At 39.1% G+C, this 57,671-nt stretch carries 53 protein-coding genes and 1 pseudogene (2 of these 54 running past the window's edge); 49 read left to right on the top strand and 5 right to left on the bottom strand.

Annotation, left to right across the window (positions count from 1 at the left end):
- Positions 1-231: the end of a hypothetical protein gene (locus tag C9991_RS11220; RefSeq protein ID WP_106812591.1), read on the top strand. It extends 870 nt beyond the left edge of the window; 231 of the gene's 1,101 nt are visible here — the last part of the coding sequence; its start codon lies off the left edge, out of view; it ends in the stop codon at positions 229-231.
- Positions 232-455: 224 nt separating this feature from the next.
- Here the strand turns inward: C9991_RS11220 and C9991_RS11215 are convergent, their stop codons facing one another.
- Positions 456-860, bottom strand: coding sequence for an N-acetylmuramoyl-L-alanine amidase (locus C9991_RS11215; RefSeq protein WP_106812590.1), 405 nt, complete (start codon positions 858-860; stop codon positions 456-458).
- Positions 861-1,090: 230 nt separating this feature from the next.
- Entirely contained in the window at positions 1,091-1,555 is a 465-nt protein-coding gene (locus C9991_RS11210; protein WP_106812589.1) for an HU family DNA-binding protein, read from the bottom strand.
- Between the two features lie 186 nt (positions 1,556-1,741).
- Here C9991_RS11210 and C9991_RS11205 point away from each other — a divergent pair, with 186 nt between their 5' ends.
- The 47 genes and pseudogenes from C9991_RS11205 (at position 1,742) to C9991_RS10975 (ending at position 53,918) form a co-directional block, all read left to right on the top strand.
- Positions 1,742-2,161, top strand: a complete 420-nt coding sequence (locus tag C9991_RS11205; RefSeq protein ID WP_106812588.1) for a hypothetical protein — start codon at positions 1,742-1,744, stop codon at positions 2,159-2,161.
- 269 nt (positions 2,162-2,430) lie between these two features.
- Entirely contained in the window at positions 2,431-2,655 is a 225-nt protein-coding gene (locus tag C9991_RS11200; protein WP_106812587.1) for a hypothetical protein, read from the top strand.
- Between the two features lie 209 nt (positions 2,656-2,864).
- Positions 2,865-4,184 (top strand): nucleotide sugar dehydrogenase, encoded by a 1,320-nt coding sequence (locus C9991_RS11195; protein ID WP_106812586.1) that lies wholly within the window; start codon positions 2,865-2,867, stop codon positions 4,182-4,184.
- 188 nt (positions 4,185-4,372) lie between these two features.
- The gene (locus tag C9991_RS11190; RefSeq protein WP_106812585.1) at positions 4,373-5,437 is read left to right on the top strand and encodes an NAD-dependent epimerase/dehydratase family protein; all 1,065 of its coding nucleotides are present in this window, start codon (positions 4,373-4,375) and stop codon (positions 5,435-5,437) included.
- A gap of 374 nt (positions 5,438-5,811) precedes the next feature.
- Positions 5,812-6,087 carry a hypothetical protein gene (locus tag C9991_RS11185; RefSeq protein WP_157949457.1) on the top strand — a complete coding sequence of 92 codons (276 nt, stop codon included), beginning with the start codon at positions 5,812-5,814 and terminating at the stop codon, positions 6,085-6,087.
- Positions 6,084-6,302: a transposase gene (locus C9991_RS11180; protein WP_106812583.1), complete on the top strand. Its 219-nt coding sequence runs from the start codon at positions 6,084-6,086 to the stop codon at positions 6,300-6,302. Before C9991_RS11185 ends, C9991_RS11180 begins: the two co-directional genes overlap by 4 nt.
- A 250-nt stretch (positions 6,303-6,552) precedes the next feature.
- Positions 6,553-7,236: a hypothetical protein gene (locus C9991_RS11175; RefSeq protein ID WP_106812582.1), complete on the top strand. Its 684-nt coding sequence runs from the start codon at positions 6,553-6,555 to the stop codon at positions 7,234-7,236.
- The gene (locus C9991_RS11170) at positions 7,236-8,156 is read left to right on the top strand and encodes a PD-(D/E)XK nuclease domain-containing protein (RefSeq protein WP_106812581.1); all 921 of its coding nucleotides are present in this window, start codon (positions 7,236-7,238) and stop codon (positions 8,154-8,156) included. The genes C9991_RS11175 and C9991_RS11170 overlap by 1 nt, the downstream gene beginning before the upstream one ends.
- 2 nt (positions 8,157-8,158) lie before the next feature.
- The gene (locus C9991_RS11165) at positions 8,159-9,241 is read left to right on the top strand and encodes a hypothetical protein (protein ID WP_106812580.1); all 1,083 of its coding nucleotides are present in this window, start codon (positions 8,159-8,161) and stop codon (positions 9,239-9,241) included.
- 332 nt (positions 9,242-9,573) lie between these two features.
- Entirely contained in the window at positions 9,574-9,990 is a 417-nt protein-coding gene (locus tag C9991_RS11155) for a hypothetical protein (RefSeq protein ID WP_106812578.1), read from the top strand.
- The gene (tnpB, locus tag C9991_RS11150; RefSeq protein ID WP_106812577.1) at positions 9,991-10,338 is read left to right on the top strand and encodes an IS66 family insertion sequence element accessory protein TnpB; all 348 of its coding nucleotides are present in this window, start codon (positions 9,991-9,993) and stop codon (positions 10,336-10,338) included.
- Between the two features lie 61 nt (positions 10,339-10,399).
- A complete protein-coding gene (gene tnpC / locus C9991_RS11145) occupies positions 10,400-12,298 on the top strand; it encodes an IS66 family transposase (RefSeq protein ID WP_106812576.1) in 1,899 nt (632 codons plus the stop codon).
- A 659-nt stretch (positions 12,299-12,957) separates the two neighbouring features.
- Positions 12,958-14,001, top strand: a complete 1,044-nt coding sequence (locus C9991_RS11140) for a CBASS cGAMP-activated phospholipase (RefSeq protein WP_106812575.1) — start codon at positions 12,958-12,960, stop codon at positions 13,999-14,001.
- Entirely contained in the window at positions 13,998-15,050 is a 1,053-nt protein-coding gene (locus C9991_RS11135) for a nucleotidyltransferase-like protein (RefSeq protein WP_106812574.1), read from the top strand. Before C9991_RS11140 ends, C9991_RS11135 begins: the two co-directional genes overlap by 4 nt.
- 75 nt (positions 15,051-15,125) lie before the next feature.
- Positions 15,126-18,062, top strand: a complete 2,937-nt coding sequence (locus C9991_RS11130; protein ID WP_157949454.1) for a P-loop NTPase fold protein — start codon at positions 15,126-15,128, stop codon at positions 18,060-18,062.
- 128 nt (positions 18,063-18,190) lie between these two features.
- Positions 18,191-20,329, top strand: a complete 2,139-nt coding sequence (locus tag C9991_RS11125) for an amidohydrolase family protein (RefSeq protein WP_157949453.1) — start codon at positions 18,191-18,193, stop codon at positions 20,327-20,329.
- On the top strand, positions 20,326-20,739 hold the full coding sequence (locus C9991_RS11120; RefSeq protein WP_106812571.1) for a hypothetical protein: 414 nt from the start codon (positions 20,326-20,328) through the stop codon (positions 20,737-20,739). The genes C9991_RS11125 and C9991_RS11120 overlap by 4 nt, the downstream gene beginning before the upstream one ends.
- A gap of 611 nt (positions 20,740-21,350) precedes the next feature.
- Complete coding sequence (locus C9991_RS11115; RefSeq protein ID WP_106812570.1) at positions 21,351-22,742, top strand: sugar phosphate nucleotidyltransferase; 1,392 nt, start codon at positions 21,351-21,353, stop codon at positions 22,740-22,742.
- A gap of 58 nt (positions 22,743-22,800) precedes the next feature.
- On the top strand, positions 22,801-23,913 hold the full coding sequence (gene gmd, locus C9991_RS11110) for a GDP-mannose 4,6-dehydratase (RefSeq protein ID WP_106812569.1): 1,113 nt from the start codon (positions 22,801-22,803) through the stop codon (positions 23,911-23,913).
- 2 nt (positions 23,914-23,915) lie between these two features.
- On the top strand, positions 23,916-25,124 hold the full coding sequence (locus C9991_RS11105) for a GDP-L-fucose synthase family protein (protein WP_198643796.1): 1,209 nt from the start codon (positions 23,916-23,918) through the stop codon (positions 25,122-25,124).
- The gene (locus tag C9991_RS11100) at positions 25,124-26,299 is read left to right on the top strand and encodes a sugar MFS transporter (RefSeq protein ID WP_106812567.1); all 1,176 of its coding nucleotides are present in this window, start codon (positions 25,124-25,126) and stop codon (positions 26,297-26,299) included. The genes C9991_RS11105 and C9991_RS11100 overlap by 1 nt, the downstream gene beginning before the upstream one ends.
- Positions 26,292-27,530: an FAD synthase family protein gene (locus C9991_RS11095; RefSeq protein WP_106812566.1), complete on the top strand. Its 1,239-nt coding sequence runs from the start codon at positions 26,292-26,294 to the stop codon at positions 27,528-27,530. Before C9991_RS11100 ends, C9991_RS11095 begins: the two co-directional genes overlap by 8 nt.
- 446 nt (positions 27,531-27,976) lie before the next feature.
- Positions 27,977-29,440 carry a lipopolysaccharide biosynthesis protein gene (locus C9991_RS11090; protein WP_198643795.1) on the top strand — a complete coding sequence of 488 codons (1,464 nt, stop codon included), beginning with the start codon at positions 27,977-27,979 and terminating at the stop codon, positions 29,438-29,440.
- The gene (locus C9991_RS11085; protein WP_106812564.1) at positions 29,431-30,642 is read left to right on the top strand and encodes a Coenzyme F420 hydrogenase/dehydrogenase, beta subunit C-terminal domain; all 1,212 of its coding nucleotides are present in this window, start codon (positions 29,431-29,433) and stop codon (positions 30,640-30,642) included. Before C9991_RS11090 ends, C9991_RS11085 begins: the two co-directional genes overlap by 10 nt.
- A complete protein-coding gene (locus C9991_RS11080) occupies positions 30,639-31,751 on the top strand; it encodes a polysaccharide pyruvyl transferase family protein (protein ID WP_106812563.1) in 1,113 nt (370 codons plus the stop codon). The genes C9991_RS11085 and C9991_RS11080 overlap by 4 nt, the downstream gene beginning before the upstream one ends.
- On the top strand, positions 31,744-33,012 hold the full coding sequence (locus C9991_RS11075) for a glycosyltransferase family 4 protein (RefSeq protein WP_157949451.1): 1,269 nt from the start codon (positions 31,744-31,746) through the stop codon (positions 33,010-33,012). The genes C9991_RS11080 and C9991_RS11075 overlap by 8 nt, the downstream gene beginning before the upstream one ends.
- Positions 32,993-34,192: an O-antigen ligase family protein gene (locus C9991_RS11070; protein ID WP_106812561.1), complete on the top strand. Its 1,200-nt coding sequence runs from the start codon at positions 32,993-32,995 to the stop codon at positions 34,190-34,192. The genes C9991_RS11075 and C9991_RS11070 overlap by 20 nt, the downstream gene beginning before the upstream one ends.
- Positions 34,192-35,373 carry a glycosyltransferase gene (locus C9991_RS11065; protein WP_106812560.1) on the top strand — a complete coding sequence of 394 codons (1,182 nt, stop codon included), beginning with the start codon at positions 34,192-34,194 and terminating at the stop codon, positions 35,371-35,373. Before C9991_RS11070 ends, C9991_RS11065 begins: the two co-directional genes overlap by 1 nt.
- A gap of 5 nt (positions 35,374-35,378) precedes the next feature.
- Entirely contained in the window at positions 35,379-35,906 is a 528-nt protein-coding gene (locus C9991_RS11060) for an acyltransferase (RefSeq protein ID WP_157949450.1), read from the top strand.
- Positions 35,903-36,934 (top strand): glycosyltransferase family 2 protein, encoded by a 1,032-nt coding sequence (locus C9991_RS11055; RefSeq protein WP_106812558.1) that lies wholly within the window; start codon positions 35,903-35,905, stop codon positions 36,932-36,934. The genes C9991_RS11060 and C9991_RS11055 overlap by 4 nt, the downstream gene beginning before the upstream one ends.
- Position 36,935: 1 nt before the next feature.
- The gene (locus C9991_RS11050; protein WP_106812557.1) at positions 36,936-37,421 is read left to right on the top strand and encodes a glycosyltransferase family 2 protein; all 486 of its coding nucleotides are present in this window, start codon (positions 36,936-36,938) and stop codon (positions 37,419-37,421) included.
- On the top strand, positions 37,411-37,908 hold the full coding sequence (locus tag C9991_RS11045) for a hypothetical protein (protein WP_106812556.1): 498 nt from the start codon (positions 37,411-37,413) through the stop codon (positions 37,906-37,908). The genes C9991_RS11050 and C9991_RS11045 overlap by 11 nt, the downstream gene beginning before the upstream one ends.
- Before the next feature lie 49 nt (positions 37,909-37,957).
- Positions 37,958-38,926: a glycosyltransferase family 2 protein gene (locus C9991_RS11040; protein WP_106812555.1), complete on the top strand. Its 969-nt coding sequence runs from the start codon at positions 37,958-37,960 to the stop codon at positions 38,924-38,926.
- Positions 38,927-38,962: 36 nt separating this feature from the next.
- Positions 38,963-40,228, top strand: a complete 1,266-nt coding sequence (locus C9991_RS11035; RefSeq protein WP_106812554.1) for a TolB-like translocation protein — start codon at positions 38,963-38,965, stop codon at positions 40,226-40,228.
- 1 nt (position 40,229) lies between these two features.
- Positions 40,230-41,051 carry a glycosyltransferase gene (locus tag C9991_RS11030; protein ID WP_106812553.1) on the top strand — a complete coding sequence of 274 codons (822 nt, stop codon included), beginning with the start codon at positions 40,230-40,232 and terminating at the stop codon, positions 41,049-41,051.
- Between the two features lies 1 nt (position 41,052).
- Entirely contained in the window at positions 41,053-42,138 is a 1,086-nt protein-coding gene (locus C9991_RS11025) for a nucleotidyltransferase family protein (protein WP_106812552.1), read from the top strand.
- A gap of 41 nt (positions 42,139-42,179) precedes the next feature.
- A complete protein-coding gene (locus C9991_RS11020; RefSeq protein ID WP_106812551.1) occupies positions 42,180-43,310 on the top strand; it encodes a hypothetical protein in 1,131 nt (376 codons plus the stop codon).
- Positions 43,311-43,348: 38 nt separating this feature from the next.
- Entirely contained in the window at positions 43,349-44,065 is a 717-nt protein-coding gene (locus C9991_RS11015) for a sugar transferase (RefSeq protein ID WP_106812825.1), read from the top strand.
- A gap of 328 nt (positions 44,066-44,393) precedes the next feature.
- Positions 44,394-45,632 carry an AAA family ATPase gene (locus C9991_RS11010; protein ID WP_106812550.1) on the top strand — a complete coding sequence of 413 codons (1,239 nt, stop codon included), beginning with the start codon at positions 44,394-44,396 and terminating at the stop codon, positions 45,630-45,632.
- A gap of 62 nt (positions 45,633-45,694) precedes the next feature.
- On the top strand, positions 45,695-46,246 hold the full coding sequence (locus C9991_RS11005; RefSeq protein WP_198643793.1) for a retron system putative HNH endonuclease: 552 nt from the start codon (positions 45,695-45,697) through the stop codon (positions 46,244-46,246).
- 279 nt (positions 46,247-46,525) lie between these two features.
- Positions 46,526-46,771 (top strand): DUF3791 domain-containing protein, encoded by a 246-nt coding sequence (locus C9991_RS11000; RefSeq protein ID WP_106812548.1) that lies wholly within the window; start codon positions 46,526-46,528, stop codon positions 46,769-46,771.
- The gene (locus C9991_RS10995) at positions 46,768-47,067 is read left to right on the top strand and encodes a DUF3990 domain-containing protein (protein ID WP_106812547.1); all 300 of its coding nucleotides are present in this window, start codon (positions 46,768-46,770) and stop codon (positions 47,065-47,067) included. Before C9991_RS11000 ends, C9991_RS10995 begins: the two co-directional genes overlap by 4 nt.
- A 261-nt stretch (positions 47,068-47,328) precedes the next feature.
- Positions 47,329-48,174, top strand: a complete 846-nt coding sequence (locus tag C9991_RS10990) for an Rpn family recombination-promoting nuclease/putative transposase (protein ID WP_106812546.1) — start codon at positions 47,329-47,331, stop codon at positions 48,172-48,174.
- Between the two features lie 28 nt (positions 48,175-48,202).
- Positions 48,203-48,340 carry a hypothetical protein gene (locus C9991_RS16905; protein ID WP_198643792.1) on the top strand — a complete coding sequence of 46 codons (138 nt, stop codon included), beginning with the start codon at positions 48,203-48,205 and terminating at the stop codon, positions 48,338-48,340.
- A gap of 536 nt (positions 48,341-48,876) precedes the next feature.
- Positions 48,877-50,175, top strand: a complete 1,299-nt coding sequence (locus C9991_RS10985) for a DegT/DnrJ/EryC1/StrS family aminotransferase (protein ID WP_106812545.1) — start codon at positions 48,877-48,879, stop codon at positions 50,173-50,175.
- A gap of 178 nt (positions 50,176-50,353) precedes the next feature.
- Positions 50,354-50,425, top strand: a pseudogene (locus C9991_RS17360) (Rpn/YhgA-type helix-turn-helix domain-containing protein); the annotation flags it as partial.
- A gap of 841 nt (positions 50,426-51,266) precedes the next feature.
- Complete coding sequence (locus C9991_RS10975; protein ID WP_106812543.1) at positions 51,267-53,918, top strand: DEAD/DEAH box helicase; 2,652 nt, start codon at positions 51,267-51,269, stop codon at positions 53,916-53,918.
- Positions 53,919-54,043: 125 nt separating this feature from the next.
- Here C9991_RS10975 and C9991_RS10970 read toward each other — a convergent pair whose 3' ends face one another.
- The 3 genes from C9991_RS10970 to C9991_RS10960 form a co-directional block, all read right to left on the bottom strand.
- Positions 54,044-54,676 carry a trimeric intracellular cation channel family protein gene (locus C9991_RS10970; protein ID WP_106812542.1) on the bottom strand — a complete coding sequence of 211 codons (633 nt, stop codon included), beginning with the start codon at positions 54,674-54,676 and terminating at the stop codon, positions 54,044-54,046.
- Positions 54,673-55,632, bottom strand: a complete 960-nt coding sequence (locus tag C9991_RS10965; protein WP_106812541.1) for a D-2-hydroxyacid dehydrogenase — start codon at positions 55,630-55,632, stop codon at positions 54,673-54,675. Before C9991_RS10965 ends, C9991_RS10970 begins: the two co-directional genes overlap by 4 nt.
- Positions 55,633-55,798: 166 nt before the next feature.
- Positions 55,799-57,076: a replication-associated recombination protein A gene (locus C9991_RS10960; RefSeq protein ID WP_106812540.1), complete on the bottom strand. Its 1,278-nt coding sequence runs from the start codon at positions 57,074-57,076 to the stop codon at positions 55,799-55,801.
- 172 nt (positions 57,077-57,248) lie between these two features.
- Between C9991_RS10960 and C9991_RS10955 the strand changes: the two genes are divergently transcribed.
- Positions 57,249-57,671, top strand: the 5' portion of a protein-coding gene (locus C9991_RS10955) for a hypothetical protein (RefSeq protein ID WP_106812824.1). 393 nt of this gene lie beyond the right edge of the window; the window shows 423 of its 816 coding nt (coding positions 1-423); the start codon lies at positions 57,249-57,251; the stop codon falls past the right edge of the window.

Below are 57,671 nucleotides of genomic sequence, written 5' to 3'. Positions count from 1 at the left end.
GCATATAATACCTTCTATTTCATGATAGAAGAGATAGGCTACTACTATGCACCTTTCATCGACTATTTCAAGGACGAACTGAAACCCATCTTTGATGCAGGACGAACCGTAAAGGAAGAGATAGAGAAAACTATAAAGATATTCAAGAACAGCAATAAAGAGTTGCATGATCGCTGCGAAACAGAATTCGAGGCGTTGCAAAACAACTACGGCTACCTTTTTGAATGTTGAGTTTTGAGTGTTGAATTTTGAATTATCGCCTTTGGCGATTGTGAATTATTCAGTTTTGAATTTTGATTTAATAATTCTCAATTCCTAATTGAACAATTCCTAATGCGCATAACGCACAATTCAAAACTCAAAATTCAACATTCAACATTGCGCATAGTGCACAACTCAAAATTCCTAATTGAACAATTCCTAATGCGCAAAGCGCACAATTCAAAATTCAAAATTCAAAACTCAAAATTCTTAAACCCTGGGCAATACGGTTTTTGTGGATCAAGGTCACAGTGTCCTACTATCAACGCTTTCGGATAACGCTTATGCAGTTCACCAAGCAACCGTTTCAACGCACTCTTCTGTGCTTCCGTTCTGGTGTCACAAGGAGTCTTGCCGTCACCGGCAAGACCTCCTATATATGCAACACCAATAGAATGTCGGTTATGATTCTTGCAATGCGCACCGATTTGCGCCTCAGGTCTACCCCGTTCAATAGTGCCGTCGGTAGGAATAACATAATGATATCCACAACCCTTCCAGCCCAGCGAGCGGTGGTAGCGGTCAATGTCCGCCATTCTCAATGTGCTGCCAGCGCGGTTAGCGCTGCAATGCACAATAATCAAAGTTATCGTTCTCATAAATCTACATATGAACAATTCTTCATCGCATGCGTAGCAGCGAACAACTCAAAATTCAACATTCAAAATTCAAAATTAAAGTTGCGTCATGGCACCGCCCGCCGCACCCGTAACAATCATTTCAATCACTCGCAGCACATACATTGCCACCTTCTTCCAGTTAATCTTCATACTCGTAGTCTTTAAATAGATGAATAAAATAAGCCTCATACATTACATGAGTTCAATAACTACTTCTTCTTAATGCCCTCGATATCCACGTTGGCTTCACCGTTCTTCTCCGCCTTAAGCGCGGCATTCTGAACGACACGACTTGCCACTGGATTAAACTTGGCACGGTTGATAAGGTTCTCAAAGTCAGCGCCAGGAGCGAACACGATATTCACCTCCTTGATGTTCTTAGCCGAGAAATCATTCAGATTCTCAGCAGGTTCGCTGCTGATGGATATACCGAACGTACCCAACTCACCCAGTTGAATCTTGTTGCCATTAAGCAATTGCTCCACCAGACACTCGCACATGTCGCTCAACACACCCTTCACCGTGCCACGACTATATACGCCATTGTGGTCGGCTATGTGCTTTGCAAACTTTTCGATAGGCCACACCTCGTTCACCTGATTCTTGGCATAAGCCTTAGGAGTAGCATCATTACTAAAGTGATTAGACATCATGAACACACTATAGTTAATCATTTTTCAGCGCCCATCGCCGGTATGGGACTTTGTGTTTACGCCTTCAGTCATGACGCCCAGCAAAAGTAATACATTGTTTCTTGACTGCATTGCAAAGGTACAACATCCAACACCCCAAATCAATTCTGTTGACACACGTTGATTTTTTGTTTACAAACCATTGATAAATCATTAAAAACTAACCTTATGAATGATATAACAATCAACATTAACGGAGGAAACAACCAAATTCTCCCTAATGCCACAGAGGCTGTACAAAACTTCTATGGCGACCAATATGCTGAGAAAATTCTTGGCACCCCAACTCCAGACAGCGCCTCAATCCCCGAATTAGGCAAGCTGTCCCTATATATAGATAAGGTGAACCTACCTGGCTATATCTCTCAAATAAGCGAATGCCTTAACGCCACCGAATTTGCCATGATCGTCATCTCCATCTTCGAGCAAGAGTCACGGCTCACCGAGGAAGAGATAGTAAAAGAGCGTTTCATCCGTCTCCTCCTGCCCTTCGCCACCAAACTCGAAAAGGGTAGGACCATCGACAACCTCCGCGCCCGCATCAACGACGCCTTGTTGTCACGCCCCAAACCCAATCGCATAAAATAATCAAAATCTATAGCAAAAAGTATATTATATTACTTTGCCATTTATATTATATTAAAGTGGCATTTATATTATATTAAATCGCCAAGTATATTATNCGACGCCTTGTTGTCACGCCCCAAACCCAATCGCATAAAATAATCAAAATCTATAGCAAAAAGTATATTATATTACTTTGCCATTTATATTATATTAAAGTGGCATTTATATTATATTAAATCGCCAAGTATATTATATTACTTTTTCGTCAAACTACGACCCATGAATTAATCATGACAACAGAAACAATTACTATCAATGGAGGCAGCAACCAGATACTGCCCAACGCCACCCAGTCAATCCAGATCTTCATCGGCGACGAGTTCCTTAACCAAAAGTCGAAAGCCACAGACAAGCTCAAAGTAGAAGTAGTTAGCACCCCATTCTTCAGCATGAAGTTCAACTTCTTTCTATTCACCCTAAAAATAAATTGGAAGTTCTCCCTCAATAGACGATAAAGTGGGAGCGGGGACGCCCTCGTCCCCGACTGGGAGAGAGGACGCCCTCGTCCTCGACAAAGCAATTGATACCCCAAATTCTTTCGGGGACGAGGGCGTCCCCGCTCCTATACAAAGGGCTATGCCTTAAATTGAGCATTAACGAAAATTCTTGCTCTAGCAAGCGGCAAAGCCGATTACAAAACTCAAAACTCAAAATTCTAAAACATATGCGTGATTTTAACAACATTAAAGTAGCCGTAGCCGGTACTGGTTACGTAGGACTAAGTATTGCGACACTTCTGTCTCAACATCATCATGTAACAGCAGTAGATGTAATCCCCGAAAAGGTGGAGAAGCTCAACAATAAGATTTCTCCTATTCAGGACGATTATATCGAGAAGTATTTGGCAGAAAAGCCATTAAACCTTGTAGCCACACTCGATGGCAAGTCAGCATACGCAGATGCCGACTTCGTAGTTATCGCCGCTCCTACCAACTACGACCCAGTAAAGAACTACTTCGACACTACTCATGTAGAGGAAGTTATTGACTTGGTGTTGGAAGTAAACCCAGATGCCGTTATGGTCATCAAGAGTACTATTCCAGTAGGCTACACCCGTAATCTCTACTTAAAATACGCCCAGAAAGGAGCAAAGAAGTTCAACCTCCTTTTCTCTCCAGAGTTCCTTCGTGAGAGCAAAGCCTTGTATGACAACCTCTACCCAAGTCGTATCATCGTAGGTTATCCCAAGATCATCAACAAGCCAGAGTTCGAAACCGAGAACAAGGCTATCGAATCAGTAACAGATGTTGATATGCTTAAAGAAGCTGCTCACACTTTTGCTGCTCTTTTGCAGGAAGGAGCTATTAAGGAAGACATTCCGACATTGTATGTCGGAATGAAAGAGGCAGAGGCTGTGAAATTGTTTGCCAACACTTACCTTGCACTTCGCGTAAGCTACTTCAACGAGCTTGACACATACGCAGAAGTGAAAGGTCTTGACTCAAAGGCTATCATAGAAGGCGTAGGTCTCGACCCACGTATCGGCACCCACTACAACAATCCTTCATTCGGTTATGGTGGCTACTGCTTGCCTAAGGACACCAAGCAGCTCCTTGCCAACTATGCCGACGTTCCTCAGAATATGATGTCAGCCATTGTAGAGTCAAACCGCACACGCAAGGACTACATTGCTGATGCAGTACTCCGCAAGGCTGGTTATTATGCAGAAAATGGTCAGTGGGATGCAAGCAAGGAACAGACTTGTGTCATTGGTGTATACCGCTTGACAATGAAGTCCAACTCAGATAACTTCCGCCAGTCTGCCATCCAAGGCATCATGAAACGTATCAAGGCAAAGGGAGCAGAAGTAATCATCTACGAGCCAACATTGGAAGACGGCACAACATTCTTTGGCAGCAAAGTCGTTAATAACCTCGAAGAGTTCAAGGCTCAGAGTAAGGCTATTATTGCCAACCGCTTTGATGACTGTTTAAAGGACGTAGAAGCCAAGGTCTATACGCGCGATATCTTCCGTAGAGATTGATACCAGGAGCGGGGACGCCCTCGTCCCCGAAAGAATTAGAGTAATCAATTGCTTTGTCGTGGACGTGGGCGTCCCTTCTCCCAATTGTGTTATTCGATATCGAAAGAGTAATAGACATAATTAAGAATAATTTTTAATATCCGCACCCTTCCGGATCTTCCCCCTTTAGGGGGTAAGAGGGGGGCTATATGGTAGAATATAATATAAATCTCGAAGGCAAAACTGTCCTCGTGACAGGTGCCGCTGGCTTTATCGGCAGCAACCTCGTAAAGCGTCTTTTCCACGATGTAAAGAACATTAAGGTAATCGGTATTGATTCAATTACCGATTATTATGATGTCAACATCAAGTATGAACGTTTGAAAGAAATAGAGGCTTTGGGTCGTGACTGGACTTTTGTCCACGCCTCAATTGCAGACAAAGAAGCAGTAGATAAGATCTTCACCGAAAACAATATCTCTGTTGTTGTAAATCTCGCTGCTCAGGCAGGTGTACGTTACAGTATCACTAATCCTGATGCTTATATTCAGAGTAATCTTATCGGTTTCTACAACATACTTGAAGCTTGCCGTCATCATGAAGTAGAGCACCTTGTGTATGCCTCTTCATCATCTGTTTATGGCAGCAACAAGAAGGTTCCTTATTCTACTGATGATAAGGTCGACAACCCTGTGTCGCTTTACGCAGCCACTAAGAAGAGTAACGAGCTTATGGCTCATGCCTATAGCAAGCTCTACAACATTCCTTCTACTGGTTTGCGTTTCTTTACCGTATATGGACCAGCTGGTCGTCCAGATATGGCATACTTTGGTTTCACCAACAAACTTGTTAAAGGCGAGACTATCAAGATTTTTAACTATGGCAACTGTAAGCGCGACTTCACTTTTGTTGATGACATTGTAGAAGGTGTAGTCCGCATCATGCAACATGCTCCAGAGAAGCAGAATGGTGAGGACGGTCTTCCTATCCCTCCATATAAGGTATACAACATCGGCAACAACTCTCCCGAAAACCTCCTTGACTTCGTAACCATCCTACAAGAAGAACTTGTACGTGCAGGAGTGCTTCCTAAGGATTACGACTTCGAAGCCCACAAGGAACTTGTACCAATGCAGCCTGGTGATGTACCAGTAACCTATGCAGACACAACCCCATTGGAGCAAGACTTTGGTTTCAAGCCAAATACAAGCTTGAGAGAAGGATTGAGACACTTTGCCGAATGGTATGCAAAGTATTATGGTACTTCCAACTAAATTTGATGTAATATTAAATACGGATTTGCCTGAAAGTGCAGAATCTGTATTCAATAATATATGAATACGGATTATTCTGATAAAACTGATGCTTCGCCTTGAGCCAGTAAATCAGTAAAATCAGCAGAATCTGTATTCAAAAAAATTAATACAGATTTTTCTGATTTAACTTATGCTTCGTCTTGAGCCAGTATATCAGTAAAATCAGCAGTAATCGTCTATTTCTCCATATTGTTCACTAAGAAGTAGATATTAACTTTGCTGCTGAACAAAAATCAGTAGCAAATGGAAAATAAAGAAGGTAAAGGTTGATTATGCAGCCATCATTCGTGAGTTCGAGATGTATGGCCGAGGCCGCTCCCTTAAGCAATTTTGTGAAGAAAGTAATTAACATGAAGGAGTTCTACATGCAGCAGATGAAGGATCAGGCAGAACGTCATAAGGCAGAACTCAAACAGTTGCACATTGATAATCGTGAAAATGTCAAGCGTGTAATGGAGGAGAGTGCTTGTCATCAGAAGGCATCTGATATTTTGATAGCTTCCTTGAACGAGAAAATATCAAAACTTACTGCTATTCTTGAAAAATCTGCAATCTCGGAAACAGAGGCAAAATGGTTGGCTTCCGTAACAACTTGGCAGAACAAATGATGAGACACATCAAGCTGAATCTTAAAAACTGTCTGAATATCGGCAGTGAAGATTCTGCGCTTGACTATGCCTTCATGTTCTCTGTCATAGAAAGCTGTAATATGAATAGGTTGTCTCCTGGATGGTATATCAAGGAGCTGGTTAGTCGTCTTACATCCAAAGCAAGTTCTAATGTAGACAAAGTGGCACTTTTACCTTGCTTTATACAAAAATAAATGTTAAATTCAATCGTTTTTTATTTTAACATCTTATGAACTGCCTTTGTTTAAAGGTGGTTCAGATGGTGTATGGAAATATAGATGGTTACAACTCAATATATAGGCACTTGCAAAAGTGCCTATATAAAGGGGTATGCCCTAAATTGAGCACTAACTGCTCACTTGTAGTAAGGATGTTTTGACACGCCCTCAAAGGATTGTGCCATGAACTGTGAATTTACGTTGTTGATGACAAGTAGAACTAACTATGGACAAAAAAGAAACACTAATATTCAATAAGGTTGAAATAGAAGGTTTTCCTTCTATTGGACAAGTCGTTGAAAAAATGCATCAAAAGATGTATAATGATAGAAAAGGACTTGGCTTTACTAATATAACGATAGAAGACAATATGGTGTTTGCTACGATCTTGCTTCGCACACCTTCTTATATACGTAGCTATAATGAGAAAGAAGGGATGTTTGAGCAACAAGTTGTTAACATCTATGGAGATTTTGAAATTGCAGTTGATATTGAGCATGGTTTGATATTTTGTCCTTCTTCTTCAACAAAGTTTAGTAGAGCAAAAACCTTATTAAGAGAATGTTTTGAGAAAAAGATAACTTTCCAAAATATAGAAATGACAGCCGTAAATATGCTTAATAAAATTCAATGTCAAGGTATGACCCCTTATATAATGGATTTATCTATTAAAAGGTACAGATGTCAAGAAGGTGCAATCGGAAGATATTCTGTCCATATTGAGGACAGTTCTGTAGGAGAAGAATTGTTGTTAAAATATTCAGACAGCATCAATAAAATAACATTTTTAGTAAAGTCTGAGATATATCCTGATTTTGTTTTGTCCATAGCTTCCCAGAACTCATTTACCATAAAATGTGATGAGAACTATTATTGGCAGATTATCAATCAATTAAAAAAGAATTTATAATGGAAGATCAACACTATAATGGAGACGTTTGGAACCATGAAATCTTCAGATTGTTCCATCTTTTAGGATGGCAACGTATTGGAGATTATGATATGGATGTAATAGGAGAGGATGGGAAGAAGATGGGAATAGACACTGTTGTTTCCTTTGAAACGCCATTGAAGAATAAACCTCAGTTGGCCATTTTAGAAGCCAAGAGATATAAGACTACCAGTTTTACCAAGAATTTGCTGCAAGACTGGGTAACTAGGTTGGATGCGAAATTGTTGAAATTACGTAATTCTGATAAATTTTACGACACGTTCCCTTCTACTAATAATTGTACAATAGCTGATACTGGAATTATAGCAATTTGGTTCTCAGACACAGACAATTATAAGAATTTCCTTCCAAAATACAAGGAGTGTTTATCACAAATCAGCATTTCGACGAGAATGAGAAAAGCTGGATTGAACAAGATTTATGTGATGGACAATACCAGTTTCATGAAACTCTTTTCACTTCAAACCGAAATCAACACTATAAAGAGTAATGGTGATTTGAATTTTACCTATTCTCCACGTTTCAATAATGAAGAGCCATTATTTAAATCTTCAACATTAACAATTGAGTATATGTTTTCGGATGCAATATTTGCAGAACAGCAAGTTAAAGAAGACGGAAAAGAAAGGACTCTGTCATATATCTTCTATTTTGGAGATTTAAACTATAATAGTTTTGAAATGCTTAAAGTTGCATACTCCAAAACAATAGGATGGGATCGCACGAAAGATATCTTGCTTTATGTATATAATGCAGACGATGAATTTCGTAAAATAGAAAATGACATAAAGGAGAAAATCTTCGACACTTTTAAGATTTCGATAAAGCGAATGACAGCTAATAACAATATACCAAGTTTTATCGTAAACGCTGAATAAGAATGAAAGATATAGTTTATCCAGAAAGATATGAGATAAAGGAAGTATGTGAGAATTTTATCAAACGTCGCACATTAAACACCTTTATGCAAGAACGTGGCATTTTTGCAATTAATGCTTCTACGGATGATGTTAGCAAGATACTTTCTAACTGTATTTTTGATGCAGTGGCAATTGATGATTTACGAACAAATGCCTATCAATGTTCCAATAAAAATTCTTTGTCAGGTTTTACTGTGAGTTCTTCTTTAAATGATTTTTCTATCAAGGATGTTTATGAAAAAGCACGAGACGATGATAAGGTACTATGTACTAAAGGATATAAACTTGGTTTTCTGACAAAAGAAGTTCGAGCAGATGGAAAGGAAGTTTTTAGGGGACGGTTGGATTATGAAATTCGTCGTCCTGGTAGAATACAATTTATGGATAATGAAGAAAGCCACTGCGAATTTCAGATGTTTGAAACAAAAGAATCTGGTGTTTGGCAAGTAGAGGTTGATGGCACACGTACAAATGACGGTAAGGAAGTGCAACGTTTGTTTTCGCAGATACTCAATAAAGAAAGGACCACTATACATGTTTTGAACTTTGACAACTTGAGAGACAAACAAACCATTCTATTCTTTGATGAAGTCATAAAAAGAGGTTTGTCAGATGAATGGCGTTTCTGTGATGTTGTAGCCTTGACATTTCGTAGAGGACGTGATGAAATAACAGAAGAAGAAAATGACGAACAGATACCACAGGCAACATTGACAGGTATTCGTCAGGCTATACTTGAAGGAGGTCATCTTCGAGACGATGCTTTTGTAAAGAAGTTCGAAGAAGAAGGTTGTGTCTTTGCTGCTATGACCTTGGCATTTCAGAACACTACCACACCTGAAATTATTCATATTCGTGCAGAGTTTAAAGGAAGTCCTAAGATATTTGAGGTTTCAATCGTAAGTTCTTATGTTTCTGAAGGAACCGATGGCAAGTTAACAACATGTCCATTGCCCGTAAAACGGAACTTACAGATACGTTCTGAATTCTGGAATAATTCAAGAAAGATTTATAAAGAAATACTTTCAGGAGAAATCAAGTAATTATAAACAATGAACTCTTAGAAATGGGTTATGCCCTAAATTGAGCACTAATGGAAAAGTTGCAAGACATATGTGCCGCCTACCTTGAAGGTTATTTTTAAGCCAAGATAACAGAGCAGCTCATTACCAGTAAGATTCAGAGTTCTGATCTTGATAAACTCAAGAAGACGGCAATTGAATGTATGAAAGATTACATCGAACACTCTGATTATTCTAATGAAGAGAAAGAGGAGCTGAAGAATAACTATGAGCATTGGTAACCGTCTATTTCTCCATATCGTTTACTAAGAAGTAGATATTAACTTTGCTACTGAACAAAAAATCAGTAGCAAATGGAAAATAAAGTAAAGAAGGTAAAGGTTGATTATGCAGCCATTATTCGTGAGTTCGAGATGTATGGCCGAGGCCGCTCCCTTAAGCAATTTTGTGATGAAAGTAATTATACATATGCTAATGTTCTACATTACTATCGAAAGTGTTTTTGGGACAGCAAGGCAAGGAGCGGTGATTTATCCAAAGGAGACAAAGCTTTTGTTCCCTTGGAAATTGAATCTGTTGAGAGAAAAGCTCCAACCTCTTCATCGGTGGAAACAGACAATACGGAAGATCCTATATCTCCGGCCAAACCTCCCGTTTCCACTTATAGCATCATATCGATGCACGTGTCTTTCAGTAACGGAATGGAGTTGTCTCTTTGTGAAACAGATGTGAATGAGATAACCGCATTGTTGCACAAAATCGTAGGCTAAATGATATCCTTTACAAGTAAACAGAGGTACTATTTCTGTTCATCCCCTATGGATATGCGTAAGGATATCGATACCCTTTCAGAAGTGGTCCGCTCCCAAATGGGCTTGGATCCATTTCTTGATGAATCTGTTTTTATCTTTATGTCAAAGACTCTCCGTACGATGAAAATACTCTATCGTGGTCGCCGTAGATTTGAATTGATAAAAATTCGTTTGGATGATGAAAAATTCTTTTTGCCCATATTCGACGAAAAGCGTTCTTGCTACAAAATATGCTGGAGCGATTTTGTTGCACTTACAGAAGGCGTACAAGTAACTAAAATGATGATAAAAGAAGATGTTGCTTAGTCATGTAAACTCTTGTTTATCAGCAATATACATATAAAAATATCTAGTAAAAGTCTTGCATATGTCAGAAAAAAGCAGTACCTTTATGGATATGAATGACGAAATGAAGTTACGTTTGGCTTATGCTGAGATAGCCCGTCTTAATGAAGAGAAGGCTACAGCGAATCGTGGGCAGATAGATCTTGTAGCCCACGATCAAGCCATGCGTGCCGACTTTGAACGTCAACGTGAAGAGGACCGTCAGTTCTTCAAAGCCCAGCAGGACAATATGAAGGAGTTCTACATGCAACAGATGAAGGATCAGGCAGAACGTCATAAGGCAGAACTCAAACAGTTGCGTATTGATAATATGGAAAATGTCAAGCGTGTAATGGAGGAGAGTGCTTGTCATCAGAAAGCATCCGATAATTTGATAGCTTCCTTGAACGAGAAGATATCAAAACTTACTGCTATGCTTGAGAAATCTGCAATCTCGGAAACAGAGGCAAAATGGTTGGCTTCCTATCGTCAACGTCAGAAATTCAAGCGCAATGCCGAGCAGGCAAAGCTATTGAAGTCGGGCAATGAGGTGACGAGAGAAGAGGAAAAGGATGATTGGCCAGATAAGAAGAACAACAATAAGTCTGATTCATCCACTTCTTCAGGAGGACATGTTTCTCCCCAAAAGAAGGACTCACATGACAAGCGTTCAGTCCGTACAGACTATCAGAAGAACAAGCCCTATACACTCACTCCTGTATATCATAAGTTACATGAATATTTCTCTCTTCCTGAAAACGGACATTTCGTGAAGCGTAATGGAGAAATCGAAACATGGTGGTATCGTGAGTTGGTCCGCATCCCGGAGCATTATGAAGAGCATTTCTATGAAGTAGCAGGTTATTATGTGAAAGGTAAAGGCCAAGGGATAACACGCCCAAACACTCGCTTAATAAAGGGAGTGCCTTTTGATTTGGAGCTGATAACCTATGTTCTAACCGAGCATTTCGCTTACAACACTCCGTTTACAAGAATCGTAGACAAACTGTCTCATATGGGATTGAACATGAACACCAAAACTCTTGGTGTCATAGTCCATAAGATTATCACTTATATCCGTAAAGCGATGAAGGAGGTTTGGGAGTCAACTATCAAGAAGACCCACAACTGGATGATAGATGAAACCTCCGGACTAGTAGGAGTTAAAACAGATGAGGGTATCCGTAAATACCTGAAACGTTACTTTTGGGGAATCAAGGCTAATGTCCAAAAACTCGTGTGGTTTATATACGAGCACGGAAGCCGTGGCCTCAAGGCAATCCGTCAGTTCTTGGACAACTTCATCGGCTTCTTCACTACAGATGGTTATGTAGTATATAAGGTATATGATGACGAGGAACATCCAAACCAACATCGCTCAGCCTGCCTTACTCATATAAGGAGAAAATTTGTAGAATCCCTGGAGGAGAACCATTCCTTGTCAATGTGGTTTATAGATGAGATAGGAAGGCTTTTTGCAATAGAGCATGATTGCAAAAAGGCAAATCTAGATTCCGAGCAAGTCCGTTTGGAAAGACTCAAAAGGAGTCGTCCTATAATGGAACGGATTAAAGAAAAATTTGAGCAGTTTGCCAGATCAGGCTACAAAGGCTTAGGGACCTTGACAAAGAAAGCACTAAAGTATATCAAAGCAGAGTGGTCTGCAATGCAGACAATTTTGCAGGATGGCAATCTCGAGTTATCCAACAACTTGGCAGAACAAATGATGAGACACATCAAGCTGAATCTTAAAAACTGTCTGAATATCGGCAGTGAAGATTATGCGCTTGACTTTTCCTTTATGTTTTCTGTTATAGAGAGCTGTAGTATGAACAAGTTGTCTCCTGTAAGGTACATCAAGGAGTTGGTCTCTCGTCTTACAGATAAACCTTGCAGCCATGCTGAAAAGGAGGCAATCTTGCCATGCTTTATACAGAAATAAACGTTAAATTCAATCGTTTTTTATTTTAACATCTTATGAACTGCCTTTGTTTAAAGGTGGTTCAGATGGTGTATGGAAATATAGATGGTTACTGAGCATTGGGCAGACGTGACTTTAGATGGTATTAAACAAAGGTTACGTGATAGTGACAAATTGCTTGAATAATCAAGATAAAAGTCAAGGATCAATTCAAACCATATTAATTCGTGGCATAATTCATGGCCAATTAATGACAATTCATGTTCAAAGATTATAAATTCACAATTGACCAACTCTCAATCGCATACGTAGCAGCGAATAACTCAAAATTCAACATTCAAAACTCAAAAATCCTAATTGGCATTGTCGAGCGAAGAATTTTCGTGCCAACGAGAGCAGAGCCAAACTTGTTTGAGCTATGCCGAGTGCAGCCGAAAATCACATGTGTGTAAAATGTATGAAACTTTTTCGATAAGTCATGAGCAAAGCAAGCTTGCTTGAACTTTGCCATGGCGAGAAAAAGTATATAATACTTAATAAACAAGTGAAATTCTTAACATCTCAATATATAGGCACTTGCAAAAGTGCCTATACAAAGGGCAATGCCCTAAATTGAGCACTAACAACCTATGCTACTAATAGTGTACTAACAAATGTAGATTTAAATAAGTTATAGCATTATGTTTAAAATACTTTCTATAGACGGAGGAGGAATTCGTGGCATTATACCAGCCAAGATTCTCGCTCTTGCTGAAGAAGAATTGAATCGAACTAATCATGCTTGTCGAATTTGTGATTATTTCGACCTAATTTGTGGTACTTCAACTGGAGGAATTATTGCCATAGGTTTAGCTTTAGGTATGCCGGCTCATGAGATTTTATCTCTTTACCGGGATAATGCCAAGACAATATTTCCTAATCAGAGTAACTTTAATAAAGTATTAAAGATACTATTTAAGAAAGAGCTATATAAGCGTGAAGCTTTGAAGAAATTTCTGTCTGATTCCTATGATGGGTATGCGGGAGAGAGTCCTGCACGATTGGGACATTGCTTAACTAGGGTCTGTATACCTGCTTACGATGCTGATCGGGGTATGATGCACGTCTTCAAGACTTCTCATCACCAGCAGTTAACTCGTGACTATCAGATACCTGCATGTGATATAGCTTTGTCTACTGCTGCCGCACCTGTATATTTTGATAGTTATGATTTTGAATATACGATAAAAAATGGAACGGAGATTCATAGGTATAAATCTATGATTGATGGTGGAATTATGGCTAATAATCCTACTTTGATTGGATATACAGAGGCTGTTCATTCACTTAATATACCAGTTAGAAACATTGCAATACTTTCTTTGGGTACAGGCAATAGAATGTTTAAGGATAATCCTCAAAAGATGACAGGACGCTATTGGCTATATAATAAGAAGCCATTACCTCTTTATGATTTGATATCTTCCGCTCAGGCAGATTATACAGATAACTTGATGAAATTTTATCAGAAGGGAATAGGCATAGGAGGTGAACAGAATTTTATCTATTGTCGATTGCAGCATTCTTTTGAAAATGATAATGTCATTGGTTTGGATGCTTCTGATAATCAATCAATTGAAACTTTGGAAAATATTGGGCAGTGCCTATTTTCTGATAATCAGACACAGATAATGGCTTTTTTTGAAAATCAAAAACAAGAATATAAACCTTTTCATACATTATGATTCAAGATTATTCAAATCTTATTCGACGGATTGAGGATCGTTACAATCCCGATCAAAATCGATTGGTAGAACAAAGGATGTTCTCTGATTTATCAACAGAAGGTAGGGATGTTGCCAAATACGTCAAGATGGCAATGTCTGCTGTTGATGATCATTATACGGCTATCACTAAGGAAGCCGGAGAGGTCGTGAAAAAGCATCTAAAGGATGAACAGCAATATATGAATGTCACTTATCGTTATCAAGGTTCTGTGATGACAAATACGCATATTAAAGGTGCAAGTGATATTGATTTGCTAACTTTTACCAATAAATTTGTCTCTACAGAAATCTTTGAGGTAAGAAAAATTTTAAAATCCCCTTATTCAAGTGCTTATGATTCTTATGATTTAACCAAGTTACGAAATTATGCAGATAATTTTTCTCTGTATACTGGTGATTTCCTTCAAGATTTACGTGAATTAAGGGCAAGTAATGAGAGTGTAATGCGTAAATGGTATGATGAATGTGACATTGAAAAGGCAAAAGCTGTCCACATATATAATAAAAATCTGAAAAGAGATGTGGATATTGTTACTGCGTGCTGGCAAGATAAAATAAATTTTGTAGTGAAAGAGGAGGAAAAATACCGAGGTGTTTCTATCTATAACAAGAAAACGAATAGCACAGAACCTTCAAGTTGTCCATTTTTAGCTATAGAAAATATCAATAACCGTAGTGCTGCTACCAATGGGCGATTAAAACAAATGATACGATTTTTGAAGAATGTTCGTTCTGATTCAGACGTTAAAATAGAGTTGACGAGCTTCGAAATAAATGCTGTTTGTTATTCTATCCCCGTAGATTCTTACAGAAACACGTACTATCTTGATATGGTATACCTGTTGTGGCATTATATGTATAATCTCTTAAAAGATGAAAATCAACTTTTACAGATTAAGTCGGTAGATGGTACAGAGTATGTATTCCAAAAGAATCGAGATAAAATAGCAGAACTCAGAAAGTTAAAAGATGAAGTTTGGCAAATTTATCAGAAATTAAATAATTAAGTAAGCACTCAAATTAGAAAGAAGAATGCCTTTTACCAAACAATAATGTATTACAGAACTAATCCTAATAAAATTATGGATAATCCCAAATATCCCGTACATATAGACTTAGAAAAGCTTAAGCGTAACAATCTTGTTTGTGATGAGAAATCCTTGATTCATCAGAGGCAATTTCTTGAAGTGTGTCGTATCATAAAAATGCGTATGGACGCATGGAATGATTATGACCCGACGAAGAAGATGGTTTCGATGAATGAGGTTATTTCCATATTTGCCAGACGAGGAGCAGGCAAGACAACGTTTGTAAAGTCGCTTAAAAGTATTCTACATAAAAGTGAAGAAAAATGTCATGGTGTGGAATGCGACAAATTGATGTATGTGGAGGTGATAGAACCTAATCAGATTCAGAAAAAAGAGAACTTCATGATAAGGTTTTTAGCTTCTATACATGATGTCTTCTCTGAGGCTATAAAAAAGAAAAGTGAGGAAGATCAGGTAAGATTTGAGAGGGTAACGAACCGTATATATGAGGCTTTGCCAGTGATAGATGGAGTAGGAAAACTCTCTATGTATGCTGATTGGGATGATTCGGAGTATGTAGCCGACCGCTTTATGGGCCTTGCTATTAAGGCAAAGGACTTGGAGAAGAGATTTCATGAGTACTTGGCAGTAGCGCTTGAATTGGTAAAAAAGAAAGCATTGTTGTTTGTGCTTGACGACTGTGATGTGAATATCGAGAAGACGTTTGAGATACTTGAGACAATACGACTCTTCTTTACTTCTCCCCAAGTGATAGTTGTGATGACAGGTGAGTCGTCGCTATATGGCATGACAGTAAGACGTAATTATTGGAAATTCTTTGACAAGGAATTTCTTGATAAGGAATGCGGTGATGGAGCTGAGGAACGTAAGCGTATTGAATACAAGAAAATGGTGAACAGATTGGAGACGCAATATTTACAGAAGATGATAAAGCCTGAATGTAGAATTGCTCTCGACAATCTGTTTGAAAAATACCAGTCGAATAGATTTGTAACTAATAAAGACGAACGTTATTCAGTACATATAAAATTTTCAAATGACAGGGAAGAGGAACTGACAAATATTTATCGAGAAATATTGCTGATGCTTGGACTGACTTATAGTAATCAAACAGATGTCAATATATATGTTGACCATTTGTTGAAACAGCCATTCAGAAATCAATATCGACTGTTGTCAGTATATAACGACTGGCTTTTGACAATAAACAAGCAAGTTCCAAATGTACAGGAACTATCGGCTACAGAAAAACAGGAACTGACAGACAAATTACAGAAGGTGTTTGAGGTGTACATAAATCAATTTTCTTCAGATAATAAGCATCTTATGTCGAAGACACCTATTTATGCTGCATGGATATTAAAGTTTCTTATAGACAATAAGATATTGGCAACAGGATCGCAAATGTTGCCTAATATGGAAAATGATAGCCTGAACAATGCATTGTTTGCTCTTGGTGCGTCATGCTCACGTCAAATTCAAAACAATCGTTCTATAGCATTTGATTTTTGGGTAAGGGTGTCATTTGTACGACAGGCTTTATTGGCTCTTGGTGAAGATGGAAAAAAGCTAAACGATTTTGCTCATCTTTATCATGATATGGGAATATGCAAGATATTGGGTAATGTGCATGCTTATGTGAATGCAGAAATGAACATAATACCCAATATGAGGGTTGTTTCTTTCGAGAAAAACAAGATGTGTGGAGTGTATGTCTTGTCAAAGCCTGTATTGTATGTAAATGGAGCGTTTAAAAAGAAATTAGTAGACCTTGTACAGCTTACCACAGTAGCATCGGATATGAAAGAAACGTATATGGTTTCTTTCTATAAGATATTGGCAGTATTAGCAGAACTATTGCGGTCGGCAGAGAAGTTGTCAGACATACCATCTTATAGTAATATAAATGAAGACGATGGTTCGCAGATTTCTGATCTACAAACTGTATTAAGAGACAGATTTAATCGTTTGTCTCAGATTCATACATTTATGGAGCCTTATGAGCTTCGAACGGACAGAAACTTAAGACGGAAAAATCTAACTCAACGATCATCATTAGAAGAGTTGGGAAACGCTGAATACGAATTCTTTAATGATTTGGATATTTGGATTGGTAAACCGTCCGATTCAAAAAAAATTACTGTGTACAATTTGGACAGAATTTTTTCAAGGATGTATTACACCTTAAAAGGAGCAGAATCAGAGGTTGTGTCAACATATAAATCATTAGCGGATGAATTAAGCAATTGTGTGTTGGCTTTTTGGAATGCCTGTATAATAGAGCATAGCATTGTTAACAAAAAGATGAATGGCATACAGTTGAATCATCAGGGAGATATTGCGTGGCTTTTTATAACAAATTATAGGGCATTTATTATTAATAATGTTTATAACAGAAGAAATGAGAAGACTTTTGTTGATTGGATACTTTCATGTCCGCTTATGAGATGTTATGTAGATCCCGAGATTTTAAGGTTAATTGATAACTCGTCTATAAGTTGGAATGCTTTTGAGGCTAAAAGAAATTTGCGCAATTCGGATTTCGTAAAAAAGGAAATAGAAAAAATAGAAGGATTAATTAAGAAGTATGATGATGATCTTGATGAAATTTCTGGTAAAATAAATAGTATAATTGAAGCGCGTTCACATGAACGGAAGAAAATTATTCTTGAAGAAGAATTAAAGAGAAAAGATCTTGACCGTAAAGAAAAGGAAGAAATAAATGATGATATAAAGCATATAGATTTGTTTATATCATTACTAAAACCTCTGGAACCGTTAGAGGAGTTGGAGAATATTCAACGTCAGACGAAAATGCAACGATTAAGGTATGTTAATCAAAAGAATGGTTTAAAAGAAAAATTAGATGATGCTGAAATAAAGTCGAATAAAAAAGGATCTAAATCAAATCAACATGTTTTTACTATTCCATATAATGTATATGAAGAAATTGCCAATATAGAGTTATAATGCGTTTACCTTTTATTTCATATTTGTTGTGCAACCAATGGGCTTTAAATGTCTATGAACATAAGGGTGAAAATCCTTCTGTAGAAGATATTAAACGTCACCTTTATACTTTGGCAAAATGTCTTGATATGTATAAGCCTGACTATTGCTTTGTTGATGACATGAACGAAGAAATGCAGGATGTGGGTGTAAGTGATGAACATAGTTTGTCGCTGTTTCTTGTGAAGAGCCTAAAATGGTTGGCCAAACGCTATCTGTTGTATCTGAAGGGACGCATGTATGTAAAGAAGGAGATGCTGGAAGAATGGATGGAGGTAGTAACGGTGTTTCCACCATTGGTGATTGAGGCAGCTTTCTTCTTGGATAACGAACAGTTAGCACTGGATGAGCCTGCTTTCTTCAGGAATGTGTTGCGACCTCTATTTGCCAATACTGCAATAAGGCGACCGTATCATAGAAATCTGGAAAAACTTGTTGAAGAGGCAACGGGACTTTCTGACTTGCATATACATATTAATGGCACTTCGGAGACGGATATGATATGGTGGTCGCAGATTGGAGAAGTGGATATATGGAGCCGTAGCTTTGATGAGGTCTGGGGATATAGCGAGGTAAATAGACAGAGGGAACAGCTGTCGGAGGTTCCATTGTCTGTATATAAGAAAAGACTTCGTATGGGCAAGCAGTTTATAAATGATATTCTTAAAGAGTTGACGGCTTGTGAGAATTTAAAAATGCTGTTTAGGACCAATCAAATGTTTTATCACCCTAAGTCTTTGGATGAGACTCCGCGACTTGCGTTGGGTGCCTACTTTTATATAAAAGTGCTTCAGTTTTTAGTACATCCTGAACACAAGAAAGAGACATCGCATAAGTTTTATCATCTTCTACTGATTTTGGGTAGTGTTCACAGAATGATTGTACAACAGAAATGGCAGAAAGGTTTTCCGCAGTTTCAGATGATTACCGAAAATGGATATCGATGGCGACATGAAGAAAAGAACTATGAAAGCCGTTTCGCACAATTATCTTATGATAATGGTTTTAGGTTCCTAAGGTATATAGAGGGAAGATTTAGTCCGAAACTTACCTTTGAGGAGAATATGGCTCTTGTGAATGGCATAAGTAAAGGGTTCAAGACTTTCAAGGCTAAAAATAATGCAGACGATGTGGATTTGAGACTTATAGCGCATTTTATCAAGATGAAAGACCGCTATCCAAACTACCATTTTTGCAGACATAGAGACTTGAGGGTAATGAACCATAAAAAAGCTATAGCCTTGAATCAAATGGGCTTGTATCTTGAGCAACAAAAGAGGATAAACATTGTAGGCATTGATGCGGCGGCTAATGAAATGGATGCCGGACCAGAAGTGTTCGCTCCTACATTCCATTGGCTTAGAGAAAAATGGAGGAAGCGAAACCGGGATTTGCATTTTACATTTCATGCCGGCGAGGACTTCAGACATATATTTAGTGGACTGAGAATGATGGTTGAGGCTGTGGACTTTCTTGAAATGGAACAAGGTGACAGAATAGGACATGGTACAGCTGCTGGAATAAGTCCGCAATTATGGATAGAAAGAATGGATGGCTCTGTCAATATCAGAAAAGGGGAGTGGCTTGACGATTTGGTTATGGTTCATGAGCTTATTCTGAGACCGAGCAATCCATACGCCGATTTGGTGGAACTCTTGCCAAGAATACATGCTGAGATAATGGATTTGTATCATGAAATATATGACGACAACAATAGTGTGTCGGACATGGTGAAGGCTTGGCAAATGAGAAGGCAAGAACCTAATGCCGACAGGAAGGATAAGTCGAGAGTTGATAGAATGTTTTGGGCTTATCATTTTAACTCCAATGTGAAGACGAGATACAACCAAATGATGTCTATAAAGATAAGGCAAAGCTATTTCTCAACTACGCATATAGAGCATTTGCAGAACTTGGTGCTTGACTATATAGCACATAAGGATATTGCGATAGAAGTGCCATTGTCTAGTAATGTTGCTATCAGCTTTTACAATAATGCTAATGAACATCATCTGCAGAGGTGGATGGACGATTCGTCGGATAATGACTTGTTGATACCGCCGATTGTTGTTGGTACTGATGACCCTGGAATATTTATGACTAAAATATACATAGAATATGCCAGGATATCTTCTTATCTGGAAAGTCACGGATATGGATTCAATGCGCGTGTGGAAGCAATAAAGAATATGATAAAAACAAGTAACTATTATCGTTTTAAGGAATGAAAACAAATGAATTGAGCGTTGTAGCTGCAGGGCTTTTTATGTATTATTATGACAGTAAGCAAGAACAAGATGCAGATGTCTTTGTAAACATTTCTTCCGAGCATAAGGATGACGCTTATCGTTTTATGCTTTTGTCGAGAAACAGAAGAAAGTTCTCTTTCTTCAGGTTTGACAGCCGTTCGATTGTTGAAGGCAATGGTGAGGTTTTCATTGATTATGGCAGTGGGGATGTTTATTATGTTCTTCAACGTGGCTATAAATATATAGAAGTGTTGAATCGGAAAACTAAAACTATGTTCTCTGCATCGTTGCAAGGGTTGAAGCGATGTCATGTAGTAGATTTGTCACATAGGACAGTGGTTAACTTTGAAATAGAATATAATAATGTTGGACTTCCAGAAACAATTTGACACAATAACTGGGGCACTAAACATTTTTGACATATCTTATTTAAGCCCACAAATTAGGGCTTAAATTAGTAAGAGATATTTTCGCTGCAGAACCTAAAAATGAATTATGTACAGCAGTGAAGATTTGGAGCTTTTTCGATAAGTCATGAGCAAAGCAAGATTGCTTGAACTTTGCCATGGCGAGAAAAAGTATATAATACTTAACAAACAAGTGAAATTCTTAACATCTCAATATATAGGCACTTGCAAAAGTGCCTATACAAAGGGCTATGCCCTAAATTGAGCACTAACGATGTAACCAAGAAAAGATGTAGAGAATGGATTGAGGAAATATGCAATTCTCAAGCAAAGAAAATTAACGGATAATTAATGTTCAATTAATGGTCATTAATGTTCAAAGAATTCAAAACTTTATTCAAAATCCTAATGCAGTTAACCCGCTAAATTCTCCATACCGATACATCTGAAGTTGTTGTATGTATTTATGGCTCTGCCATTGAGCGTTTCTAAGATGAGCAAGGAAATGAAAGGGAAATGGTAGTGATGAAGATAATAGTGTTTGCAGTGAAAGCACATAGATATAATATAAACAGAATAAAAACTAATAAAATATGCAACTAATATTACTTTCAGGAGGCTCCGGCAAGCGTCTGTGGCCTCTTAGCAACGATGCACGTAGTAAACAATTTCTTCCATTATTGGCTTCGCCAAATGGTGGTATGGAATCTATGATACAGCGTGTAGTACGCCAAATTCGTGAGGCAAAGCTTACAGACAATATAACGTTCGCAACCAATGCAGTACAACGTGACAGTATTATCAACCAGTTGGGCGAGGACGTTAATGTAGTGACAGAACCTGAGCGTAGGGATACATTCCCTGCCATTGCTCTTGCTGCAAGTTATCTTGCAAAAGAAAAGAAATGCAATGATGACGAGGTTGTAGTTATCATGCCTTGCGACGTATATACAGAGTCAAAGTATTTTGCCACTATAGCCAAAATGGTAAAGGCTGTTGAGAATAACGTTGCCGACCTTGTGTTGATGGGCATCACTCCTACTTACCCAAGCGAGAAGTTCGGATATGTAGTTCCTGAATTAGTTACATCAAAAGAATCGGTCACTTCATCAGAATCAGTTAAATCAGAAGAATCCGTATTCAATAATGACTGTCTCCGTGTAGCACGTTTCACCGAGAAACCCAATGAGGAGATGGCAAAGGAATTGCTTAAACAGAATGCCTTTTGGAATGGTGGTGTCTTCGCCTTCCGTCTTGGTTATATGATGAACATCGTAAACCAATACATACAAACAGAGACATTCCAAGAGACCCACAAACGTTATACCGAGTTTCCTAAAATCAGTTTCGACTATGAGGTGGCTGAAAAGGCTGAGTCAGTAGCCGTTGTTCCTTTCACTGGTGAGTGGAAAGACCTTGGCACATGGAACGCATTATGCGAGGAATTGCCAAGCACACATATAGGCAATGTAATGATGGGAGACAACAATGAGAACACTCATGCTGTAAACGAACTTGGAATACCAGTATTCTGCAACGGACTAAAGGATGTGATAGTAGCCGCTTCTCCTGACGGCATAATGGTGTGCGACAAACAAGACTCGGAGAAGATAAAGGACTATGCCAATAAACTCACTACACGTCCCATGTATGAGGAACGTCGTTGGGGAACCTATCGAGTATTGGATAACGTAGAATACGAGGACGGCACACGTTCATTGACAAAGACGATACACCTAAATGCAGGCAAGAACATAAGCTATCAGTTGCACCATCATCGCAGCGAGGTATGGACCTGCGTAGAAGGAGAAGGTATCTTTGTCTTGGATGGCGAGCGCAAAGATGTAAAGCGTGGTGATGTGATGAATATATCAGTAGGACATCTCCATGCCATTAAAGCCACAACGGACTTGACATTCATAGAAGTACAGATAGGCAATCCACTTGTGGAGGAAGATATAGAGAGATTCGAATTTGAATGGTAAATAAAGAAGAATAATAAGCATTTCAATAATATACAACATAAAAGCAAATTTTTAATTTATGAGCAAACAGAACATTGCCCTTATCACGGGCGTTACAGGACAGGATGGTTCTTATTTGGCAGAGCTGCTGTTGGAAAAAGGTTATGATGTACATGGCGTTATCCGCCGTTCCTCAGTTGATTATCGTGAGCGCATCGCTCATCTTGAGGGAAAACCACACTTTCATCTTCACTATGCCGATCTTGGCGACTCTATGTCTATCGTAGGTGTTGTGTCAGAGGTTCGTCCAACAGAGATTTATAATCTTGCAGCACAGAGTCATGTACAGGTAAGTTTCGACTCTCCAGAGTTTACAGCAGATGTGGATGCAGTAGGTGTACTTCGTATAATCGAGGCAGTGCGCAAGGTAGGACTTACCAATACATGTAAGATATACCAAGCTTCCACTTCCGAGCTTTACGGCAAGGTGGAGGAGGTTCCGCAGAATGAGAACACACCTTTCCATCCTTTCTCGCCTTATGCAGTTGCCAAGCAGTATGGTTTCTGGATAATAAAGGAGTATCGTGATGCATACAACATGTTCTGCTGCAATGGTATTCTCTTTAATCATGAGAGTGAGCGTCGTGGCGAGACATTCGTTACACGCAAGATAACTCTTGCAGCTGCCCGTATTGCCCAGGGCTTGCAGGACAAACTCTATCTTGGCAATCTTGACTCATTGCGCGACTGGGGTTATGCCAAGGATTATGTTGAGTGCATGTGGCTTATCCTTCAGGCTCCAAAGCCAGAGGACTTCGTTATTGCTACTGGTGTACAGCACAGCGTTCGCGAGTTTGCACAGCTTGCCTTCCATTATGTGGGCATAGAACTTAAGTGGGAAGGTAAGGAAGAGAACGAGAAGGGTATCTGCGTAAGCGGACCGGAGAACCTTGTAGGCAAGACACTTGTTGAGGTTTCTCCTGACTTCTATCGTCCAACAGACGTTGTTAATCTCTGGGGAGACCCAACCAAGGCCAAGGCAAAGCTTGGCTGGAATCCTAACACTACCTCATTCGAGGAGCTTGTAAAGATTATGGTTGACCATGATATGGCAAAGGTAGCATCTGAGGGTGCGGCAGCCAAGGTACGTATGAACCTGGCTGAGTATTTGGAGAAGGGAATTGTAAAATAATTATGTTAAGTAAAGACAGTAAAATATATATAGCAGGACACCACGGACTTGTGGGTTCTGCTATTTGGAACAACCTTAAGGCTCGTGGCTACAACAATCTTGTTGGACGCAGCCATAAGGAGTTGGACCTTACAGACCAGCAGGCAGTAACACGTTTCTTTGATGAGGAACGTCCCGATGCTGTAGTATTGGCAGCCGCATTTGTTGGTGGCATTATGGCTAACTCTCTCTACCGTGCCGACTTCATAATGCAGAACATGAAGATGCAGTGCAACGTGATAGAGAATGCCTATAAGCATGGAGTAAAGAAATTGCTATTCCTTGGTTCAACATGTATCTATCCTAAGAACGCTCCGCAACCGATGAAGGAAGATTGCCTCTTGACATCTCCATTGGAATATACCAATGAGGAGTATGCCATTGCGAAGATTGCGGGATTGAAGATGTGCGAGTCGTATAATCTGCAGTATGGCACCAACTATATAGCTGTTATGCCTACAAACCTATATGGACCGAATGACAATTTCCATTTGGAGAACAGTCATGTTATGCCGGCAATGATGCGCAAGATATACTTGGCTAAGCTCATCCATGAGGGCGATTGGCGCAGCATTGAGGTTGACATGAACAAGCGTCCTATCAATCCGACAGACAAGCTTCGTGCAATAATAGGGGAGGGCAATGTTGATGGAAGCAACTCTCATGAACGAATCTTGAAGGCATTGGAGTTTTATGGTATATATAATAATAAGGTGGTGCTATGGGGTACAGGCACTCCGCTTCGTGAGTTCCTTTGGAGCGAGGACATGGCAGATGCAAGTGTGCATGTGCTCTTGAATGTTGACTTCAAGGATATTATCGGTATCGAGAAATACAGCAGCGTGTTCTATGGAGCAAAGGCAGATGGAGCCGTTGACAGAAACAACTCAGAAGGTCGTGGCGGTGCAATTCCATCATTAGGCGAGATACGCAACTGTCATATCAATGTAGGTACGGGTAAGGAACTTACCATTCGTGAGTTGTCTGAACTTGTTGTAAAAGCTGTTGGCTTTGAAGGCACAATAGAGTTTGATATAACAAAGCCAGACGGAACTATGCGCAAGCTTATTGACGTGAGCAAACTCCATTCGCTTGGTTGGACACATAAGGTGGAGATAGAGGATGGCGTTCAGAAGCTGTTCGAGTGGTATAAAGACAGCCTCAACAGCTAATGAAGTCAATCGTAACACGTAAATACCTGATTCCGTTTGCCCTTGTAGCATCCCTGTTCTTTTGTTGGGGATTTGCGCATAGCATACTTGATGTGCTCAACAAGCATTTTCAGAACATGCTGGAAATCTCCAAGACCCGTTCTGCCCTTGTACAGGCAATGGTATATGGAGGCTATTTCATCATGGCAATTCCGGCAGGTGTCATCATAAGGAAATGGGGCTACAAGGCAGGTGTAATCACAGGACTTATACTATATGGTATTGGAGCGCTCCTCTTTGTGCCTGGCGAACGGATGATGTCTTTTGAGTTCTTCCTGCTATGTCTCTTCATCATCGGTTGTGGACTCACATGTTTGGAGACCGCTGCCAATCCTTATGTCACAGTGCTTGGCGAGCCTGATACGGCAGCCTCACGACTCAATCTCGCTCAAAGCCTTAATGGATTGGGATGGATAGTAGGTCCATTGGTAGGCGGACTTATCATCTTTGGTGATTCAGGTTCAGTGGCACTCCCTTATGCGGTCATCGGAATCGCAGTGCTTGTTATAGCAGTATTGTTCAGCCATATGCAGTTGCCCGAGATTGTGGATACTTCCACCTCCGAGAAAGCGGGTCTAGACAAACTCAGTAAATCAGCACCTTACCTTTTGGGCCTTGTTGCCCTCTTTGCTTATGTGGCAGCCCAAACAGGCGTAAACAGTTTCTTTATCAATTATGTTACTGAAGTCTCAAGCACAATAACCAATCAGCATGCGGCCCTGATGCTCTCCTTTGGAGGCATGGGCTTCTTCCTGGTTGGCAGACTCCTTGGCACATGGCTGATGAACTACCTCTCAGCCACACGACTGTTGCTGATATGCGCCGTGGGTGCCATGATATGTATGATAGGTGTGATATGTGGCGGAACCGTCGGACTCATATCATTGGTAGTGACCTATCTGTTTGAGAGCATCATGTTTCCAACCATCTTTGCCCTTGCTCTTCAAGGACTAAGTACATCAGCCACCAAACGCGGTTCCTCCTACTTGATTATGACAATCGTAGGTGGTGCAATCGCTCCCATGCTAATGGGATGTATAGGCGAGAACAATATGGCCATCGGCTTTATCATTCCCCTTGTCTGCTACCTTGTAGTAGCTACCTATGCTAAAAAAATTAAAAAGACTTATGAATAAGAAAGTATTTGTTAGCGGATGTTACGACCTGCTTCATAGCGGTCATGTTGAGTTTTTTCAACAGGCGTCGCAGTTTGGCGACCTCTATGTGGGTATTGGTTCAGACGCAACCTACCAAGAGTACAAGCATCGCAAACCTATGTTCCCGCAGGAGGAACGCCTGTTTATGGTGAAGAATGTCAAGGCTGTAAAGGATGCCTATATCAATCAGGGCAGCGGTGTGCTCGACTTTATCCCCACACTCGACATTGTTAAGCCCGACATCTTTGTGGTAAACGCCGAGGGAGGTTCTGACGACAAGCGTCAGCTCTGCAAGGAGCGTGGCATAGAGTATGTGGAACTACAGCGCACTCCTCATGCAGGACTGCAGGCACGCTCCTCGTCATCATTAAAGGCGGAGTTGTCAAAGGCAAGCGACGCTGATGCCTCAAAGGGTGACAGCTGTGGCATACCTACACGTCTTGACTTGGCTGGCACATGGATTGACCAGCCTTATGTGTCGGTGTTTCATCCGGGTTGGGCAATAACAATATCACTTGAACCAACCTTTGAGGTGCGCGACCGTTGTGGCTTGTCTACATCTACACGCAACATGATCAAGAAAATCTGGCCAGTTAAACTCCCAAAGATGGACCCCGAGATGCTTGCTCGTCTTGTGTTCTGCTTTGAGAACAATCCTGAACGTGAGGATGGCCATATTTCTGGAGCGCAGGATTCCATAGGCATTTGCGTGCCTGGTCTCTGCCGCCATTACTATGACAATAACTTCTGGCCTAAGAAGATTGAGAACACCAACGACGAAATGACTCTCCGTTTTCTTGAAGAGCATCTTGTAATGGTTCCTCTTGACCCTCGTCGTCCCGGTTGCTCAGTAGTGGAAGGCAAGGATATCACTCCTGCCAAGGTAAAAGCCCTTGCCGATGCAGCCGACGCTTGTTGGTCGGCTATCCTTGCCCATGACTTGCAAGCTTTTGCCTCAGCATATAAGGCATCATTCAATGCACAAATAGCTATGTTCCCTGCAATGGTAAATCCAGTGGCTTACGGCAAGCCATGTCCAGAGGCAAGCGTGGAACCGTATATACAGAAATATAGCGCAATGCCTGGTGTGCTGGCATGGAAGATGCCGGGAGCAGGTGGCGGAGGTTATTTGGCGTTGGTTGTTGAAGACGCTAAGGCTTTTGCGCAAGAGCATCGCGAAGCCATAGAACTGCATATTCGAAGAGTGTAATAGTTATGTAAATAAGGACGCTTGCTATGCTTTCGAGCGCTCCATATTAATGACGAAATTACATGGTGATGATACTTTGACATTAGTGGATAAGCGGAAACGTGTAATTGAGAGTGTAATTTCTTGTCAATTTTTAGTTGCGTCACTTGTATTAAGTATGTGTTCATATATAAAAATAGATATGATTACATACTATATCAATATTAAAATATAGGGGATAGGAATTAATTTTCTCTCTTACCCTCCTATATAAGACTTTAATAGTTCCAGATGTTAATTATCAATCAATAATTTAATAAGTCAATGGAGGTGGGTACTGAAAAGTGCAAAAACTCTACAGAAAGCCCAAATTGACTGCCTACATAATCAAAAAAATGTCGCAAAATTCAAATAATAAACGTATAGCAAAGAACACAATGTTTATGTATATGAGGATGCTACTGATAATGGTAGTATCTTTGTTTACAAGTCGTGTGGTTTTGCATACTCTTGGTGAACAGGATTTTGGAACCTACAATATAGTTGGTGGTGTTGTCGTAATGTTTACTTTTATAAGTAGTGCGATGGCTACAGGTACGCAACGCCATTTGTCCTATGAGCTAGGTAAATCAGAAGGAAATGTTCCTGTAATTTTTTCAGCTTGTGTTAATATTCATGTGTGTTTGGCTTTTGTTATTTTAATTCTAGCTGAAACTATAGGGCTTTGGTTTGTCAATGTAAAAATGAATTTACCATTAGACCGTATGGACGTGATAAATTGGATATACCAATTTTCTATATTGTCATGTATGGTAAGTATAATACAGGTACCATTTACGGCAGCAATACTTTCACATGAAAGAATGTCGTTTTACGCGTATCTAAGCATATATGATGTACTTATGAAGTTGGGTATTCTTTATATCTTGATGACTTTGTTGGTTGACAAGTTGTTGCTGTATGCTATATTACTATTGGTTGTACAAATAACCACATTCACGATCTATATTATTTATTGTCGTGTTAAATTGAATGATATAAAATATGTAAGAATAAGAGATACTAAACTTTATAGAAAACTCCTCTCTTTTTCGGGTTGGGCCTTATTTGGTTCTTTTGCCAATGTGGGTTATCAACAAGGTGTAAACATAATTGTTAACTTGTTTTTTGGTGTTGCTCTTAATGCAGCAGTAGGAATTGCCAATCAGATAAATTCTGCTGTTATGCAGTTTGTTACTGGTTTTCAACAAGCATTGAATCCACAGCTAGTTCAGGCGGAGGCCGCAAAGGATAGAACACGTCAAATGGATCTAATTTTCAAGTCTTCAAAGTTTTCATTCTTAATAATGGTATGTATAACATATCCTTTACTTGTAAATCTTGATTATATTCTAAGACTTTGGTTGGGAAATTATCCTACATATACTAATGATATATGCTTGTTTATAATGCTCGGAGCATTACTTGAAACTATTTCTGGTCCTCTGTGGGTAACGATCTTTGCAACTGGTAAGATAAAAATTTATCAGATAATCATAAGTGCCATTCTTTTACTGAATCTTCCGCTTTCGTATATTGGAGGAAAACTAGGAATGCCACCTCATGGAATGTATTTAATAAGAATAGCCATTTTCATTATAGCGTTGGTGGTTAGATTGAATTTCCTTTCAAGATATATAAAGTTGAATAACAAGTTGTTTCTTAAATATGTAATTTTACCTCTATTTATAATTTTTGTAGTGTTATCTGGAATTTATATTACTGTCCAATTTTTCCAAATGCAGGCGAACTCATTTATGCAGTTCGTATATCAAACAATGATCCATTTAGTGATAGTATTAATTTGCATAATGGGAATAGGATTAACTCATGGAGAAAGGATATTTGTTGTTACTAAAGTTAAAAATTTAATTAAAAGTAAATGGAATTAATATGCTCACATGAAAAGTGCACGGGATGTCAAGCCTGTCGTATGGCATGTCCAAAACATTGTATTAGTATGAAGGAGGATGATAAGGGAAACATCTATCCTGCTGTTGATCAAACTCTATGCATTGATTGCAGACGATGTCAGAAAGTATGTCCTTCTCTGAATCCTCCTGTTTTTTCTAAGCAACCTCTAAAAGTCTATGCAGGATGGGTAAAGGATAAAAAAGCGCGTAAGTATAGCACTTCTGGAGGTATATCATACGTGCTGTCAAAGCATTTCCTTGAGAAAAAAGATGTCTTTTGTGGTGCATTATGGACAAATGATGGAGCTGTACATAAACTATCTTCTGATATTGCAGATATAAAAAAATATCAGGGATCTAAGTATTCACATAGTGATGTAAAGGATTGTTACAAGGAGATCCGTGAGGAGTTAAAATTAGGACGTCATGTGTTATTTACAGGTACACCATGTCAAGTTGCTGCTTTAAGAAAATACCTAAATAAGGAGTATGAAAATTTGTTTACCGTTGATATAATTTGTCATGGTGTTCCATCTCGTAGAATTTTGAGAGATCGCATTAAGGATATTGAGCAAGAACATGGGAAAAAGGTTGTTGAGATGCGTTTTCGTGATAAACAACCTGATCAGTTGCATACATGCTGTAAATACATTTTTGAGGATGGAACTTTTGTTCTTCATGAATATAGTAAAGACTTTTTTTCCCGTTCATTTGTAGATAATTATGCACTCAGAGAAAATTGTTTTAACTGTAATTATTCTCGTATACAGAGAGTGTCTGATATTACTATGGCCGATTTTTGGGGTTATCAACCGAAATCGCTTAAGTTTATTAAGTATGAGTTGGGCGTGTCTATTATAATCGTGAACAGTGAAAAGGGAGAGAGGTTGATAGATATGGTTAAAGATTCTATTGTTTATGAAGAAAGAGATTATCATGAATGTATAAACAGAAATATGTATAAACCCCAGTTGAAACCTGATGATTATGATTTATATTGGACGGACTATGAGCGAGGAAATATACCCAAAAGTGAGATACAAAGGAAGTATTTAACTTCTCCAACGCCTTTTCTTACGACGTGGAAATATGAAATGAGGAAATTCGTAAATGCTTTCTTTCCTGAGAATTTTATGAATAAAGTAAGAGCAATTTTAAAAATAATTAGAAAAATAAGATGATGAATATTCGACAGTTTATTTACAAATATTTATGGTGGACATATCGTCCGATTAAGAGTTTATATAAAGAATATAAAACCAAAAGATATAATCTGAGTGAAATAGAGAGAGTACGAGAAGAAAGTAAGGTATCCACAAAACGTATCTTCTATTTAGGTATTACAGAACAACCAAATCTTGGAGATATGGGACAACATTATTGCATAAAGAAATGGATAAAAGAAAACTATCCTGATTATGCAATGATTATGGTGGAAAGTAAGGTTATTACAAATCCTGCTACTACCAATGTCTTTTTTGATATGTTTAAGAGTGTTTTCAATGAAACGAATGACAGAATTGTTATTCAAAGTGGATATTGTACACAGGATTTGGGAGGCGATCATCCATTGATGCATCGTTTGGTATGTGAACAAATGAAGACTGCAAAAATACTTATGATGCCTCAGACCATCTACTTTCAGCATGAGGAAAATCGTAGAATCTGTTCAAGAAACCACAACCAAGCTAAAAATATGTTGTTCCTTGCTCGTGACCAATATTCCTATGAGCAAGCTAAAGAAATGTTTCCTGATATTCATGTAGAAGCTTTTCCCGATATCGTAACAACGCTTATTGGAACGTTGTCGTTTAATAATAAGCGTAATGGTGTGTGTCTTTGTACCCGAAACGACGGAGAGAAATTGTATAGTTATGAGGAAATAGAAACATTGAAAACTCGATTGGAATCAAATGGGATTTCTGTATTTTGTAAGGATACACAAGGTAAAAGTCCATTTAAAGAAATTCGAGCAAATTTGCGAAGTTTTATAGAAAGAGAAATAGAAAGTTATTCTCATTTTCAGGTTACAATAACTGATAGATACCATGGTACTATTTTCTCACTTTGTGCAGGAACTCCTGTAATTATAATTAAAACTACAGACCACAAAGTAACAACTGGTGCTGATTGGTTTAAGGGTGTATACGATGATTATGTTTATGTGGCAGAGGATCTTGATGATGCTTACCGCTTGTTTAATATTGTAATAAATAAAAAATTGACAAATCATCTTTCTCCTTATTTTAAGGTGAACTATTATGACAAACTAAAGAATTTATTTGAATAAAAAAAATAAAACTATGCGAGTGTTGTTTACTTCGCATTTGTTCTACGATGAGCCAGGTTATAGTGGTGGAAGTTGGATAAATGCATTAATGGATTTATTGAAGGATATTAAAGGTATAGATGTTGGTATTATATATCCATCCTACAGTAGAAATGAGCCTTATTGTGCAAATGGTATAAGTTATTTTCCTGTAAAAATAAGACTAAACCCGTTTATAAAGATAAAACACACTTTTTGCACTTCTGCCCAATTAGTGAAGGATGATAATACTGTAAAAAAGTATGTAGAATATTTCAAACCGGATATTATACAGATGTTTGGATTAGAGACCATCGTTTCGAGTATTGTGAAATGTATAACAACAGTTCCTGTTGTTGTACATATCCAAGGAATATGTGAACCATGTCTTAAGGCATGGTTTCCAAAAGGATTTACGAAATACAATGTATGGAATCGTTATCCATTCAAACAGAGATTATTAAGAAAAACAATTGTTGATAAGTACTATAGATTTAGAAATCTTACTAAGATAGAGAAAGATAATTATAGATGTTACCATTATTATTTGGGAAGGACGCAATGGGATAAGGATATGAGTCTTAAAAATTCCCCAAATCGTAAATATTATGTCTGTAATGAAGTAATCAGGTCTGATTTCTACGAGCAAACATGGCATAAAAGAGAAGGATTACGTTTGGTTTCTATAAACAATGGGGAGTTGTATAAAGGATTTGATACTATTCTTTTAGCAGCCCATAGTTTGACAAAGAAAGGTATCTCTTTTGTGTGGGATGTTTATGGTATTTCTGCCAATGCCCCTATCATAAAAATAGTAGAAGAAATTTTGGGATATAGTTTTAATGAAAACAATGTACGATTTAATGGAAAGAAAACAGCATCTGAACTTGCTAAGGAACTTTCAAGTGCTACATTTTATGTTCATCCATCGCATGTAGATAATAGCCCTAATTCCTTATGTGAAGCACAAATAGTAGGAACACCTACAGTTTCTACTTATATAGGAGGAATTCCATCACTCGTCAAAGATGGAGTTACTGGATATTTGTTTGATGATGGTGATTTTGAACAATTGAGCAACATTATTGCTGGTAAATATATGTTAGATGACGAGTTGACTAATATTTCATTGAAAGCTAAACATGTAGCTTCCTTGCGACATGATAGGAGTGGAATCGTTGAAAATTTATTAAAAACTTATCAAAAAATAATATTAGACTTTAATGAATACACTGACAAATAATATAAGACAGGCATTACTTGTAATTCTTTTCACAATGGCCCTTTTTGCAAGTTATCCATATGTGTTTAGTCAATTTATAGCAATGCCAAATCCCATTCTGTTGAATGGTACAATATTGTGTGCAACCTTTTTAATAGTCATCACTGCTGGAAAGAAATTTATTACGTTTCCACCAAAAATAAATAAAATTGTAATAATACAATTTGTAGGATATTTTCTACTTGGAATAATTCATAATGATAAGCTTGATTTTGTAAGGTGCTATTTTTTGATAATAGTTTATTTGCTTCTTTTATGTTTGTATAATGCTGGTACACTTCTTAAATATATTAAATTTAATAACTATTTGTTGTCGTTGCAATGCATTTTAGGAGTAGTTGCTTTTATTTTATTCTTCATTGGACAATTATCCCCTATTTTTCCTTTTGAGAATACAGATGGAAGAATAGCTTATTGTTATGGTCTGACTTGTTCAAATGCTGTTGTTGATAATGTTATAAGAGTTGCTGGTTATTTTGATGAGCCTGGATCATTAGCCTTTTGGGGTATTTATGCATTGATTTTAAATAAAACTTTTATAGAAAATAAAAAGGTAGAAGCAATATTAATATTTTGTTTATTGTTTACATTATCGGTTGCATATTATATTCAAGCTTTATTGTACGTATTATTGTATTATGGTTCAACAATAAAGAAAAATAAATTATATATAATATTTATAGTGACATTACTTGTCGGCTTTTTTGTATATGTAAATAATAATAGCGGGTCCACTCTTTATAAGTTAACAATAGGACGTTTTGAGGTTAATAAAGGTAGTGTGACAATAGAATCGGAACGTTCTTTGTTGGCCGAAAGAGCTAAAAGTGTTTTTGAAAGCAGTCCAGTTTTTGGAGTTGGGCAAACTAATATTAGAAGTGGTGAATATATGGGTGATAATGAATATGAATTATTAGCCTCTGACGGTATAGTCGGGATGTTTCTAATATATTTCCCACTTATTGTTGTTGCAAGAGGTCGGAAATCTCGTAAAAAGTTTTTGTTTGCTTCCACTATTCTTTTCGCAGGTTATCTTCAAAGACCTTTTCATTGCTCTGTTATTCATTTTGCTATGTTTTATATATATGTTATAACTGCAATACTATATTTTAATAATAAACTTTATATTCAAAACAGATAATGTACGATTTTATACTTTTTGAAACTCTGTATAATAGTATTAATCATTGTACAGATTTGTGTAATATAGCTCGTCTATTGCGTGATAGCGGTTATCATGTAGCGATTGCAGATGTTTTTCATGAGGCAGAATACTGTAAGGTGGAAGGTATTCCACATGTTAAAGTTAATGCAAAATGTAAGGCTTCGTTACGTCCCAGTTCAGCACGTACTTCTGTTGGACGCTATTATGAAAATCTAAAAAATAGATATATAATTGATAGGTATTTATGTAAAGTCATTGATGAATTGGCTCCTATTACAAAGTATCTTTATGCTGGTACAATGATGATAGGAATGCCGTTTATGTGGTTGAAGAAAATACCTAAAGACAAAACTGTTTTTTTCTGGGGTCTAAGAAGTTATTATTTAACGTATTACAAGAGATTGCATCTTAAATATGAGACATTCAGTTCAAAAATAATATCTAATTATTATCTACATAGTAGTAATGTTCGTTTGTTTGTATCTGATGAAATTATTAGGAAGGAATTTCTTGAGCTTGGTTTTCAATCATGGCAATTAGTTCTCAGGCCAGAGCGTGTGATAGATGAATATACTGGTAAGAGAGTAGGAAATGAGAAAAGAGAACAAGATGGAAAATGTAAAATATTGTGTATTGGCTCTTTACGGCCTCAAAAACGTGTAGATTTATGTATACAAGCTTTGAATGAGCTAGGTGATAAAGACATATTGTTTACAATTGCAGGAAAAGCTTCAGAAGAGCATGGTTATAGCAAACGAATTGCAGAATTGATAGATGGACATAATAATATTAAGCGTATAGATAGGCGTTTGTCAGATGAAGAGTATAATTTGCTTATAAATACATGTGAGTATCTTTTACTTTGTGACGAGAAACAGTTATCGTCAGTAACTAATGGTACAATGTCGGAAGCCCTTCTTGCAGGTAAGCCTATAATTGCGCCTGATTATGACCCTTATAAAACAATGGTTAATAAATATGGTGTAGGCATTTTGTATGACATTAAAAGTCCAGTTTCTATACAAAATGCTCTTGTTAAGGCAAAAAATACAGATCCTGTAATGTTTAAAAACGATATAAATCAATTTGTATCGACATTAGAGTATCCATGTGTTCTGAAAAAATTCAAATCAGAAATTGTTTTATCTTTAAAATGATAAATATGAAACAACTACAATATTTGTTTTTTAAACTTCTTTCAAAAGTATTTCATAATAATGAAATCAAGCATAATTTTCTGAGACGGCAAGGAATACAAATCGGTGGGGGGGGGAATATTGTTGCGAATATTTGTACCGCAGAAAGTTTCTTGATACGTATTGGAAATAATGTTACAGTTGCAGAAGACGTACAGTTTGTAACTCATGATAATAGTATAATGAAGGTGAGTCCTTCATGTTATAATTTATTTGGTTATGTTGTCATCGGAGATAACTGTTTTATTGGTCAAAGGTCTACTATTATGTATGGAGTTACCCTTGCCAATAACATTATAGTAGCTTCTGGTAGTGTTGTCTGCAATAGTTTTAATGAAGAACGGATTATTATAGGTGGTAATCCTGCTAAAAAGATAGGAACATGGGACTCATTTATAGCAAAATCTCAGGATATGGCAATGAGTCGCTATGAAGTAAAAGAAATGATGATAAAGCATCCTGAGAAGTTTGTCAAAAAAAAGATACGAAAATGAATAACCCACTAGTAAGTATTGTTGTCCCTATTTATAATATGGGTGATAAAATAGAATTGTGTGTTAAGTCGATACTTTGCCAAGACTATTCTAACTATGAAGTTATTTTAGTTGATGATGGCTCGCAAGATAATAGTCTTGAAGTATGCAATAGAATTGCATCGACATCACAAATCGTAAAAGTTGTACATACAGAGAACCGTGGATCTGGTCCTGCTCGCAATTCTGGTATTGATTGTGCAAAAGGAAAGTATATATATTTTCCTGATGCAGATGATTATATTGAACCGAATACATTAACAATTCTTGTTAGGTCTATACAGGAGAAGGAGGCTGATTTGGTTGTTTTTGGATTTCGAAATGTCAATACTAAAGGTATCACAACATCTGTTAAACAATATCCGGACTTATTTAAAGACGGAAGTGAAATACGAGCGGATTATAAAGATTATATGACAACGATGTCCAAATATGGAATACAGGGTGCTCCTTGGAATAAATTCTTTGATTTGGACGTTATTCGTAAAAATGATGTTAGATATCCTTCATTGAGACGCCATCAAGATGAAGGCTTTATAGGACGTTATATGTGTTATGTTAAACGTGTGCACTTTATAAGTGATGTACTTTATACATACTATACAAATGACTTAACGCTTGAATGGAAGAAATATCCAGTGGACTATATTGATGCAGTTATAGGTTTGAATGAAGTGCGTAAGGAAACAATCTTGACATGGAATAAAAATGATAAGATAACACATGAGCTTATATCAAAAGAATATATCTGTAATGTTATAAAGTCATTGGAGTTGTCTTTCTCTCCTAAAATGAATTTTGACAGGAAACAAAGAAAAAAATGGTTAAGTCAAGCAATTGATAAGACAGGTATACGCCATGTTGCAGAACCAAGCATATTGCGTCCTTATCAAAGAATAATGATGGCTATAATAAAACGTATGCCTTTGCCAATATTATATTTGGCATTATATGGAAAAGTTTCTATAGAATTAAAAAAGAAAAAATAAAATGGCTCCTACTATTTCAGTAATTGTCCCCGTATATAACGCTGAGAATTATGTTGGTCGTTGTATTGAGAGCGTGCAAGCTCAGACATACAATAATTGGCAGATGATTCTCGTTGACGATGGGTCTAAAGACAAAAGTCTGGAGATTTGTCAGAAATATGCAGATGTGGACGACCGTATCAGTGTGATACACCAAGAAAATGCAGGGCCTGGTATTGCCCGTAATACGGGAATAGCAAAGGCTTCGGGTAATTATGTTGTTTTCATCGATTCAGATGACTATATAGAAAAGGATTATTTTCAACTCCTTTCGAAGCATGATGAAGATGTTGTTTTTATCAACGTTCGTGACGTTGATGAGGATGGACGTGTGCTTAAGGAGGATTTTATGGCTAAGAACAAAAATCTCTCAATAGAGACAATTTTGCGTCGTCAGATGACAGGCAAAATTGATTGGGGGGGGGGTAAGAAAGGCCTTGAAAATTAATATTTTACGAGAAAATAATGTAAAGTATACAAAACATAAAATCGGCGAGGAAGCACTGTACAGTTTTCAAGTATTGTGGTATGCAAAGTCTGTAGCGTTCATTGATAAGCCTCTTTATAACTATGTGCAAAGAGGTGACAGCCAGTCTCATTTAAAGGTGGATGATCCTTGGGGAGGAGTGGCTTTAGCAATGAAAGATAAAGTACAGGAAATGGATTTGTATCCTAAGTTCGCTAACACCATCAATGCTTTTCTTCTCACGGCATCAGCAGTTTCTGCCAATTGTCTTGCCAATAACTATCCGTTTTCTTCATATCTTACCGAAGTAAAGAGATGTAGAAGACGCTTGAGCGAGGTAATAGACAAAAAATATCCAATAGATAAAAACAATATGAGTGGCAAGGCCCGCATTGTGGGATGGTTGCTGCAACACGGTTTTTATTTATTGATTTGGGTATTGGCAAAGCTTAAGGCTATGAGAAAGTAACCATACAAAGCTGTGCTTCCAGTCGTATCTTTTTTTCAAAATTGGAAGTATGGCAAAATATTCTATCATTACTCCTCAGTTCAACTCATTTGAACTGATGGACAAATATTTTGATTCTTTGTTGAATCAGACGGTAAAGGACTTTGAAGTGGTCATTGTTGATGACTGTTCTACAGACGGATCTTGGAAGAAATTGCAAGAGTATGTTAGGCAATGTCCTTTACAGATAACCCTTCTTCAAGCCGAGAAAAATAGCGGACCTGGTAATGCACGTAATATGGGCATTGAGGCTGCCAAAGGCGAGTGGATAACATTTGTGGATAATGACGATTGGGTGGCAAGAGATTTTCTTGAGAAGATAGATGCAGTTATCTTAAGGGAAAATGTCAATTGCGTAATCTATGACTATTATGCTTGGTTAGATGGAAATACAAGTATATCAAGATCTATGTATATTAATAAGAGAGGTAGGAAATCTGTTTCCGACTGTATGATTTCGGTACGAAATCATACATTCGGAAAGTTTTACAAACTTTCCGAATGTCAGCATGTACGTTTTCCGAAAATTCGTAGATGTGAAGATGTGGCATACGTCTGTCAGGCCATTGCTGCATGTGGCAATGCTTACTATTTGAACGAACCTCTTTATTTCTATCGCCAACGTCCTACGTCTTTGTCTAACAATGCAAAAATGGACCATAGTGATATGGTAAATGCTTTTGCAATACTTGAGGATAAGTTCTTGAAGAAGTATCCTCTTGAGATGAAGAATAAGTCGGTAACAGACATTCTGTATGGTGCTCTTTTGATGATGTGTAAGTCTGGAAAGGATAATACTACAATACTTAATTATATAAAAGAGTACGAGAAGAAGTATCCAGAGTGGTGGAAGTGTGAGATTATAAAATATCTTGGCAAGCCTAAAATGGCATTCTTGAAATTTGCCCAGTGGCATTTTGTGCCAGGAATTAAATTGATAGCATACTTACATTCGCAGATGATAAAGAAGGGTGCATAAAAAGGAACGTCTAATTGAATAAAAGAAGTCAAAACAATGAGTTTAGAGCAGAAAGTAAACTACCAGTTGAACAAAGTTCCTGGTGTTAAGAAATATATCAAGCGTGCATACCAGTTGGGTTGTTATGCTGTGAGTAAGAAGATAAAGTCGGAGGGCAACATTGTGAAGGTGTCGCCTGACGACCCTTCGCATGAGTATTTCTTTGGTTACTACGACAAGTCGCCATGGGATGCCACTATGCGATATATGATTTGCATGAGGGCTAAGGACACTTGGAGTGAGCCAGACCCTTTGGGTACAGCAGATATCCTGCTTATTGACACTAAGAATGGCAATAATGTAAAGCATATAGCAACTACGCATACCTGGAATGTGCAACAAGGATGTATGGCACAATGGTTGGGACCTGATTTCAAGTCTCGCATATTGTATAATGATATGCGTGAGGGTAAGTATTGCTCTGTGATACTTAACGTGGAGACGATGGAAGAGAGAGTTCTGCCAATGCCTTGTTATACTGTTTCTGCCGATGGCAAGACAGGTTTGAGCTTGGATTTCTCTCGCCTGCATAGTCTGCGATTGGGTTATGGATATGCCGGACTGCCAGAGAAGACAAAGGGCATAGCTTTGCCTAATGCTACTGCCGTATGGAAGATAGACATTGAAACGGGAAAGGCAACAGACTTGTTGAAATATACAGACTTTGCAAACTTTGAGCCTCGCCACGAAATGAAGGAGGAGGGAAGTGTGCATAAGGTGAACCATTTGATGCTTTCGCCAAACGGTAAGCGATTTATGGTGTTGTATCGTTGGTTCTGTGGTCAAAGAAAGTATACCCGTTTGGTAACATGTAATGTCGATGGCTCAGACATGTATGTATTGAGCGACGACGACATGGTGAGCCATTGCTATTGGAAGAATGACGAGGAAATAATTGCTTTTGAAAGAAAAAAGGAATTTGGTCCTGGCTATTATCTGATGAAAGACAAGAGCCAAGAATGGACCCATATCTGGCCTCAGTTAAGCAATGACGGTCATCCGAGTTATTGTCCTACCGACAACAATCTTGTAGTGTTTGACACCTATCCAAGCCGTTCGCGTATTCAGGAGGTTAAGATAGGACTTGATACGGACACGAAGGGAGAGAGTGTAATGGTGTTGGCAAAGGTGTTCTCTCCATTCAAGTATGATAATGACACTCGATGTGACCTTCATCCTCGTTGGCGACAAGACGGAAAGGCTATATGCTTTGACAGTGTCTTTGAAGGACATAGAGGATTATATTATGTAAAATTAGATTAAGATGAAAAAAATAGCAGTAATATTACCTGTATACAAGAACGATAAAGTTCAGTATATTAAACTGTCGTTTGACAGTATTCTAAATCAGACATACAAGGACATTCACCTCTTTATTGGGGTGGATGGTCCTGTAGGCAAGGATTTGGAAGAGTGTTTGAAAAAGTATGAGCAGGATGAACGCGTGACCGTGGAATGGTTTAAAGAAAACCGCGGTCTTGCCATTGTGTTGAACGATTTGCTTGACATCTGTTTTAAGGAGGGTTATGAGTATATAGCCCGAATGGATGCCGATGACATCTCGATGCCTGAGCGTTTTGAAAGGCAGATGGCTTATCTGCAACAACATCCCGAAATAGATGTTGTGGGTGGAGCGATAGAGGAGATTGACGAGAACAGCGAGAGTAGGGGAAAGACAATCGTTTATCCGTTGACATCGGATGATTGCTATAATTTCTTTGCCCGCAGAAATCCTCATGCCCATCCTGCTGTGATGTTCCGCAAGAGCTTCTTTGACAAGGCTGGATGTAAGTATCGCCCTGAGTACAGACAGAACCAGGATACTATGCTTTGGCTTGACGGCATGAAGGCTGGTACAAAACATGCCAACTTGCCGGATGTAGTGTTGCGTTTCCGTTTCACCAACTCATTGTTCAAGAAGCGTCGTAATGGTTGGGCTTTTGCAAAGAAACAATTGCACGATCGTAAAATCATCAACAAGACTCTTGGATATGGCTTCGGAGCAACAGTATTTGGATATATGATGTTCTGCATGTTGGTTTCGCCACCGTGGGTAAAGAAGATTGCCTATAAAATTTTTAGATAAGATGTTGGAATTTGAATTTGTACAAATTGCAATTGGTAATAAGGATAAGTTTTTAGGTTGCCCCTCAGATGAAGAGTGGAGACGACTCTTTTATTTCGCACAAAAGCAATCATTGGTTGGTTTCCTTTTCTGTGCCATTGAAAGACTGCCCAATGAGCAACGTCCTAAGAGGGATTTACTCTTAAAGTGGTATGCTATGGCAGAAAAAATAAAACGAACTAATGCCAAATTGAATATGCGTTGTGCAGAGTTAACCACCATCTTGAAAGAAGGCGGCTTTAAAGGATGCGTGCTTAAAGGCCAAGGCGTGGCTTTGCTTTATCCCAAGCCAGAGTATCGTCAGAGCGGGGATATTGATATGTGGGTCGGAACATCAGATGGTGAGCTTGCTTCTATTGCTTCTGTTGTGTCTTATGCAAAGCACAGAGGTGTTAGTGTGTCGCATATTGATATCAAACATGCTGATATGCGGTTCTTCAATGATGCGCAAGTAGAAATTCATTTTAAGCCAAGTTATTCTTATAATTTTATTTATGACCATCGTCTGACTTCCTGGTTTGGATTAAAGGCGAAGGAGCAATTTGAAAACTTTGATTCTGCAGAAGGTTTTGCTTATCCAACTATTTCATTTAATCTTGTTTATTCTTTGTTGCATATCTACCGTCATCTTTTTTCTGAGGGTATAGGTTTAAGGCAAATGTTGGACTATTACTATATATTGACAAATAGTACAACGGATGAGAGAAAGCGTGCGTATAAAACCATTTGTCGTTTTGGCATGAAAGATTTTGCAGGTGCGGCAATGTTTGTTTTGCAAGAGGTTTTGGGATTGAAGGGTGAATATTTGCTTTGTGAATCGTCAAGAAAGTCTGGACTTTTCCTATTGAAGGAGATACTATTGGCAGGTAACTTCGGACAATATGACAACCGCATAACAAGGATAAACAAAGAGAAACGAATAAAGAGAGGGTTTGCTCAATTTGCAAGAAACCTTCGTTTTGTTCGCTATTATCCACAGGAAGTATTGCTCTCGCCAATATGGAAGTGTTGGCATTATGGGTGGAGGAAGAAGCATGGGTATTTGTAGTGAATAATAAATTGAAATGCTAATCATATAAACAATATAGAATGAATAAGTCTGATATTTTTTGGCAAACATATTTGAATCTCGAAAAAGAAATGATAGAAGTGTCAAGATACATCTTTATTACAGATGAGATAACTGTGCGACATAATGGTACGGAAACAACGCAATCCTATGAAGCACAACTGAACACTTTTTCCCCACATTTGGCAGACTTATTAGTGCGTATTTGCGTTCAAATAGAGGCAATCTCAAAAGAATTGTATCATGCTAATGGTGGCACAAAAGAGCGGGGTGATAAAGCACTGTTTTTTGATGAGGACTGCTTGAAACTAATTGATATAAAGTGGGAAACTCATAACAAAAAGGTTTTAGTTGTTGCGCCTTTCTTCAATCTTACGAAAGATGAAAATAGAGTGTTGAGACCATTAAAAGAAGCTCATAAAAGAGGAGGAACATATTGGGGTAAGGCATATCAAGCAGTAAAACATGATAGGTTTGCTTCTCTAAAGCATGGTAATGTAAAAGCTGTATTGCATGCTTTGGCTGCTTTATATTTATTAAATGTATATTATAGGAACGACTCGTGGGTTATACCTTATAAGGATTTACGTAAGACAGATTATAGTTTAAACTCTTCAATATTTGCAGTGAATCCACCAATAGTAGAACAACTATGGTATGGCAATAAACCAAAACAAAGTGATAGCCCTTATGTTGTAAGATATAAAGCAGAAGACTATAAACGTATAGAAGAAATGCAAAAGTCTGATGCTGATGCTTTAAATAATTATTGGCGCCAACAGCCAGAATTACAAGATACAGAATTTATATCGATACTTTTAGAAGAACAAGAGAAGCAAAGACAAAATCCCACATATAGGGTGATGTATATATGGGAACTCGCAAAGTTCAGACTGAAGAAAATGCTTCCTTCAACAATGCCTTTTGAAGAAAGGAAACGTCAATTGATAAACTGTGAGGCTTGGAATTGCAGGATTAGTCAAAATAATAAACATTTATCTATTGATGAAATAACAGAAGACAATATTGAAAAAGAAATAGAAAATGTAGGAACTCTTTGGGGAATGGACATCGAAAAAAGATACAATACCTTTAAATGGATTTTCTTAGCTACGAATGAAGCTATGTGTGAGGTATCAATTCCTCAATGAAACGATGGATTAATTTGGAAACAATATATTTAGATAAAATGATATTCAAAAGACTCTTTGACATTGTTGCATCCCTATTGGGACTGCTTTTGATTTGGTGGATATTCCCCATAGTAGCGTTTTTAATCCATAAGAAGATGCCAGGTGGTCCGGCTTTCTTCTGTCAGAAGAGAGTTGGAAAGGATGGCAAGTTGTTTACTTGTCATAAGTTCCGTTCGATGACGGTGAAGCATTCTGGCTCTTCTGTTTCGGTGGCTGGCGATAGTCGTATCACTCCGTTTGGTGCTAAGCTAAGACATTATAAGATTGATGAGTTGCCTGAGCTGTGGGATGTATTGATTGGTAATATGAGTTTTGTGGGTCCTCGTCCTGATGTGCCTGGTTATGCGGATAAACTGCAAGGTGATGATAGGGATGTACTGAAGTTGCGTCCTGGCATTACTGGTCCTGCTACTCTGAAGTATAGACTGGAGGACGAAATGATTTCGGACTTTATGAAGGACTTTAGAAACATGAATTACCATGAATTGACCACGAATTATCCGCAGATTAAAATATCAGATAAGGAATATGCTGAGCTGATAGTGAAGAGTGATCAGGAAGTTGCTGTGTGGTATAACGATAACGTGATTTATCCTGATAAAGTGCGCCTGAACTGTCATTACTATCGATACTACTCGTTCTGGAAGGATATTGAAATGATATTCGCAACAGTACTTGGGTTTAAGGTGAAGTTTGCGGGGGAAGAAGTGTAGGGAATTAGGAATTATGAGTTAGGAGTTTTGAATTTTGAGTTAGGAGTTTCTATGAATTAGGAGTTTCTATGAATTAGGAGTTTTGAATTTTGAGTTAGGAGTTGTTCTCGGCTTCGTCTGCGATTTGGAATTGAACAATTTTGAATTGTTATGGAACACGAATTACCAGAAATTATCCATAAATTTACCACGAATCTTGTTTAGTTCAACATATATTTTTATCTTTGCATAAAATAGGCTGCACCTCGGCATAACATTCAATCAAGCTTGATGTTCTGCTCTCGGTTTGCACTATCCTTGCATAATATAATATAAATGGTTTTAAGTAATGAAAATAAAAGATATACATATACAAAACTTTCGCGGTATTGAAAATCTAAGTATTGCAGATGCCGACCCTCATATGAATTTGATTGTAGGTATCAATGGAGCAGGTAAAACGAGTGTGCTTGATGCTTTGGCAATGTTATTGTCATGGTTTATAGCACGTATGCGTTCTTCTAATGCAAAAGGATTATTACCAAATAATTTGGATATCAGGATAGGTAGCAAAGAGCCATGTTTTTTGTCTATAGATACTGAGAACGGTGTAAGTTGGGGTTTAGGGAAGAAGAAGGCTTACACGGTTCGCAAAAGACAAACAGCTTATAAGACGGATTTGAGCGAAATGTCTGTTTTGGCTGATGAGATTGTTGAGAATGCAGAACATGGAGGTAATGTGCCAGTCTTGATGTATTACCCCGTAGAAAGGGCCATCGCTTCTGTTCCTGTCAACTTGCATAAAGCGGAAACTAATATATGGGATGTATATAAGGATGCGTTGTCGGGTAATTCTAATTTCAGATCGTTCTTTGAATGGTACAGGCGTCAGGAGGATATCGAAAATGAAATGATTAGAGATGATGCGTCTTATAGAGACCATAGTTTGAATGCTGTAAGAAAGGCTATTTCTGCTTTCTTTCCAAACTTTAGTGAGATGCGTGTTCGTCGTAGACCGTACCAAGCAATGATTATTAAGAAAGGTGAGCAAGTTATAGAGTTTTCACAATTGTCGCAGGGAGAAAAGTGCTATCTGTCCTTGGTGAGTGATATTGCAAGACGCTTGGCTATAGCTAATCCTGGAATGGATGATCCTCTTGAGGGTGAAGGAATTATTCTGATTGATGAAGTTGATTTACATCTCCATCCCAAATGGCAAATGGAAATTGTGTATAAATTGACAAGCATCTTTAAAAATTGCCAATTCTTCATTTCAACTCATTCGCCTTTAGTCCTTTCGGATATAAGAAAATATCAAGTTATTGCTGTTGATAACGGGAAAAAAATAGATGTGGCTTTCGACCCTTATGGCAAACCTGTCAGCAGTATTATGAACAATTTCTTTGATATGCCATATCTGAGGAATGTGACTGTGGCTAAAGATATAGAGAAAGCATATACTGCTATCAGAATGGGGAATGCAGAACGGTTCAATGAACTCTTCGGAAAACTTATGCAGATCATAGGTCCTGCAGATTCTGATATGGTTAGACTAATGGTTGAAGCTAAAAGGAACGGTTTAAGATGAGACACATATGTAAAAGTACAGTTCCCAAATCACTTGATGATTTCAAGGAGCAGAAGCACACTATGTGGAAAGAAATCCATGATGAGCATAATAAACATGTATATGATGATTGCTTGACCCAATGTGAATTGGATCAAGGCGAATTATGTGGATATACCGAAATACCTCTTAGTAGCGGAAAGAAACATATAGACCACTATGTTAAGCGGGACATCGACCCTAATTTAACATTCTCTTGGACAAATATGATAGCTGCGGTTAAAGATTATCGTTTTGGTGCAGATTGGAAAGATGATCATATAAAGAAGAGTGATTATGATTCTTCCAAAAAGAGATATAAAAATATACTTGATCCGGTAGTTGATGATTTCACGGGTAGGTTCAAGTTTTATACTGACGGTTTTATGGAACCATCTGATTGTAATGACACATTAGCAGAAAATACAATAACAATGTTTAATCTGAATGATGAAACATTGAAAAACCGTAGAGCGAATAGTATGACTTTAGCTCGAAGTATGTTTGAGGGTGGTATGGACAAAGATGAAATTTTGCATTTCCTTGCTTCTGATGGTTTTATAAGTTCAGTTGAATATGAACTCTCTCAAGTGTAATATTAACAATATCTAAATTTTTATCCCCATACGAGTGGCGGCATATGCGCAGAGCGATACTGCGGTGAGGAACAAAAATAAATTTTGAATGTTGAATTAGGAGTTAGGAGTTGTTCTCGGCTTCGCCTGCGATTTGGAATTGAACAATTAGGAATTTGCTTATAATTCTTGCTTTGGTAAGTGTCTTTACGGGCTGAGCGCAACATTCCTTCTAAATCAAAAGATTATTGTAAGAATACTTGTAAGTGTCGGGGAAATGACGTAAATTTGCGTTTGAAGATGAACATAAGTAGTTTGTCCAAATATGATATGATAGCCGATAAGATAGAATATATAATCATGCTCATAAAACTGTTTGCGCGTCATTTCGGTTTGAGCTATATGCAGGCTTTCCGATATGTTAGTCTGCACGATGGAATAGAGTATGCAGAGAGACATTATAGCATTTTGCATACTCTGTCGTTTGAGGAACAAGTAGAAGGACTTGCTGCCTTTTGCCGTAAAAAAGGAGGATTGCTGACATGAAACTATATCATGGGTCTAATGTAAAGGTTGAGAATATTAACCTTAGTATGTCGCGTCCTGCAAAGGACTTTGGACGTGCTTTCTATCTTGAGTGTATGGAGCGTGACTTAGCAACTATTCTCGTAGAAAAGAGAGGGCTGACAATTCGTCAGGCTCTTAGTATCTTATATGATTCTGACACTTATCGCTTATTGCAGAATCCTAATACGGGGCTGTATTTTCAGTCTCCTCAGTATGTATACTCGTATTTGCAAGAGGAGATTGAACAAGGAAAATTTGGCAACGTTGAATGTTGAGTTATGCGCTGGGCGCAATGTTGAATGGTTGCCTTTGGCAATATTGAATGTTGTAATAGGCTTTGCCGCTTGCCAGAGCAAGAATGTTGAGTTTTTCAGTCGTGAATTATCGTGAATTGACCATGAATCTTGTTTAGTTCAACATATATTTTTATCTTTGCATAAAATAGGCTGCACCTCGGCAAAACATTCAAACAAGCTTGATGTTCTGCTCTCGGTTTGCACTATCTTTGCATTAGATAATTCCTAAACATTAACGTTATGCGACACACAGAAGAACGATATATAAGTTTACTTACCGATTTTGGTTTCAAGCGAATTTTTGGCACCAAACCCAATAAGGATTTGCTTATTGACTTTCTCAACTCTTTATTTAATGGTGAACAGGTTGTGAAAGACGTAACGTTTCTTAATAGCGAGCATGTGGGCGATGTACATACCGATCGTAAAGCGATATTCGATGTGTATTGCGAGAACGAGAAAGGCGAGAAATTTATTGTAGAGATGCAGAATGCATATCAAACATATTTCAAGGATCGCTCGTTGTATTATGCCACATTCCCCATTCGTGAGCAGGCTCAAAAAGGGGAAGGATGGAACTATAAGCTCAAGCATGTTTATGTAGTGGCGCTGCTCAACTACGATATGAGCGACCCTGCCTTTTCTGATGATACTATAAACCATGACATTGGTTTGCTTGACAAGCAGACACACCGAGTGTTCAACGATAAACTTACATTTAAATATGTGGAAATATCCAAGTTCAACAAGAGGATAGAAGAACTTAAGACCAACTATGACAAGTGGCTCTTTATTCTTAAAAACCTCTCGCGTCTTGACCGCCAGCCTGAATATTTGCAAACAGCTGTATTTAACCGATTGTTTGCTGAAGCCGAAATTGCCAAGTTTACAAGGGCTGAACTCAGGGAATACGAGGATAGCCTTAAGGCTTATCGCGACATAAAGAATTCTTTGGATAGTGCAGAAGAAAAAGGAGAACGTAAAAAAGCTATAGAGATAGCGAAAAATCTTCTTGAAATGGGAATGTCTATTGACAATATAATGAAAGCAACGGGGCTTTCACAGAAAGAGATTGATATGCTTTAAGCTTTTACAGTGTTAATACTTAACACTCATGATGTTAGAGGAAAAACAGAAGGCTTATGTTAAGGATAGCTTGACAAGAGCTATAAGTGAAATGAAGGTTGCAAAGATTGAAGGTAGAAAACTTCAAAGTGTTGACGACTTTATCAATGAAATGAGAGGCGTGTGATATTATAGCCTTAAGGCTTATCGAGACATAAAGAATTCTTTGGATAGTGCAGAAGAAAAAGGAGAATGTAAAAAAGCTATAGAGATAGCGAGGGTAATTTTGCCATCGACTTAAAAAAAACATAAGACAACGCCAAAGGATAAGCTTTATACTCTTCTTCCTGAATTTTGGGAAGATGATGAATAATAAAATGAATTTATAATTTAGTCAAATTAAGGTATAACCTCCACTGGCATTAGCTGGTGGAGGGCTAAAACTCATATGCGTATCGGAAATATGAGGGGATACCGAATACTTACGTTACGCTGTGCGCAATGTTGAATTTTGAGTGTTGAGTTTTGAATGGTCGGCTTTGCCGATGTTGAATTATTCAATTTTGAATTGTTTTTTATCAATTCATATTTTTTTAAGGCAATTGCCTTTTTTTATGATATAGTGGGTATGGCGGAGTCGCCATACCCTGTTGTGCATGTATATACTGTACATGCATTATAGTGACGTAAATACCAAATTTTTAAATATATAAATTTTTAATTATGGAAAGAAAAACGATTTATCTGTGTCTTGCTCATATGAGTGAGGCTGGTTTGGAACAGAAATACGTTAAGGAGGCTTTCGACACCAATTGGGTGGTGCCGATGGGTCCAAACGTAAATGCTTTCGAGAAAGACCTAAAGAAGTTTGTCTGTAGTCAAACTTCCAATGAGGAATTAGGAGTTAGGAATGTTGAATTAGAGCGTGAGGTGGTTTGCTTGAGCGCTGGTACTGCTGCTGTTCACTTGGCACTGATTGGATGTGGTGTTAAGGCTGGTGACGAGGTGCTGGTGCAGAGCTTTACGTTCTGTGCTTCAAGTCATCCTATCACTTATCTTGGTGCAAAGCCTGTGTTTGTAGGTTCAGAGGGAGAGACATGGAATATGGATCCTGCTTTGCTGGAGAAGGCTATCATTGACCGTAAAGAGAAGACGGGCAAGTTGCCTAAGGCTATAGTGCCTGTAGCTCTGTATGGTATGCCTTACCGTATTGACGAGATTATGGCTATTGCCGACAAGTATGGCATTCCAGTGGTGGAGGATGCTGCCGAGGGTATGGGCTCGCGCTTTGATGGACAAGTGTTGGGTACATTCGGCAAGTATGGTGTGCTGTCGTTTAATGGCAACAAGATGATTACTACTTCTGGTGGTGGTGCTTTGATTTGCCGTAATGCTGAGGATGCCAATGAGGTGATGTGGTATGCCACACAGGCTCGCGACGCTTATCCTTACTATCAGCATACGGCTATCGGCTACAACTATCGTATGTCGAACGTGTGTGCGGGAATCGGTCGCGGTCAGATGACTGTGCTTAACGACCATATCGCTCATCACAAGCATGTGCAGAAGCTCTATGAGGAACTGTTGAAGGATGTTCCTGGAGTACATATCCACAAACAGCCAACAGACCCACGCTATGACGCAAACTTCTGGCTTTGCGCTGCCACTTTGGATGCAGATGTGAAGATTCAAGGTCAGGAGAACGCTTACAAGGAAGTGATTAAGACTGCCGTAGGTGGAGCTGCTGGTGTAATCCATGCCGTTGATTCAGCAACAACCGACTGTCAGCCTAACGAAAATGTAGAGGCATTGCGTGTGTTCATGCTGGGCAAGAAGATTGAGTGTCGCCCGGTATGGAAGCCTATGCACAAACAACCCGTGTATGAGGGTGCTTCTGTATATACCAATGGGGTAGAGGAGGAACTGTTTAAGGTTGGCTTCTGTCTGCCAGCAGGTCCGTATGTTACGGATGATGATGTGAAGTATATCGTAGAGAGCATTAAGGAAGCGATTGTAAGATAAGCAATTGGTTGATGAGCGATTAATGGACGTAATGTGCTGGCTGCATATATGTCTGTTAATTGCTCATTCGTATAAAAACTATACGCATAATGAGATACTTTATAGAAGCAATTTGGAATTTGCTCTCATCGAATGCCATCACGACTCGGCAAACTTTAAACAAGTTTGAAATCTTCTTGAAATGGGAATGTCTATCGACAATATAATGAAAGCAACAGGCCTTTCACAGAAAGAAATAGCTAACCATTAAGTTTTCAAAGACAATTCAAATTCTCCTCATCCGAGTGGCGGCATAGTGCAGAGCGATACTGCAATGGGGTTCTAATCTTTTATTTTTTTTATTTATTATATAGACACTTGCATAGGTGTCTATAAAGTTGGTGTTCCATTTATCCAACTATGTTTCTGAATTCAAAAAGAAACACGCAGATAGGCAGTACAATATCTATGTGCATGATATGGATGTTGATATGGAGAAATTCAAAGAAGACTATGAGAATTATGATTATCTCCAAAAGCATCTAATCGCAGAAGTCTATTTCGATACTGATGAAGTTTTGTTCAATAGTGAATACCGAAAAATATAGTAAAAAATTGGAGAGCCTTTACTCTGACTCTCCAATATACCTAATGAGCAATATTTATTAAGTTACATCCCAATGCGGTTTGAATGCGAGCAATGGTTTGTGTGGTGAAGTTGTGGCGACATTGCTGCAAGGCAATCACGGAAAAGTTTATTCTGTACCATAATTACTAAATTTCAAAGGTTGCACTTTCTATATCGGTTATCATATTCTTCTCAATGGTAATAACACCATTCTTTTGCGCAAAAATACATAAAGAAATTAAAGACTGTTCACTTTTAAGTGAATATTTTGGATGGTTTAACAAGGGGAACATTGTATGAACACAAATACAGATTTTGATAAGATAGATAAGGTACTCTCGAAGAATGGTGGAGGCTTGTTTTGCACATGTTGGTGTGTGCAGATGAGGTGATCAAGGACGGCATCAAGAAAATGATTGCTGAGTATCCAGACAAATACTATGTGAAAAACTACTTGGGTAATGTGTTATAAATAGGTGTTTGAATGAAAGAAATCAAGCTATTTGATTACCAAGAGGATATGAAGGAACGGATAGAGAAGGCTTTTGAGTCTCATCAATCCGTTATGGTTCAGATGCCTACTGGAACAGGAAAAACGATACTTCTTGCAGAAGTAGTGAAAAGTGAAAAGTTAAAAGGGAAAAATCCAGATGGAGAGAAAAGTGAAAAGTTAAAATGGAAAAATCCATGTGTGTGGATTGTGGTGCATCGGCGTGAATTGGTGGAACAGATAAAGGAAACACTTGCAAAGCAATTGGATTCTTCACTTTTCACTCTTCCCTTTTCACTTAACCCATTGGATTCTTCACTTTTCACTCTTCACTCTTCACTTATCAAAGTTTTCTCTATACAGTGGCTATCGAAGCATTATCATGAATTGGAGGAGAAGCCTTCGCTCATCATAATTGACGAGGCGCATCATGCCGTGGCGAAGACTTATAAGGAGGTGATGGATGCTTATCCTGAGGCAAAGAAGTTGGGACTGACTGCCACGCCTTGCCGACTGACTAAACGAGGGTTCACCGATTTGTTTGATGTGCTGCTGCAGTCGTGGTCGGTAAAGAAGTTTATTGCCGATGGGTGGCTATCGTTGTATGACTATATGTCCATAAGAGAGGATAGTGAGGATTGGCACTTGGTGAACTCGCTGAAGAAACGTGGTGCCGACGGAGACTTCTCGCTGAGAGAGATGAGCGAGAAGCTGAATGTGCAGCCAAGCATCGAGAGGCTTTGCGATACGGTGATAAGATATGCAGCTAACAAGAAAGGCATTACTTACGCCATAGACATAGCTCATGCGGAGCATATAGCGGAAGCGTACAGACAGCATGGAATAAAAGCAGTGGCGATAAGCAGCAAGACATCGATTGAAGAAAGAAAGAAAATCATTGAAAGGTTTAAGAAAACAAGTGTAGGAGATCGTTATGGTAATTCTTGCTATGCCTCTTTGGAACAGACTAACGACATACAAGTGTTGGTGAATGTGGACTTGTTTGGTGAAGGTTTTGACTGTCCCGATGTAGAGTTCATTCAGTTGGCGAGACCCACACTGTCGTTGGCAAAATACCTGCAGCAAGTAGGACGTGGCATGCGTGTGTTTGAGGGCAAGAAGTATTGCTTGATATTAGACAATGTCGGACTGTACCGTTTGTTTGGTCTGCCGTCAGATGACAGAGACTGGCAAGCCATGTTTGAGGGACGTATCGCTGGTAAAGGCATTCTGACAGGGGAAGTGGAAGGACAGTATAACATAGCCTATTCTGTTTGCAACGAACAAGAGAGAATCACTTCGGACGCACGAACAGAGTTGATTACCGTTATGACACATGAGGGGCAACGTATGGACTTGGAGGAAGCATACGGCTACGAGATAGTTGGCAACAAGGAAGGGTTGTCGGGTGTTGTGGATAAGGACGATAAGGAAGTGCTACCCTGTGAATATAATAAGGTAGAACTGAAAGCATACGGAATAGCCAAGCTGTACTCTCGACGGAAGATAGACAGAGAACGTCCATGGATGGACTTGCGTAATGGAGTTAGATTCTTCAAGCGACCGAGAATAGAAAAGCATGGTTTTATGGAGTTCTCTACTACAGACGGACTGCGCCTCTATCCGAGAGTAAAGACACGTAAGATGGACGAGAACTGTTTTGTATTGCGGAATGCGTTGGGCAATGGGACCGACGAAGGGCTGCGGTTCCGCAATTTCTTTGTGCAGCCATCAGAGCCAGACAGACTATACATGTTTAAGGAGAAAATAGAAGACCTTTCGATTTGGGAAGACGAACAAGGAGGTTTGGCTTGGCGCAAGGCTTGGGATAGTATGTTGCATCCTATGACAGCTGAAGAATTAGCGGAAAGGAGAAACACATGGAAAGAAGAGGTCAAGCAATTTGAAGGGGAAAAGAAACAATATATAAGGTTTTTCAGACCAGAAATAAAAATAGACCACATCGAAGGCAAGACACAGTTGGCTGATTATAAAGAACCTGCCAATCTGAGAGTCAATTGCGTCACGAAGAACAATTACCAAGTATACTATAGAAGACATTGTATGGATAAATGGGAGTCATTAGGCAGTTATGCCAAGATATATCCTCAGGCATACGGTATAAGAGTAGTGCAAAGCAGAGAAGGTAAATACCTTGTACGCACCGAACTGTACAAACCAATGGAAATGCCAGAACAGACGTATGAATTTGCAGAGCTGCAGGACAACACTCTGCTTCATTTCATGGAGCAAGGCAAGGAATACTGGGTATATTTGGAGAATATGACATGTTTTACCCGAGAACCAGAATTTGTCACCATTGGTTTCATGGATTTCTTGAAGATTGGTGGAGTGTATATGAGATGTGGAAGAAACAATGGTGAAACCTACAGAAGAGCAGAGATAAGGATGTACGATGACATTTGCTTCTTGGGATTAAGAGAAGTGTTCGTCAAGACTGCATATAGACAACACCATTATTACATACAGCAACGGTCGTTGGACGGCAAACATTTTGTGCTGAGTGATAGTATGAAACCAAAAGAATCGTCAACATGGTTTGATATGTACTACGACGGGAAGAATACGCCGATAGTAGAAAGACGAAAGAAGGACTATGAGATATACGGAGTGAAGACAAGATAACGATAGATTTTCATTACGGCAGAATTGTGCTTGCCGTGGCCGTAGAGAACATAGGAGGGTACACATCCCCATTCAATAGGATAGGGATGTGGACGGTTGTTATGCGTAGGGCAAAATCAGTCTACTTATTCCTCGCCACGCAATACGGGCAGCGAGATGTGGTATTTGACGGCAAATATACGTATCAGCACGATGAGCACGAAGGCGATGATTACTGAGACGGTCATGTCGCATCCGCACTCTACCAGTCCCCAATAGGCGGCACCTCCAACGATGCTTGCCATGGCGTAAATCTCCTTCTTGAAGATTACTGGCACGTTGTTGAGGAGCACGTCGCGGATTACGCCGCCCGCCGAACCTGTGATTGTGCCCATGATGATGGCTACCCAGAAGGGATGTCCGCAATCTAACGTCTTCTGTAAGCCCGCTACCGTAAAGAGGGCAAGGCCTAAGGTGTCGAAGAAGAACCACGTGTTGTCCAGGCGCTTGAGCGAGTGAGCAAAGATGATGACGAACATCTGGGCTATGAGCGTACAGATGAGGTAGATGGAGGAGGTCATCCAAAAGGGTGTTACGCCTAACATCATATCGCGAAGTGTTCCGCCACCAATAGCAACCGCAATGCCGCAGACAAATCCGCCAAACCAGTCGAAATGCTTGGCTGCTGCGTGACGAATGCCTGAGATGGCAAAGGCAAAGGTTCCGAGAAACTCAATAACATTGAGTAATGGCTCGTAGAGCTCTTGGTGCGACATCATATATTGTTCACTACGTTTACGGGTTTACCACTAAGGAATGTTCGGATGTTCTCTTCGGCAATGGCCATAAGGCGCGTGCGTGCCTCTTTTGACGCCCAAGCTACGTGGGGTGTTATGAAGGCATTAGGCTCGAGGAACAGAGGATTGTCGGCAGCTGGTGGCTCCTGGCACATCACGTCGGCGCAATAGGCTGCCAAATGTCCGCTGTGTAGGGCTGCGGCCACATCTTCCTCGTTTACGAGCGGACCTCTGCCTGTATTTACCACGATGGCGCCCTTCTTCATTTTGCTGATGGTGGAGCTGTTGACCAACTGGTGTGTGTCGGGCGTTAGTGGGCAATGTAGCGAAATGATATCGCTATCAGAGAGTAGCTGGTCCATACTGGCCTTACGGATGTATTGTGGTAGTTGGTCGGCCTGCTTGCTTGTTAGGGCGATGACGTTCATGCCAAAGTCGGCAGCCAGACGCGCCACCTTCATGCCGATGTTGCCCAGGCCTACGATGCCGAGCGTCTTGCCCGCAAGCTCAATTAGGGGTAGGTCCCAATAGCAGAAGTCGGGGCAGCGGCTCCATTCGCCATCGTGCGAGGCACGTGCATAATGGTCTACGTGATTGGTAACGTTAAGAATGTGGGCGAAGGTCATTTGTGCCACGCTGTCGGTACTGTAGGCAGGAATGTTAGTTACGACAATTCCGCGCTTGCTGGCAGCTTGCAAGTCGACAACATTATAGCCTGTGGCAAGCACGCCAATATATTTGACATTAGGCAACTGGGCAATTGTGGCCTCGTCGAAAACAGTTTTGTTGGTAAGTACTATTTCGGCATCGCCAACATGGGCTATTACCTCTTCGGGAGCAGTACGCTTGTATACAGTAAGATTGCCAAACTGTTCTATCTGTTCCCACGACATGTCGCCAGGATTGACGCCGTTGCCATCCATTACTACGATTTTCATTTTAATATTCAGTTTTTTATATTTTATTAGTTTGTCTTGTTATTGATAGGGATGTTAGAGAAGTATCGTTGTACTACTGAGAGTACCTCTTTCTGGGTGCTTCAAATCTTCATCAGTCCCCAAATCTTCATTAATCCTTAAATCTTCATCAGTCCTTAAATCTTTATCAATTCTTAAATCTGTCGCCCCACAACTTAAGCATTTGCTGGTACGACTTTTCCTCGGCAGGCGAGTGTTGGGCGTGCCATATGCGCGTGTTGCCGTTAAGGGCATCGGGCATGTATTGCTGCTGTACAAAGTGGCCTGGATAGTCGTGAGCGTACTTGTAGCCGTCGTGATAGCCCAGGCTCTGCATAAGCTTTGTTGGGGCGTTGCGCAGATGGAGCGGAACAGGCTGGTTGCCAGTGCTACGTACCAATGCCAGAGCATCGTTTATGCCGTTATATGCAGAGTTGCTCTTGGGGCTTGTAGCCAGATAGACGGCAGCCTCGGCAAGCGGAATGCGTCCTTCGGGCCATCCGATCTTCATTACAGCGTCGAAGGCGGCATTGGCCAGAAGCAAGGCGTTAGGGTTGGCAAGTCCTATATCCTCGGCAGCCGAGATAACCAGTCGGCGGGCTATGAATTGCGGGTCTTCTCCTCCTTCAATCATGCGTGCCATCCAATAGAGCGTGGCGTCGGGGTCGGAGCCGCGTATCGACTTGATGAAGGCCGAGATGATGTCGTAATGCATCTCGCCGTCCTTATCGTAGGCAAGGGGGTTCTGCTGCAAACGGCTCTCCACAATCTTGTCGGTAATAACCACCTGTTCGTTGCCGTCGGCCTCGACAACAAGCTCCAGTATATTGAGAAGCTTGCGCGCGTCGCCTCCGCTATAGCGCAGTAAGGCACCCGACTCCTTGAGCTGTATGTTGCGCTTGCTTAGCTCTACATCTGATGTTATGGCGCGATTGACAAGGTCGAGTAGGTCGTCCTTCTCGAGCGGCTTGAGCACGTACAACTGGCAACGCGACAGCAAAGGGCGTATTACCTCGAACGACGGATTCTCGGTAGTGGCTCCGATAAGTGTGACGACGCCACGCTCCACGGCTCCGAGCAAGGAGTCTTGCTGCGACTTGGAGAATCGATGTATCTCGTCGATAAACAGGATGGGGGAGGCTGAATTGAAGAAGCGCCCACTCTTGGCCCGCTCAATCACGTCGCGCACATCCTTAACTCCGGATGTAACGGCGCTAAGGGTGTAGAAGGGCGTTTCGAGCTTGTTGGCAATGATCTGTGCCAACGTGGTCTTGCCTACTCCGGGAGGTCCCCATAATATAAACGACGATATGCGCCCCGCGTCAATCATCTTGCGCAAGACGGCACCCTCGCCAACCAAGTGTTTCTGCCCAACATAATCGTCGAGCGTGCGAGGTCTCATTCTTTCTGCTAAAGGTTCACTCATATATAGTCGCAAAATTAGAAAATATATGCGAATTACACAAAATTTTCTTTATCAAAACTTGGAAATTAGAACTAAAGTATATACTTTTGCAGCACATTAAAGGGAGGTGCACGTTTGAGGAATCGTGGCATTCTTCTCTATACTAATAATAATGACAATAAAACAACAATATATGAAACAACAGAAAGCTTTGACACTCAAAACGTTGACAAAAAGTAATGTATGGGAAGTTCAAGAGAACGATATCCTTAGAATGTGGGAAACAGCCGAGAAGGACGCGGACTTTAAGGACAACCGACGTCATTTTGTTGACGTGATACGCAGCGCTTTTGAAATAGAGGAGATAAAGATAGACAAACCTGTGGTTATACAGAAGTATGAGGACCGCGGATTTACCATTGCTTCGTTGCATATTACAGACAACGACTCGGGAAAGTATGGTATAAAGAAGCGCCCTATTATGCGCGTTACCGACCTTACCTACGAGAATATCCGTCATATTTCGGCTGCCAAGCTTATCGAGGTGCTCGACCGTAACTTTGGTGGTGGATGGGACTCGCTCTCGCAGAGCATACAGGACATTATAGAAAGCGGA

The sequence above is a fragment of the Prevotella merdae genome, from assembly GCF_900290275.1.
GTDB classification, from domain to species: domain Bacteria; phylum Bacteroidota; class Bacteroidia; order Bacteroidales; family Bacteroidaceae; genus Prevotella; species Prevotella merdae.
Note: the sequence above shows the minus strand (reverse complement) of the source record. Positions and strands in the feature narration are given on the sequence as shown.

Bases quoted from the DNA above. Each gene is read 5' to 3' on its own strand.
- C9991_RS11060 (WP_157949450.1), top strand. From the start codon at position 35,379: ATGAAACAACTACAATATTTGTTTTTTAAACTTCTTTCAAAAGTATTT.
- C9991_RS10995 (WP_106812547.1), top strand. From the start codon at position 46,768: ATGAAACTATATCATGGGTCTAATGTAAAGGTTGAGAATATTAACCTT.
- C9991_RS11040 (WP_106812555.1), top strand. From the start codon at position 37,958: ATGGCAAAATATTCTATCATTACTCCTCAGTTCAACTCATTTGAACTG.
- C9991_RS11205 (WP_106812588.1), top strand. From the start codon at position 1,742: ATGAATGATATAACAATCAACATTAACGGAGGAAACAACCAAATTCTC.
- C9991_RS11095 (WP_106812566.1), top strand. From the start codon at position 26,292: ATGAATAAGAAAGTATTTGTTAGCGGATGTTACGACCTGCTTCATAGC.
- C9991_RS11210 (WP_106812589.1), bottom strand. From the start codon at position 1,555: ATGATTAACTATAGTGTGTTCATGATGTCTAATCACTTTAGTAATGAT.
- gmd (WP_106812569.1), top strand. From the start codon at position 22,801: ATGAGCAAACAGAACATTGCCCTTATCACGGGCGTTACAGGACAGGAT.
- C9991_RS11005 (WP_198643793.1), top strand. From the start codon at position 45,695: ATGTGGAAAGAAATCCATGATGAGCATAATAAACATGTATATGATGAT.
- C9991_RS11035 (WP_106812554.1), top strand. From the start codon at position 38,963: ATGAGTTTAGAGCAGAAAGTAAACTACCAGTTGAACAAAGTTCCTGGT.
- C9991_RS10985 (WP_106812545.1), top strand. From the start codon at position 48,877: ATGGAAAGAAAAACGATTTATCTGTGTCTTGCTCATATGAGTGAGGCT.
- C9991_RS16905 (WP_198643792.1), top strand. From the start codon at position 48,203: ATGATGTTAGAGGAAAAACAGAAGGCTTATGTTAAGGATAGCTTGACA.
- C9991_RS11085 (WP_106812564.1), top strand. From the start codon at position 29,431: ATGGAATTAATATGCTCACATGAAAAGTGCACGGGATGTCAAGCCTGT.
- C9991_RS11200 (WP_106812587.1), top strand. From the start codon at position 2,431: ATGACAACAGAAACAATTACTATCAATGGAGGCAGCAACCAGATACTG.
- C9991_RS11165 (WP_106812580.1), top strand. From the start codon at position 8,159: ATGAAAGATATAGTTTATCCAGAAAGATATGAGATAAAGGAAGTATGT.
- C9991_RS11135 (WP_106812574.1), top strand. From the start codon at position 13,998: ATGATTCAAGATTATTCAAATCTTATTCGACGGATTGAGGATCGTTAC.
- C9991_RS11105 (WP_198643796.1), top strand. From the start codon at position 23,916: ATGTTAAGTAAAGACAGTAAAATATATATAGCAGGACACCACGGACTT.
- C9991_RS11100 (WP_106812567.1), top strand. From the start codon at position 25,124: ATGAAGTCAATCGTAACACGTAAATACCTGATTCCGTTTGCCCTTGTA.
- C9991_RS11140 (WP_106812575.1), top strand. From the start codon at position 12,958: ATGTTTAAAATACTTTCTATAGACGGAGGAGGAATTCGTGGCATTATA.
- C9991_RS11065 (WP_106812560.1), top strand. From the start codon at position 34,192: ATGTACGATTTTATACTTTTTGAAACTCTGTATAATAGTATTAATCAT.
- C9991_RS11155 (WP_106812578.1), top strand. From the start codon at position 9,574: ATGGAAAATAAAGTAAAGAAGGTAAAGGTTGATTATGCAGCCATTATT.
- C9991_RS11115 (WP_106812570.1), top strand. From the start codon at position 21,351: ATGCAACTAATATTACTTTCAGGAGGCTCCGGCAAGCGTCTGTGGCCT.
- C9991_RS11195 (WP_106812586.1), top strand. From the start codon at position 2,865: ATGCGTGATTTTAACAACATTAAAGTAGCCGTAGCCGGTACTGGTTAC.
- C9991_RS11015 (WP_106812825.1), top strand. From the start codon at position 43,349: ATGATATTCAAAAGACTCTTTGACATTGTTGCATCCCTATTGGGACTG.
- C9991_RS10965 (WP_106812541.1), bottom strand. From the start codon at position 55,632: ATGAAAATCGTAGTAATGGATGGCAACGGCGTCAATCCTGGCGACATG.
- C9991_RS11120 (WP_106812571.1), top strand. From the start codon at position 20,326: ATGAAAACAAATGAATTGAGCGTTGTAGCTGCAGGGCTTTTTATGTAT.
- C9991_RS10960 (WP_106812540.1), bottom strand. From the start codon at position 57,076: ATGAGTGAACCTTTAGCAGAAAGAATGAGACCTCGCACGCTCGACGAT.
- C9991_RS11175 (WP_106812582.1), top strand. From the start codon at position 6,553: ATGGACAAAAAAGAAACACTAATATTCAATAAGGTTGAAATAGAAGGT.
- C9991_RS11050 (WP_106812557.1), top strand. From the start codon at position 36,936: ATGGCTCCTACTATTTCAGTAATTGTCCCCGTATATAACGCTGAGAAT.
- C9991_RS11000 (WP_106812548.1), top strand. From the start codon at position 46,526: ATGAACATAAGTAGTTTGTCCAAATATGATATGATAGCCGATAAGATA.
- C9991_RS11180 (WP_106812583.1), top strand. From the start codon at position 6,084: ATGATGAGACACATCAAGCTGAATCTTAAAAACTGTCTGAATATCGGC.
- C9991_RS10970 (WP_106812542.1), bottom strand. From the start codon at position 54,676: ATGATGTCGCACCAAGAGCTCTACGAGCCATTACTCAATGTTATTGAG.
- C9991_RS11020 (WP_106812551.1), top strand. From the start codon at position 42,180: ATGAATAAGTCTGATATTTTTTGGCAAACATATTTGAATCTCGAAAAA.
- C9991_RS11190 (WP_106812585.1), top strand. From the start codon at position 4,373: ATGGTAGAATATAATATAAATCTCGAAGGCAAAACTGTCCTCGTGACA.
- C9991_RS11130 (WP_157949454.1), top strand. From the start codon at position 15,126: ATGGATAATCCCAAATATCCCGTACATATAGACTTAGAAAAGCTTAAG.
- C9991_RS11215 (WP_106812590.1), bottom strand. From the start codon at position 860: ATGAGAACGATAACTTTGATTATTGTGCATTGCAGCGCTAACCGCGCT.
- C9991_RS11010 (WP_106812550.1), top strand. From the start codon at position 44,394: ATGAAAATAAAAGATATACATATACAAAACTTTCGCGGTATTGAAAAT.
- C9991_RS11090 (WP_198643795.1), top strand. From the start codon at position 27,977: ATGGTAGTATCTTTGTTTACAAGTCGTGTGGTTTTGCATACTCTTGGT.
- C9991_RS11030 (WP_106812553.1), top strand. From the start codon at position 40,230: ATGAAAAAAATAGCAGTAATATTACCTGTATACAAGAACGATAAAGTT.
- C9991_RS11070 (WP_106812561.1), top strand. From the start codon at position 32,993: ATGAATACACTGACAAATAATATAAGACAGGCATTACTTGTAATTCTT.
- C9991_RS11025 (WP_106812552.1), top strand. From the start codon at position 41,053: ATGTTGGAATTTGAATTTGTACAAATTGCAATTGGTAATAAGGATAAG.
- C9991_RS11080 (WP_106812563.1), top strand. From the start codon at position 30,639: ATGATGAATATTCGACAGTTTATTTACAAATATTTATGGTGGACATAT.
- tnpC (WP_106812576.1), top strand. From the start codon at position 10,400: ATGTCAGAAAAAAGCAGTACCTTTATGGATATGAATGACGAAATGAAG.
- C9991_RS11055 (WP_106812558.1), top strand. From the start codon at position 35,903: ATGAATAACCCACTAGTAAGTATTGTTGTCCCTATTTATAATATGGGT.
- C9991_RS10990 (WP_106812546.1), top strand. From the start codon at position 47,329: ATGCGACACACAGAAGAACGATATATAAGTTTACTTACCGATTTTGGT.
- C9991_RS11125 (WP_157949453.1), top strand. From the start codon at position 18,191: ATGTATAAGCCTGACTATTGCTTTGTTGATGACATGAACGAAGAAATG.
- C9991_RS11170 (WP_106812581.1), top strand. From the start codon at position 7,236: ATGGAAGATCAACACTATAATGGAGACGTTTGGAACCATGAAATCTTC.
- C9991_RS10975 (WP_106812543.1), top strand. From the start codon at position 51,267: ATGAAAGAAATCAAGCTATTTGATTACCAAGAGGATATGAAGGAACGG.
- tnpB (WP_106812577.1), top strand. From the start codon at position 9,991: ATGATATCCTTTACAAGTAAACAGAGGTACTATTTCTGTTCATCCCCT.